General features: G+C 69.8%; 54 protein-coding genes, 1 pseudogene and 1 riboswitch (1 of these 56 cut by a window edge). Of the genes and pseudogenes, 24 read left to right on the forward strand and 31 right to left on the reverse strand.

Features of this window, described 5'->3' with window-relative positions; all coding sequences use genetic code 11:
- Positions 1–299, forward strand: a 299-nt coding sequence (locus ACFPMG_RS20610) for a hypothetical protein (RefSeq protein ID WP_376997051.1), incomplete at its 5' end; no start/stop codon positions are given.
- Between the two features lie 312 nt (positions 300–611).
- Positions 612–1,961 carry a M23 family metallopeptidase gene (locus ACFPMG_RS20615; RefSeq protein WP_376997053.1) on the forward strand — a complete coding sequence of 450 codons (1,350 nt, stop codon included), beginning with the start codon at positions 612–614 and terminating at the stop codon, positions 1,959–1,961.
- A 13-nt stretch (positions 1,962–1,974) separates the two neighbouring features.
- Here the strand turns inward: ACFPMG_RS20615 and ACFPMG_RS20620 are convergent, their stop codons facing one another.
- The 5 genes and pseudogenes from ACFPMG_RS20620 to ACFPMG_RS20640 all read right to left on the reverse strand — a co-directional run bounded on the left by ACFPMG_RS20620 (position 1,975) and on the right by ACFPMG_RS20640 (position 7,307).
- Complete coding sequence (locus ACFPMG_RS20620) at positions 1,975–2,148, reverse strand: hypothetical protein (RefSeq protein WP_376997055.1); 174 nt, start codon at positions 2,146–2,148, stop codon at positions 1,975–1,977.
- A gap of 79 nt (positions 2,149–2,227) precedes the next feature.
- Positions 2,228–3,214, reverse strand: coding sequence for a GNAT family N-acetyltransferase (locus tag ACFPMG_RS20625; protein WP_376997056.1), 987 nt, complete (start codon positions 3,212–3,214; stop codon positions 2,228–2,230).
- Between the two features lie 15 nt (positions 3,215–3,229).
- Entirely contained in the window at positions 3,230–4,090 is an 861-nt protein-coding gene (motA, locus tag ACFPMG_RS20630; protein WP_376997058.1) for a flagellar motor stator protein MotA, read from the reverse strand.
- A 279-nt stretch (positions 4,091–4,369) separates the two neighbouring features.
- A pseudogene (locus ACFPMG_RS20635) lies at positions 4,370–6,202 on the reverse strand (phosphoenolpyruvate carboxykinase (GTP)); the annotation flags it as partial.
- 325 nt (positions 6,203–6,527) lie between these two features.
- Positions 6,528–7,307, reverse strand: a complete 780-nt coding sequence (locus ACFPMG_RS20640) for a HugZ family pyridoxamine 5'-phosphate oxidase (RefSeq protein WP_376997060.1) — start codon at positions 7,305–7,307, stop codon at positions 6,528–6,530.
- Positions 7,308–7,690: 383 nt separating this feature from the next.
- On the opposite strand from ACFPMG_RS20640, the gene ACFPMG_RS20645 reads away from it, so the two are divergent.
- The 10 genes from ACFPMG_RS20645 (at position 7,691) to ACFPMG_RS20690 (ending at position 16,495) form a co-directional block, all read left to right on the forward strand.
- Positions 7,691–8,386, forward strand: coding sequence for a response regulator transcription factor (locus ACFPMG_RS20645; protein WP_149167534.1), 696 nt, complete (start codon positions 7,691–7,693; stop codon positions 8,384–8,386).
- Positions 8,358–10,121 carry a stimulus-sensing domain-containing protein gene (locus ACFPMG_RS20650; protein WP_376997061.1) on the forward strand — a complete coding sequence of 588 codons (1,764 nt, stop codon included), beginning with the start codon at positions 8,358–8,360 and terminating at the stop codon, positions 10,119–10,121. The genes ACFPMG_RS20645 and ACFPMG_RS20650 overlap by 29 nt, the downstream gene beginning before the upstream one ends.
- Before the next feature lie 154 nt (positions 10,122–10,275).
- Entirely contained in the window at positions 10,276–10,704 is a 429-nt protein-coding gene (locus tag ACFPMG_RS20655) for a hypothetical protein (RefSeq protein WP_376997063.1), read from the forward strand.
- Between the two features lie 131 nt (positions 10,705–10,835).
- Positions 10,836–11,327: an HPr kinase/phosphorylase gene (locus tag ACFPMG_RS20660; RefSeq protein WP_376997065.1), complete on the forward strand. Its 492-nt coding sequence runs from the start codon at positions 10,836–10,838 to the stop codon at positions 11,325–11,327.
- A 41-nt stretch (positions 11,328–11,368) separates the two neighbouring features.
- Entirely contained in the window at positions 11,369–12,247 is an 879-nt protein-coding gene (gene rapZ / locus ACFPMG_RS20665) for an RNase adapter RapZ (RefSeq protein ID WP_376997066.1), read from the forward strand.
- 126 nt (positions 12,248–12,373) lie between these two features.
- Positions 12,374–12,775 (forward strand): PTS sugar transporter subunit IIA, encoded by a 402-nt coding sequence (locus ACFPMG_RS20670; protein WP_014199776.1) that lies wholly within the window; start codon positions 12,374–12,376, stop codon positions 12,773–12,775.
- A 4-nt stretch (positions 12,776–12,779) separates the two neighbouring features.
- A complete protein-coding gene (locus ACFPMG_RS20675; protein WP_183181234.1) occupies positions 12,780–13,121 on the forward strand; it encodes an HPr family phosphocarrier protein in 342 nt (113 codons plus the stop codon).
- Positions 13,111–14,883, forward strand: coding sequence for a phosphoenolpyruvate--protein phosphotransferase (ptsP, locus tag ACFPMG_RS20680; protein ID WP_376997069.1), 1,773 nt, complete (start codon positions 13,111–13,113; stop codon positions 14,881–14,883). The genes ACFPMG_RS20675 and ptsP overlap by 11 nt, the downstream gene beginning before the upstream one ends.
- A 305-nt stretch (positions 14,884–15,188) precedes the next feature.
- Positions 15,189–15,917 carry a hypothetical protein gene (locus tag ACFPMG_RS20685; RefSeq protein WP_376997071.1) on the forward strand — a complete coding sequence of 243 codons (729 nt, stop codon included), beginning with the start codon at positions 15,189–15,191 and terminating at the stop codon, positions 15,915–15,917.
- Between the two features lie 8 nt (positions 15,918–15,925).
- Entirely contained in the window at positions 15,926–16,495 is a 570-nt protein-coding gene (locus ACFPMG_RS20690) for a hypothetical protein (protein WP_376997073.1), read from the forward strand.
- An 18-nt stretch (positions 16,496–16,513) separates the two neighbouring features.
- Here ACFPMG_RS20690 and ACFPMG_RS20695 read toward each other — a convergent pair whose 3' ends face one another.
- A complete protein-coding gene (locus tag ACFPMG_RS20695) occupies positions 16,514–17,278 on the reverse strand; it encodes a hypothetical protein (protein WP_376997075.1) in 765 nt (254 codons plus the stop codon).
- A 199-nt stretch (positions 17,279–17,477) separates the two neighbouring features.
- A complete protein-coding gene (locus tag ACFPMG_RS20700) occupies positions 17,478–18,524 on the reverse strand; it encodes a TerC family protein (protein ID WP_376997076.1) in 1,047 nt (348 codons plus the stop codon).
- A gap of 539 nt (positions 18,525–19,063) precedes the next feature.
- Positions 19,064–19,282: riboswitch (cobalamin riboswitch) on the forward strand.
- 116 nt (positions 19,283–19,398) lie between these two features.
- Here ACFPMG_RS20700 and ACFPMG_RS20705 point away from each other — a divergent pair.
- The 5 genes from ACFPMG_RS20705 to ACFPMG_RS20725 are packed head-to-tail and all read left to right on the forward strand — an operon-like array spanning position 19,399 to position 24,689.
- Entirely contained in the window at positions 19,399–21,315 is a 1,917-nt protein-coding gene (locus ACFPMG_RS20705; protein WP_376997078.1) for a TonB-dependent receptor plug domain-containing protein, read from the forward strand.
- Positions 21,312–22,172: an ABC transporter substrate-binding protein gene (locus tag ACFPMG_RS20710; protein WP_376997080.1), complete on the forward strand. Its 861-nt coding sequence runs from the start codon at positions 21,312–21,314 to the stop codon at positions 22,170–22,172. Before ACFPMG_RS20705 ends, ACFPMG_RS20710 begins: the two co-directional genes overlap by 4 nt.
- Positions 22,169–23,176 (forward strand): FecCD family ABC transporter permease, encoded by a 1,008-nt coding sequence (locus ACFPMG_RS20715; protein WP_376997082.1) that lies wholly within the window; start codon positions 22,169–22,171, stop codon positions 23,174–23,176. The genes ACFPMG_RS20710 and ACFPMG_RS20715 overlap by 4 nt, the downstream gene beginning before the upstream one ends.
- The gene (locus tag ACFPMG_RS20720; protein WP_376997084.1) at positions 23,176–23,976 is read left to right on the forward strand and encodes an ABC transporter ATP-binding protein; all 801 of its coding nucleotides are present in this window, start codon (positions 23,176–23,178) and stop codon (positions 23,974–23,976) included. Before ACFPMG_RS20715 ends, ACFPMG_RS20720 begins: the two co-directional genes overlap by 1 nt.
- Complete coding sequence (locus ACFPMG_RS20725; protein ID WP_376997086.1) at positions 23,976–24,689, forward strand: DUF6925 family protein; 714 nt, start codon at positions 23,976–23,978, stop codon at positions 24,687–24,689. Before ACFPMG_RS20720 ends, ACFPMG_RS20725 begins: the two co-directional genes overlap by 1 nt.
- Positions 24,690–24,770: 81 nt before the next feature.
- Here ACFPMG_RS20725 and ACFPMG_RS20730 read toward each other — a convergent pair whose 3' ends face one another.
- The 7 genes from ACFPMG_RS20730 to ACFPMG_RS20760 form a co-directional block, all read right to left on the reverse strand.
- Positions 24,771–26,876 (reverse strand): heavy metal translocating P-type ATPase, encoded by a 2,106-nt coding sequence (locus ACFPMG_RS20730; RefSeq protein WP_376997088.1) that lies wholly within the window; start codon positions 26,874–26,876, stop codon positions 24,771–24,773.
- A complete protein-coding gene (locus ACFPMG_RS20735; protein ID WP_376997089.1) occupies positions 26,873–27,235 on the reverse strand; it encodes a YtxH domain-containing protein in 363 nt (120 codons plus the stop codon). Before ACFPMG_RS20735 ends, ACFPMG_RS20730 begins: the two co-directional genes overlap by 4 nt.
- Complete coding sequence (locus tag ACFPMG_RS20740) at positions 27,228–27,572, reverse strand: hypothetical protein (protein WP_376997091.1); 345 nt, start codon at positions 27,570–27,572, stop codon at positions 27,228–27,230. The genes ACFPMG_RS20735 and ACFPMG_RS20740 overlap by 8 nt, the downstream gene beginning before the upstream one ends.
- Complete coding sequence (locus ACFPMG_RS20745) at positions 27,569–27,925, reverse strand: hypothetical protein (RefSeq protein ID WP_376997092.1); 357 nt, start codon at positions 27,923–27,925, stop codon at positions 27,569–27,571. Before ACFPMG_RS20745 ends, ACFPMG_RS20740 begins: the two co-directional genes overlap by 4 nt.
- Positions 27,922–28,284, reverse strand: coding sequence for a cation transporter (locus ACFPMG_RS20750; RefSeq protein ID WP_376997094.1), 363 nt, complete (start codon positions 28,282–28,284; stop codon positions 27,922–27,924). The genes ACFPMG_RS20745 and ACFPMG_RS20750 overlap by 4 nt, the downstream gene beginning before the upstream one ends.
- A complete protein-coding gene (locus tag ACFPMG_RS20755; protein ID WP_376997096.1) occupies positions 28,281–28,760 on the reverse strand; it encodes a hypothetical protein in 480 nt (159 codons plus the stop codon). The genes ACFPMG_RS20750 and ACFPMG_RS20755 overlap by 4 nt, the downstream gene beginning before the upstream one ends.
- Before the next feature lie 153 nt (positions 28,761–28,913).
- Positions 28,914–29,264, reverse strand: a complete 351-nt coding sequence (locus ACFPMG_RS20760) for a DUF3649 domain-containing protein (RefSeq protein WP_376997097.1) — start codon at positions 29,262–29,264, stop codon at positions 28,914–28,916.
- Positions 29,265–29,542: 278 nt separating this feature from the next.
- Here ACFPMG_RS20760 and ACFPMG_RS20765 point away from each other — a divergent pair, with 278 nt between their 5' ends.
- Complete coding sequence (locus tag ACFPMG_RS20765; RefSeq protein WP_376997099.1) at positions 29,543–29,902, forward strand: hypothetical protein; 360 nt, start codon at positions 29,543–29,545, stop codon at positions 29,900–29,902.
- A gap of 118 nt (positions 29,903–30,020) precedes the next feature.
- On the opposite strand, the gene ACFPMG_RS20770 is transcribed toward ACFPMG_RS20765, so the two are convergent.
- The 3 genes from ACFPMG_RS20770 to ACFPMG_RS20780 are packed head-to-tail and all read right to left on the reverse strand — an operon-like array spanning position 30,021 to position 32,840.
- Positions 30,021–30,803: an ABC transporter ATP-binding protein gene (locus tag ACFPMG_RS20770; RefSeq protein ID WP_376997101.1), complete on the reverse strand. Its 783-nt coding sequence runs from the start codon at positions 30,801–30,803 to the stop codon at positions 30,021–30,023.
- A complete protein-coding gene (locus tag ACFPMG_RS20775) occupies positions 30,797–31,801 on the reverse strand; it encodes an ABC transporter permease (protein ID WP_200776339.1) in 1,005 nt (334 codons plus the stop codon). The genes ACFPMG_RS20770 and ACFPMG_RS20775 overlap by 7 nt, the downstream gene beginning before the upstream one ends.
- 1 nt (position 31,802) lies before the next feature.
- Positions 31,803–32,840, reverse strand: coding sequence for an ABC transporter substrate-binding protein (locus tag ACFPMG_RS20780; RefSeq protein ID WP_376997103.1), 1,038 nt, complete (start codon positions 32,838–32,840; stop codon positions 31,803–31,805).
- 132 nt (positions 32,841–32,972) lie between these two features.
- Here ACFPMG_RS20780 and ACFPMG_RS20785 point away from each other — a divergent pair, with 132 nt between their 5' ends.
- Positions 32,973–33,284 carry a hypothetical protein gene (locus tag ACFPMG_RS20785; protein ID WP_376997105.1) on the forward strand — a complete coding sequence of 104 codons (312 nt, stop codon included), beginning with the start codon at positions 32,973–32,975 and terminating at the stop codon, positions 33,282–33,284.
- Between the two features lie 109 nt (positions 33,285–33,393).
- Here ACFPMG_RS20785 and ACFPMG_RS20790 read toward each other — a convergent pair whose 3' ends face one another.
- From ACFPMG_RS20790 to ACFPMG_RS20810, 5 genes are all read right to left on the reverse strand, one after another.
- Positions 33,394–34,593, reverse strand: a complete 1,200-nt coding sequence (locus tag ACFPMG_RS20790; RefSeq protein WP_376997107.1) for a sensor histidine kinase — start codon at positions 34,591–34,593, stop codon at positions 33,394–33,396.
- Complete coding sequence (locus ACFPMG_RS20795) at positions 34,590–37,622, reverse strand: hybrid sensor histidine kinase/response regulator (RefSeq protein ID WP_376997109.1); 3,033 nt, start codon at positions 37,620–37,622, stop codon at positions 34,590–34,592. Before ACFPMG_RS20795 ends, ACFPMG_RS20790 begins: the two co-directional genes overlap by 4 nt.
- Entirely contained in the window at positions 37,622–39,133 is a 1,512-nt protein-coding gene (locus ACFPMG_RS20800; RefSeq protein ID WP_376997110.1) for a bifunctional metallophosphatase/5'-nucleotidase, read from the reverse strand. Before ACFPMG_RS20800 ends, ACFPMG_RS20795 begins: the two co-directional genes overlap by 1 nt.
- Before the next feature lie 145 nt (positions 39,134–39,278).
- Positions 39,279–39,605: a DUF2218 domain-containing protein gene (locus ACFPMG_RS20805; RefSeq protein ID WP_376997112.1), complete on the reverse strand. Its 327-nt coding sequence runs from the start codon at positions 39,603–39,605 to the stop codon at positions 39,279–39,281.
- Between the two features lie 29 nt (positions 39,606–39,634).
- Positions 39,635–40,264 carry a PadR family transcriptional regulator gene (locus ACFPMG_RS20810; RefSeq protein WP_376997113.1) on the reverse strand — a complete coding sequence of 210 codons (630 nt, stop codon included), beginning with the start codon at positions 40,262–40,264 and terminating at the stop codon, positions 39,635–39,637.
- A 357-nt stretch (positions 40,265–40,621) separates the two neighbouring features.
- On the opposite strand from ACFPMG_RS20810, the gene ACFPMG_RS20815 reads away from it, so the two are divergent.
- From ACFPMG_RS20815 to ACFPMG_RS20830, 4 genes are read left to right on the forward strand one after another with little or no spacing between them, the layout of a single operon-like run.
- Positions 40,622–41,551, forward strand: a complete 930-nt coding sequence (locus ACFPMG_RS20815) for a siderophore ABC transporter substrate-binding protein (protein WP_376997114.1) — start codon at positions 40,622–40,624, stop codon at positions 41,549–41,551.
- 3 nt (positions 41,552–41,554) lie between these two features.
- Positions 41,555–42,529, forward strand: coding sequence for an ABC transporter permease (locus ACFPMG_RS20820; RefSeq protein ID WP_376997115.1), 975 nt, complete (start codon positions 41,555–41,557; stop codon positions 42,527–42,529).
- On the forward strand, positions 42,519–43,502 hold the full coding sequence (locus ACFPMG_RS20825) for an iron chelate uptake ABC transporter family permease subunit (RefSeq protein WP_376997116.1): 984 nt from the start codon (positions 42,519–42,521) through the stop codon (positions 43,500–43,502). The genes ACFPMG_RS20820 and ACFPMG_RS20825 overlap by 11 nt, the downstream gene beginning before the upstream one ends.
- The gene (locus ACFPMG_RS20830; protein ID WP_376997117.1) at positions 43,499–44,257 is read left to right on the forward strand and encodes an iron ABC transporter ATP-binding protein; all 759 of its coding nucleotides are present in this window, start codon (positions 43,499–43,501) and stop codon (positions 44,255–44,257) included. Before ACFPMG_RS20825 ends, ACFPMG_RS20830 begins: the two co-directional genes overlap by 4 nt.
- Before the next feature lie 160 nt (positions 44,258–44,417).
- Here the strand turns inward: ACFPMG_RS20830 and ACFPMG_RS20835 are convergent, their stop codons facing one another.
- From ACFPMG_RS20835 to ACFPMG_RS20870, 8 genes are all read right to left on the reverse strand, one after another.
- Positions 44,418–45,506 carry an alpha-hydroxy acid oxidase gene (locus ACFPMG_RS20835; protein WP_376997118.1) on the reverse strand — a complete coding sequence of 363 codons (1,089 nt, stop codon included), beginning with the start codon at positions 45,504–45,506 and terminating at the stop codon, positions 44,418–44,420.
- 121 nt (positions 45,507–45,627) lie between these two features.
- A complete protein-coding gene (locus tag ACFPMG_RS20840; protein ID WP_376997119.1) occupies positions 45,628–46,359 on the reverse strand; it encodes a tetratricopeptide repeat protein in 732 nt (243 codons plus the stop codon).
- Positions 46,359–47,045: a Fe2+-dependent dioxygenase gene (locus ACFPMG_RS20845; RefSeq protein WP_109071431.1), complete on the reverse strand. Its 687-nt coding sequence runs from the start codon at positions 47,043–47,045 to the stop codon at positions 46,359–46,361. The genes ACFPMG_RS20840 and ACFPMG_RS20845 overlap by 1 nt, the downstream gene beginning before the upstream one ends.
- Positions 47,046–47,125: 80 nt before the next feature.
- Entirely contained in the window at positions 47,126–49,417 is a 2,292-nt protein-coding gene (locus ACFPMG_RS20850) for a TonB-dependent receptor (RefSeq protein WP_376997120.1), read from the reverse strand.
- 368 nt (positions 49,418–49,785) lie between these two features.
- Positions 49,786–51,312 carry a glycosyl transferase family protein gene (locus ACFPMG_RS20855; protein WP_376997121.1) on the reverse strand — a complete coding sequence of 509 codons (1,527 nt, stop codon included), beginning with the start codon at positions 51,310–51,312 and terminating at the stop codon, positions 49,786–49,788.
- A 249-nt stretch (positions 51,313–51,561) separates the two neighbouring features.
- Entirely contained in the window at positions 51,562–51,933 is a 372-nt protein-coding gene (locus tag ACFPMG_RS20860) for a hypothetical protein (protein ID WP_237905365.1), read from the reverse strand.
- A gap of 21 nt (positions 51,934–51,954) precedes the next feature.
- Positions 51,955–52,551 (reverse strand): hypothetical protein, encoded by a 597-nt coding sequence (locus ACFPMG_RS20865; RefSeq protein WP_376997122.1) that lies wholly within the window; start codon positions 52,549–52,551, stop codon positions 51,955–51,957.
- A 74-nt stretch (positions 52,552–52,625) separates the two neighbouring features.
- Complete coding sequence (locus ACFPMG_RS20870) at positions 52,626–53,384, reverse strand: phosphatase PAP2 family protein (protein ID WP_376997123.1); 759 nt, start codon at positions 53,382–53,384, stop codon at positions 52,626–52,628.
- A 231-nt stretch (positions 53,385–53,615) separates the two neighbouring features.
- Here ACFPMG_RS20870 and ahcY point away from each other — a divergent pair, with 231 nt between their 5' ends.
- A complete protein-coding gene (ahcY, locus tag ACFPMG_RS20875) occupies positions 53,616–54,935 on the forward strand; it encodes an adenosylhomocysteinase (RefSeq protein WP_376997124.1) in 1,320 nt (439 codons plus the stop codon).
- Between the two features lie 200 nt (positions 54,936–55,135).
- Here the strand turns inward: ahcY and ACFPMG_RS20880 are convergent, their stop codons facing one another.
- Positions 55,136–55,342 carry the end of a hypothetical protein gene (locus ACFPMG_RS20880; RefSeq protein WP_376997125.1) on the reverse strand. The gene runs 381 nt beyond the window's last position, so only the last 207 of its 588 coding nucleotides appear in the window; its start codon lies off the right edge, out of view; the stop codon is at positions 55,136–55,138.

Here is a 55,342-nt window from a genome sequence, read left to right on the forward strand (position 1 = left end):
ATGCCAGTCCCTTCCGGAACCGGTCCGCGGCCAACGGCCAAAACCGCCGCCTGCGCATCCCTTCTCACAACACGGTATCAACGATATCCAAGATCCCGCGGCCCTCAGGTGAACCGCAACACCCCGCGCCCATTCCCTTCGAGGAGTGGGCCGCCAGGGCCAAAACCGATGAACCAGAAATCCGGAGACGAAGCAAACAGCGCCGAATGCTTGGCGCCGTTTCTTTGGATCATCACCCGCTTTTTGATCCGCCGCTGCCGCGTTTGTCTGCGGCGCTGCGTCGGTGGAGCGGTTTATAAGCGTACCCCATCGAACGACGCAAGCCCTTTTTGCACTTCCATGAAAAATTCTTCACAGAGCGACTTATCACCGTAGTCCAAGCTGGAATCAGTGTATGTCCGTCCCTCGCTCGGATCGGGCGCTCCGCCATGGCTGAGCGTGCGGACCAAGGGAGCGGCCTCGCTGCGCCAATCGATTGACGCAGTCACCCCTGTCGGGTTGACAGTGACAAAAATGGTCCGCATGGTCGCCTATAGAAGGTGGTAGCTCCTTGGGCGGTCGAAAAGCCCGCCGCCACAACGGTCCGAAACGTGTGAGGAAGCAATAGGAGGATGACGGTGCGTTCGAGGCTCGGTGGCCTTCCCACGCTCGCCCTGGTTGCCGCTGGTCTGGCGGGGCTCCTCTCCTACACGGTCGCACCGCCCGCCTATGCGGCGGGCGGGCGCACGGCCCCGCCGGAGCGGGTCGCCAAGAACACCGTTAAGGAAACCGGCGAGGACGAGGACGAACGGTCGTCGAGCGCCCATCGCCACATCCTGTCCGTCGGGCGCGGCGACACGCTGATGGACATGCTGACCGGCGTGGACGTCCCGGCCGACGAGGCGACCAACGCCATCGCGGCCCTGCGCAAGGTCTATGATCCGCGCAAGCTGCAGGTCGGCCAGCAGGTCACCGTCCTGTTCGAACCGCGCCGCAGCGGGACCAAGCGATTCGTCGGCCTGGAGTTCCTTCCGGACGTGGTGCGCTCCGTCTCGGTGTCCCGAAAGGGCGACACCGCCTTCACCTCGAGCGAATCGGAGAAGGCGGTCACCCGCCAGCCGGTCGCAGCGCAGACGGTGATCCGATCGAGCCTGTTCGAAGCGGGCAACGCCGCCGGTGTGCCGGTGTCGGTGATGATGGCGCTGATCCGCGACTATTCCTATGACGTGGATTTCCAGCGCGACCTCCAGCCGGGCGACCAGTTCGAGGTCCTGTATGAGCGGCTGGTCACCGCCGACGGCAAGAACGCCGGCGAAGGCGACGTGCTCTACGCCGCGCTGCTTCTCAGCGGCAAGGAATACCCGATCTACCGGCACAAGAGCCGGGACGGGCGGATCGACTATTACAACCGCGACGGCGAGAGCATCCGCCGCGCCCTGCTGCGCACGCCGATCGACGGCGCCCGCATCACCTCGGGCTTCGGCATGCGCCACCACCCGATCCTGGGCTTCAGCAAGATGCACAAGGGCATGGATTTCGGCGCCCCGACCGGCACGCCGATCTACGCCGCGGGCGGCGGTGTGGTCGAGGAGGTCGGACCGAACGGCGCCTACGGCAACTACATCCGCATCCGCCACAACACCCAGATCGCCACGGCCTACGCCCATCTGAGCCGGATCGCCAAGAGCACGCGCCGGGGCGCCCGCGTCGACCAGGGCGACGTCATCGGCTATGTCGGCACCACCGGTCGGTCGACCGGCCCGCACCTGCATTACGAGGTGCTGAAGGGCGGCCAGCAGATCAATCCGAAGAGCATCGACCTGCCGACCGGCGACAAGCTGGAGGGCCGTGAGCTGCAAGCCTTCGAGCAGACGGTGCGGTCGCTGGAGAAGACCTTCGAGCAGGCGCGCAGCGGCCTCCAGCTCGCCCGCACCCCAGGCCCGCACGAGGACAAGGGCTGCACCAAGGCGACGACCTGCTGAGGCGTCGCCTCTCCTACTCCTGGTGAAGAAAGCGGCGGATGGCGCTGGCGAGGATCTGGACGCCCTTCTCCTCGTCGTCCGCCATCTTGCGAAGACGGTCGCGCATGGCCTGAACCTGCGGCTTCATCTGGGACGCCTTGGCGATGGCCAGTTGCGCCTCTTCCGGTTTCATGTCGTCGTCGGCCATGGCGTGCTCCTTCCGCTCGCAACCAGGATGAGACCGTCGGGACCGTCTTTCAACGGTCCGCTCACAATCGAAACAGGCATCAGCGATACAGGCCGGTGCTCTCCACCGCCTGCCCGCCGGTTCCCAGCTTGAATTCCGTGACGCCCGGCGCGCTGTCCGGGTTGATGCCGCCGAGGTCGAGCCAGCCCACGCCGCGCGCCTTCAGCGCCAGGGCCGCGCGCCACAGCACCAGCCGCATCGCGCCGCTCTTGCGCCCCGATTCGCTCGACCAGCCGATCTGGTAGGTGGCCGAACCGCCATGGATGCAGAAGAGCGCGCTCGCCGCCGGGTTGGCCTTGTTGGAACGATCCTCCAAAGCGGCGGCCATCAGCACCCCGTCGCCCTTCCCCCCGCCTTTCAGCAGCCCGTTGCGGATGCGCACGGCCAGCGCGCCGGTCATTGGGCGGAACTGCTTGGTCTGGGCCTGCTCATGCTCCTGCTTCATCAGCCAGGGCAGGTTCTTGGCCTCCCAATCGAGGTCGATGACCAGACCGGCCTTCTCCGCTCCCTTCAGCCGCTGCCGCCAGTCGCGGGCCATCGCAGCCCTCAACTCGTCCTCGCCGCGCGACAGATCGAGCCAGACCGTGCGGTAGCCGGGGCCGAAGCGGCGGAAGCCGCAGCGCCGCAGCATCGCCTCGGCCTCCGAACCGGCGGCGAGTTCAGGGAGCAGGCTGGCCCGGTTCAGCGGATTGTCGGGGCAGGCCCGGCGCAGCAGGCGGAAGACCGCCTCCTGGGTCGCCATGTCCGGCTCCACCCCGTCGAGCCACAGCGGGCCGCGGTGGATCTGGCGCTGGTGGAACAGGCGCAGCGTGCGCCGTTCCAGAAGCTGCACCACCCCGATCGGCGCCTCGTCCCGCCGGATCAGGCCGAGCCGCGGCACGAAACCGTGGGTGCGCCCCATGGCGCCGGCGTAGGCGAAGCACTGCGGCAGGGTGGAGCGGGGAACGCGGGCAAGGAGCGCCGCCCACTCCCCCACCGTCCCCTCGTTCCACAGGATGGTGACGGCGCCGTCGGACGAAGTCGGCATGAGACTGATCCGGCGTCAGGCGGGCGGCAGGGCCGAGGTGGCCTCTTCCACCTGGGCGAAGCTCGGCCGGTATTCGGGCTCCAGCACGTTTCGCGAGTATTCCACCGAGATGGCCGGCGCGTAGCCGGACAGATGCGCGATCAGGCCGATCTTCATCGCCTGATAGTATTTCCCTTCGGCGTGGTAGATGTTCTTCAGGCCGCTGGCGATCGGCGCCAGGAAGCCGTAGGCGACGAGAATGCCGGTGAAGGTGCCGACGAGCGCGCCGCCGATCAGCTTCCCCAGCACTTCCGGCGGCTCGGTGATCGAGCCCATGGTGTGGATCACGCCCAGCACCGCCGCCACGATGCCCAGCGCCGGCACGGCGTCGGCGACCGCCTGGATGGCGTCGGCGATCCGCTGGTGCTCGTGGTGCATGGTCTCGATGTCCTCGTCCATCAGGTCGACCAGCTCGTGCGGGTTGTCGGCCCCCAGCGACATCAGGCGGAGATAGGTGCACAGGAACGCTATGGCGTGGTGGTCGCCGTAGAATTTTGGAAATTGCTGGAAGAGCGGCGAATCCTCGGGTTTCTCGATGTGCTGTTCGAGGGCGAGCAGCCCCTTGGTCTTCGCGATCTTGAAGACCTGGTACATCATGGTGAGAAGTTCGAGGAAATCATCCTTCTTGTATTTTGGCCCTTTGAAGAGGTGCCCGAGTTCCTTGCCGGTGTGGGTGACCACCGCTTTTGGGTTGCCGATCAGGAAGGCGCCGGCAGCGGAGCCCAGGATGATCATGAACTCGAAGGGCATCCACAGCACACCCAGGTGCCCGCCGCCCAGGACGTAGCCCCCGAAGACGCTGAACACCACGACGCCGAAGCCGATCATCACGAACATGTCTTCCGTCCTCCAGCGTCATTTCCCGTGCCTTGGCCGGTCCGCATCCCGGAACCTCGGCCAAGCGGGCGTGCTTGCGTTCTGCCGGCCCAGTGACGCAGCAATCCCTTGAGTTTTTGTAAATCACCCGGCGTCGGACGCGATCCTAGCCGTGACAAAGAGTCCTGTCACGAAAGGAGTACTCGAAAGGCAGCCTGCCGCCGCCGCATGCGCAAAAGAAAAGGGACCGCCCGCGGGCGGTCCCTCCTGACGCGTTCGGACGATCCGGCGCCGGCCCGATCAGCCGATCCGCCAAGTGTCCGGAGCCTCCTCCAGACGCTTGAGGAGCGCCACGCGCTGCTGCTCGATCTCGTCCGGCAGGTGGCTGCCGAAGCGGTTGAACAGTTCCTCCTGGTCCTTGGCCTCGGCCTCGGCTTCCTTCCGGTCGATGTCCATGATCTTCCGGAACTTGTCCTCGGCGAAATCCAGACCGGCCCAGTTCAGGTCCTGGTAGCGCGGCATGTAGCCGAACGGGCTCTCCGCCGCATCGACCGCACGGCCGCGGACGCGGTCGACGATCCAGCGCAGGACACGCATGTTGTCGCCGAAGCCCGGCCAGACGAACTTGCCGTTCTCGTCCTTGCGGAACCAGTTGACGCGGTAGATGCGGGGCAGGTTCTCCACCTTGCCTTCCATCGCCAGCCAATGGTTCCAGTAGTCGGCCATGTTGTAGCCGCAGAAGGGCAGCATGGCGAAGGGGTCGCGGCGGATGGCGGCCTGACCCACGGCGGCGGCGGTCGCCTCCGAGCCCATGGTCGCCGCCCAGTACACGCCCTCGCGCCAGTTGTAGGCCTCGAAGACCAGCGGGAAGGTCTTGGACAGGCGGCCGCCGAAGATGAAGGCGGAGATCGGAACGCCCGCCGGGTCTTCCCAGGCCGGATCGATCGACGGGCACTGCGCCGCCGGGGCGGTGAAGCGCGAGTTCGGGTGCGCGGCGGGACGGCCCGACGCCGGGGTCCAGTCGTTGCCCTGCCAGTCGATCAGGTGGGCCGGCGCCTCGTCGGTCAGGCCCTCCCACCACACGTCGCCGTCGTCGGTCAGCGCGACGTTGGTGAAGATGACGTTGGCGTTCAGCGTCTTCAGCGCGTTCGGGTTCGACTTGATGCTGGTGCCCGGCGCCACGCCGAAGAAGCCGGCCTCCGGGTTGATGGCGCGCAGCGTGCCGTCCGGCTGCGGCTTCACCCAGGCGATGTCGTCACCGATGGTGCGGACCTTCCAGCCCTCGAACTGGGCCGGGGGGACCAGCATGGCGAAGTTGGTCTTGCCGCAGGCCGACGGGAAGGCGGCGGCGACGTAGGTCTTCTCACCCTCCGGGCTTTCCACGCCGAGGATCAGCATGTGCTCGGCCAGCCAGCCCTGCTCGCGGCCCATCGAGGAGGCGATGCGCAGCGCGAAGCACTTCTTGCCGAGCAGGGCGTTGCCGCCGTAGCCCGAGCCGAAGGAGACGATCGAGTGATCGGCCGGGAAATGGACGATGTACTTGTGATCGGCGTTGCACGGCCACGCCACGTCCGGCTGGCCGGGCTCCAGCGGCGCGCCGATGGAGTGCAGGCAGGGCACGAAGTCGCCGTCGCCCAGGATGTCCAGCACCTTCTGGCCCATGCGGGTCATCATGCGCATGTTGACCGCGACGTAGGGGCTGTCGGAGATCTGCACGCCGATGTGCGCGATGTCCGAGCCCAGCGGCCCCATGCTGAAGGGCACCACATACATGGTGCGGCCCCGCATGCAGCCCTCGAACAGGCCGTCCAGCTTCGCCTTCATCTCCGCCGGGGCGACCCAGTTGTTGGTCGGGCCGGCATCCTCCTTGCGCTCGGAGCAGATGAAGGTCCGGTCCTCGACGCGGGCGACGTCGCCCGGATCGGAGCGGCAGAGGTAGGAGTTCGGGCGCTTGGCCTCGTTCAGCTTGATGAAGGTGCCCGATTCCACCATCTCGGCGCACAGGCGGTCGTATTCCTCCTGCGATCCGTCACACCAGTGCACCCGCTCGGGCTTGCACTTGTTCGCGATCTCCTCGACCCAGGCCAGGAGCTTCTTGTTCCGCGTGCGCGTTGTTCCGGTCATCCTTTGCCTCTCAACTCGTCTCCGGGTTCGCCGTCCCTTGGAAGCGGGGTCGGCGCCCGGAGGTCCGGACGGCTGGCCTTTTCGGCCCTTATCGAAGCCGTCCTCGTTCGGTGGCGGTGTCGTTCCGCCGGCTCAAACCACCGCAGCCCGGCCCGCAGGCCGGACGGCGGTCATCCCGACGCGCCCCCCGGGCGCGCCCGATGTCCTGATTGGCAAGAGAGGGGTGGCCCCAGGGCCACAAACCCAAAACGGCAACGGGTCGGTCCGTTATGGTCCACTGACGTTTTCTCCTGGTTGCGCTCTTTTTTGCGCGCCGCTTGCCGCGGCGTCGTGGTTAGCCGTCACGATCGTCCGAATCCATTGAGCCATCGGTCACGCCGGGTGCGCTGCCGGGCGCACTTTGGCGAGCCTGCCGAGCGAGCCCGGCGAGAGTGACCCTAGCGTCTTCGGGGTTTTCCACGCTGTGATCGAAATCAACCCGCGCCATTTCGCCGCTGCGGCGCAGGTCGCAGCCGTCGGGGTCGATCCCGGTCATCACCCAAGGCTCGGCGCCGTCGGCGGAGCGTCCGGCCAGAACCGTGGCGTACAGCCGCAAGGCGTCGGCGTGGTCGGCGTTCATGTGGCTCAGGATGGCGCTCTCGGCCTCGGCCAGCGCCGCTGGGACGCCGGGCAGCAGCAGGTCGGTCCGGTCGAGCCACCGCACCCGGCCGAAGCCGGCCACAAGATGGGCGCGCTCCACCGACACGGCGTAAAGGCTGAAATCGGTGAAACCGGCGTAGAGCGCCGCACCGGGATGGCGCGCCAGGAAGCGGGCGCGGTGGCGCGGCTCCTCCGAGCGCTCGGCCCGCCCGAGAACGGACAGCCGAGGCCCGGACAGCGGCTCCGCCAGCCCCGCCGTTCCGTCGAACAGCAGACCGACGCGCGGATCCCGCGCGATGTTCTTCGTGTGGTCGGCAAGGGTGGAGAGAAGAAGAAGCGGAGTCCCATCGAGATCGAAGGCCACCTGGACCAGCGAGGGATAGGGCCAGCCGCCCCGGCCATCCTGTTGGCCATTGTGCTGGGCGTCATCCCCGCGCAGGGCGGTGGACAGCGCCGCCAGACCGGCACCACGCATCAGGCGCCTTGTGGCGCCTCCCGTTCGGCCGCCAACGTCCGATGACGCCGCGGCGCCCGGCCCCGATGGGGTCGGACGGATGGGGGACTCGTCGGAACTCATGCCCTGAAACGAATGCGTTCTCCCGCGCAGCACCGTTTCCCCGGCGCCGCATTGGTGCCATATTGGCCCAGACAAATAGGTTGGGAAAAGCGAAAAGTTGGCTTTTCATGCCTTTGCGCCGCCTATAGGTCGTCGTGGAGCATTCGGAAAGCCCGCATTTCGAAATAAGACGAAACCATTCTTCCGTAGTAAGCGACATCAGCGGGCCGGCCCTCCGCTTCAGTTGGCCGCCGGCACGGGCCGTCGCCGAAACGGGGCGTGTGACTGGGAACGCGAACGACATGTCTCACACCGTAGCGTTGGTGGATGACGACCGGAACATCCTGACCTCCGTTGCCATGGCGCTGGAAGCGGAAGGCTTCGAGGTGCGCACCTACACCGACGGCGCCGAAGCGCTGCGCGGCCTGACCCAGCGCCCGCCGGACCTCGCCGTGCTGGACATCAAGATGCCGCGCATGGACGGGATGGAGCTTCTCCAGCGCCTGCGCCAGACCAGCCATCTGCCGGTCATCTTCCTGACCAGCAAGGACGACGAGGTGGACGAGCTGATGGGTCTGCGCATGGGCGCGGACGACTACATCAAGAAGCCCTTCTCGCAGCGCCTGCTGGTCGAGCGCATCCGCACCCTGCTGCGGCGCGAGGCGGCGACCCGCGACAAGACCGCGCCGGAACCCGGCGTGCTGCTGACCCGCGGTCCGCTGGTCATGGATGGCGCCCGCCATTCCTGCACCTGGAAGGGCCAGCCCATCGACCTGACGGTGACGGAATTCCTCCTGGTCAAGGCGCTGGCCCAGCGCCCCGGCCATGTGAAGAGCCGCGACCAGCTCATGGACGCCGCCTATGGCGAAAACGTCTATGTCGACGACCGCACCATCGACAGCCACATCAAGCGGCTCCGCAAGAAGTTCAAGGCCATTGATTCCGACTTTGCGCAGATCGAAACGCTCTATGGCGTCGGTTACCGATACAGGGAGTGAGGTCCGCGCGCCGGACCACACCCCCTCCCCATCCGTCAAGCCCGGCGCCGCGCCGCGTGCCGCGTCCCGGCGCCGGGTGCGCGGTGTGCCGTCGCCGCTGACCCTGCGGATTCTCGCCGTCAACGTGCTGGCGCTGCTGCTGCTGGTCGGCGCCCTGCTCTATCTCGGCCGCTACCAGGACCGGCTGGTCCAGGCGGAGCTGGACGCTCTGGAGACGGAGGCGCGCATCTTCGCCTCGGCGCTCGGCGAGGGCGCCGTGCAGCGGGCCGCCGACGAGCCGGAGCTGGGCCAGGAGAGCTACGAACTGTCGCCGGAGCTGGGGCGCCAGATGATCCGCCGGCTGGCGCTGGCGACGGAGACGCACACCCGGCTCTACGGCCCGGACGGGCGGCTGCTGTCGGACAGCCGCGTGCTGACCGGCTCGCCCGGCAAGATCGAGATCCAGGAGCTGCCGCTGCCGCCCTCCGGCGACCCGGCGTCCCGCGCGGTCAACGAGTTCTACGCCCGCTTCATCGATGTGGTGCCGAGCCGGGAGAACCTGCCGCTCTACCGCGAGCCGCCGGGCCACGCCGCCGAATCGGCCGCCCCGCCGCCCAATGTGGAACGCGCGCTGGCCGGCGAGAACAGCGCGACGGTGTGGCGGCTGGCCTCCCCCGTCGCCCGCTCCAACCTGCTGCTCACGGTCGCCGTTCCGGTCCAGCGCTACAAGGAGGTGCTGGGGGCGGTGCTGCTGTCGCGCAGCGGCACGGTGATCGACGAGGCCATCCGGTCGGTGCGCACCGACATCCTGCGCGTCTTCGCGGTGGCGCTTCTGGTCACGGTCCTGCTGTCGCTCTATCTGGCCGGCACCATCGCCCGGCCCATCCGCAAGCTGGCCCAGGCCGCCGACCGGCTGCGCACCGGCCATGGGCGCCACACGGAAATCCCCGACTTCACCCGCCGCGGCGACGAGATCGGGGAGCTGTCCGGCGTGCTGCGCGACATGACGGCGGCGCTGTGGGCCCGCATGGACGCCATCGAGCGCTTCGCCGCCGACGTCGCCCACGAGATCAAGAACCCGCTGACCTCGCTGCGCAGCGCGGTCGAGACGGTCAGCCGCATCCAGGACCCGGCCCGCCGCGACAAGCTGATGGCGATCATCGCCGACGACGTGCAGCGGCTGGACCGGCTGATCAGCGACATCTCCAACGCCTCGCGCCTGGACGCCGAGCTGTCGCGCGCCGCGCTGGAGCCGGTGGACATCGGCGCCATGCTCCGCACGCTCGCCGACATCCACCGCACCACCGCGGAAGACGAGGACGAGGAGGACAGCGACGGAGCGGAGACCCCGGCGAGCGTCGTCATCGAGCCGCCGCGCGGCGGGTCGCTGACCGTGAAGGGGCTGGAGGGGCGGCTGACCCAGGTCTTCCAGAACCTGATCGCCAACGCCCTGTCCTTCTCGCCGCCCGGCGGGCAGGTCCGGCTGGCCGCCCGGCGCACCCCGGACGGCGCGGTCGAGGTGACGGTCAGCGACGACGGCCCCGGCATTCCGGAGGGCAAGGAGGAGGCGATCTTCGAGCGCTTCTACACCGAGCGGCCGGCCGGCGAGAAGTTCGGCACCCATTCGGGGCTCGGCCTGTCTATCTCCAAGCAGATCGTGGACGCCCACGGCGGCACCATCCGGGCCGCCAACCGCCTCGGCCCCGGCGGGGAGACGATCGGCGCCGTCTTCACCGTGCGCCTGCCGCGCCCCTGATTGAATTTCCACATCGCGGATGCGGCATAGTTGCAATTTGAGAAAAGACGTATGGACAAAGTCGTGGGTGCGGCGGATGCTCGATTCCGGTCATTCCCGCGCCCGCGACGGCTGGCCTTTCGACAACCGGACGTCACCAACCGGAAGAGGGGCCATGTCAGACTCCAAGTCCGACCTCAAGCCGATCGCACCGCGCCCGATCGACGGGCCCGCCGCGGCCAAGGTGATCGATTTCCGCCGTTACCGGCTGGCCCGCCTGATCAACGACGCCAGCGTCCAGCAGGGCGAACTGGCCCGGATGATGCGCGCGTCGGCCGACGAGCGGACGCAGCTGGCGCAAGCGCTCCAGGGCGCCCAGCGGCATCTGGCCACCATCGCCGACAGCTACAGCCACCTTCTGACCCGGCTTGCCCGCGAGAAGGACTTCCGCACCGCCTGCCAGGAGGCCGCGGAACTGGACGATCTGGAGGAGATGATCCGGCGGCGCGACGCCCTGGCCAACGAGTTGCTGGACATCCGCCGCACCGCCCGGCCCGGCGGCCCATGCCTGAGCCTGACCGTGGGCTGCGACCGGCCGGGCTGACGCCGGAAACCGGTGTCGGGCGCGAGGCCATGGCGGTCGCACCGGCGCATCGGGCGCGTTCGGGCGGGAAAAGGATGCATTTTCGGCATCCCATTGACAGAAGCGGCGGCACGCCTCACCTTCGCGGGATCATGGCAACGATTCATGGCACCTGCGTCCTGGTCGGCACATGGAATGGCGGCCATGGAAACGGCGGCAACCGGGGCGAAACGCCCATCGGCGTGCTGCTGCGGGGACCGTCGGGCAGCGGCAAGTCCGATCTGGCCCTGCGGATGATCGACGCGGGGGCGCTGTTGGTGGCCGACGACCGGGTGGAGCTGCGTGTGGACGATGGCAGGGTGATGGCGACGGCGCCGACGGCGCTGGCCGGACTGCTGGAGGTGCGGGGGGTCGGTATCATGCCGATGCCCACCGCCACGGAGGCGGAGATCGGTCTGGTCGTCGACTTGGTGCCGCGCGACGCCGTGGAACGCCTGCCCGAGGAGGAAACCGTGGACCTTCTCGACCGGACCCTGCCACGCCTCGCCCTCTGCCCCTTCGACGCCTCGGCGCCGGCCAAGCTGAAACTGGCCGCGACCGCCGCGCGTGCGGGTTCGCTGGGAAAGGTGCCCGACCTGTCATGACCGATCGTCGTCACTTGGAAGACCAACCTACGGAACAGGCCATGGGACAGGGTGGACAGTTGGTGCTCGTCACCGGCATGTCCGGAGCCGGCATGTCCGTCGCCCTGAAGGCGCTGGAGGATCTGGGCTACGAGGCGGTGGACAACCTGCGCCTCTCGCTGGTCCCGGCGCTGCTGGAGCAGGCCGACCCGCGCCGGCGCCCGCTGGCCCTGGTCATCGACAGCCGCACCCGCGATTTCTCCGCCCATGCCATGCTGGAGGAGGTGGAAGCGCTGAAAGCCCGCGCCGGGCTGGACGTGCGGCTGGTCTTCCTCGACTGCGGGGATGAGACGCTGCAGCGCCGCTTCACCGAGACGCGCCGCCGCCACCCGCTGGCCATCGACCGTCCGGTGCCCGACGGCATCCAGCTGGAGCGCACCATGCTGCTGCCGCTGAAGCGGCAGGCCGATGTGACCATCGACACCACGCAATTGTCGATCCACGACCTGCGCCGCATCCTGGCCGGCAACTTCCAGATCGGAACCCAGGCGGCGCTCCAGGTCTTCGTCACCTCCTTCTCGTTCCGGATGGGGTTGCCTCGCGAGGCGGACCTCGTGTTCGACGTACGATTCCTGACGAATCCCCATTATGATCAGGACCTGCGACCGCTGACCGGATTGGACCCCCGCGTGGCGGCGCGGGTGGAGGGCGACCCGGATTTCGCCGAATTCTTCCGTCATCTGACGGACCTGTTGCAGCCGCTTTTGCCGCGCTACAACCAGGAGGGCAAGAGCTACCTGACCATTGCGGTCGGCTGCACGGGTGGCAAGCACCGCTCGGTGTTCGTCGCCGAACGGCTGGCCGCATGGCTGGGCGGGCTGGGGCTGAAGGTCGGGATCAGTCACCGGGAGCTGGAACGGCAGGCCCCGCGGGCCGGCTGACAGCGCAGGGTTGGCCGGGAGGGTTGGCACAAGGGGCGGGTCGGATCGATCCGGATAAGGGATCGTTCATAAGTGCCGCAATAAGAATGCGGCTTCGGGGGAGGCTCCAGAATTGAAGGATGTCCCATGATCGGTATGGTTCTGGTAACCCACGGGCGCCTCGCGGAAGAGTTCATCGCCGCGCTGGAGCATGTGGTGGGTGAGCAGCAGCAGGTGCGGGCCGTGTGCATCGGCCCAGACGACGACATGGAGCAGCGCCGTCAGGACATTCTGAACTCCGTTGCCGACGTGGACGACGGGTCCGGCGTCGTCGTGCTGACCGACATGTTCGGCGGGACCCCCTCCAACCTCGCCATCTCCATCATGGACAAGGCGAAGGTCGAGGTGATCGCCGGCGTGAACCTGCCGATGCTGATCAAGCTGGCCAGCGTGCGCCGCCAGGAAACGCTGACCCACGCCGTGACCGCCGCGCGCGAGGCCGGTCAGAAATACATCAACGTCGCTTCCTCGCTGCTGTCGGACGGGTGACCCGATGAGTTCTCCAGACGAGAAGGCGCCCGCACAAGGCGCCCCTGGGATCGACGGACAGAATCCGGAGAGGAATCCCGAGATCTGCCAGACCGTCACGATCAGCAACCAACGCGGCCTGCACGCCCGCGCGGCGGCGAAGTTCGTGAAGCTGGTCGCCACCTTCGATTGCGAGATCGAGGTGCGGCGCGGCGAGACCCAGGTGTCGGGCGAATCCATCATGGGCCTGATGATGCTGGCCGCCGGCCCCGGCACCTCGGTGGAGCTGTACGCCTATGGCCGCGAGGCCGAGGAGGCCATGGCGGCGCTCGTGGATCTGATCACCCGCAAGTTCGATGAAGACTGACGTTCCGGCCGCCGGCCAGGGGCGGTCGTTGCGCGGGCTGGGCGTTTCGCCCGGCATTGCCATCGGCCCGGCCCATGTGGTGGAGAGCGGCGCCGTCCGCGTTCCCGAATACACCCTCACCGCCGATCAGGTGGAGGCCGAGGCCGCGCGCTTCGCCGACGCCTGCGGCAAGGCGCGCCGCCAGATCCGCAAGCTGAAGGCCAAGGCGCTGGTGCTGCCCGGCTCGGCGTCGGAGGAGATCGGCTTCCTTCTCGACGCCCATCTGGCGATGGTCACCAACTCGCGCCTGACGCGCGGCGTCGAGCGCCGCATCCAGCAGGAGCTGGTCAACGCCGAGGCCGCGGTGCAGGCGGAGATCGCCACCATCGCCCAGACCTTCGCGAGCATGGAGGACAGCTATCTCGCCGGGCGAATCGCCGACGTGCGCGAGGTGGGGCGGCGCCTGATCCGCAACCTGATGCGGCACGAGTATCAGGCCTTCTCGATGCTCAACCCCGGCGCGGTGATCCTGGCCGAGGAGCTGACCCCGGCGGACACCGCCCTGCTCGACCCGCGCCGCGTCGCCGGCTTCGCCACCGTGCTCGGCGGCGCCGAGGGGCACACGGCGATCATGGCGCGCTCGCTGGGCATCCCGGCGGTGCTCGGCGTCGGCGGGCTGCTGGCCGGGCTGAGGAACGGGATCACGGTCATCATCGACGGGGTCCAGGGGCGCGTCATCATCGACCCCACCCCCGAGGTGCTGGAGGACTACCGGCAACGCCGCGCCGAGCGCGAGCGCGAGCGCGAGCAGCTGAAGGGCCTGCGCAAGCTGCCGGCGGTCACCCGCGACAACACCGCGGTGACGCTCCAGGCCAATCTGGAATTGCCGCGCGACCTCGACCACGCGCTGGAGAACGGGGCGCAGGGGATCGGGCTGCTGCGCACCGAGTTCCTGTTCATGAACCGCGACCAGCTGCCGGACGAGGACGAGCAGTACACCGTCCTGCGCTCCATCGTGGAGGGCATGGGCGGGCGCACCGTCACCGCCCGCACCATGGATGTCGGCGGGGAGAAGCTGGCCGGCTGGATGGCGGGCCGCTACGGCGAGCCGGCGAACCCGGCGCTCGGCCTGCGCGCCGTCCGGCTCGGCCTGCGCGAGCCGAAGCTGCTGGAGACGCAGCTCGCCGCCATGCTGCGGGCCGGCGTCCACGGGCCGCTGCGCATCCTGCTTCCGATGATCTGCTCGGTCGCCGAGGTGCAGCGCGTGCGCGAGATGATGGGCCAAGTCGCCCGCCGCCTGCGTCGCCGCGGCGTTCCCATCGCCGACCCGTTGCCGCCGGTGGGCGTGATGGTGGAGGTTCCGGGGGCCGCGCTGTCCGCCGACGCGCTGGCCTACGCCGCCGACTTCTTCTCCATCGGCACCAACGACCTGACCCAATACACGCTGGCCATCGACCGCGGCGACGAGCAGGTCGCCTCGCTCTACGATCCGCTGCACCCGGCGGTGCTTCGCCTGATCCAGTTCACCATCGAGGCGGCGCTGCGCGCGCGCATCCCGGTGTCGGTCTGCGGCGAGATCGCCGGCGATTCGCGCTACACCGCGCTGCTGCTGGGGCTGGGCGTGCGCGACCTGTCGATGGTGCCGCCGGCCATTCCCCTGGTGAAGCGGCGCATCCGCAAGCTGGACCTTCAGGAGGCGACCCGCCGCGCCCGCGTCATCATGGACCAGAGCGACAGCGGGCGGATCGCCGCCCTGCTGGACGACTTCAACGCCGTCGGCTGAGAGGCGGCCGACCGACGGCATCCACGCCGTTTGTCCGGCCACCCGCTTCCGCCCGCTGAAGGTCAAGACCTTCATCGACATGCTGAGCGACACGCGGAACTGGCCGACGCGTCTGCGCTGGAACGCCCGGCCGCAGCCCTGATGCGCATTCCGACCGGAGATCCGCCCCAATCGAATGATCGCACCGGTTGTTGACAACCCCCCATTGTGAAATACTGGCATGCCCATCCGTTGAGGCGCGGCTTCCGGCGGACAGACCAGAATTGGCGGGCCTTTGTCTTCGGGAATACGGAAAGGCAAGCAGGATGCGCTCTGGACTACGGAACGGCGGCCGCGAGCCTGAAGCCGCCTTCGATCTGAACACGGCCTTCGATCAGCGCGATACGCTGTTCACCAGGGCCGCGGAACACATGTCCGACATCGTCGCCAACCCGCCGTGCGGCTCTCACGCCTTCGACCTGCTGAACGGTGGCCTCCGCGAGTTGTCGAGCCTGATGATCCGGCAATTGCCCCTGACGACGGCGCGCGAGGCACGCCTTGCCCACGCCCTTTGCCAGGAGGGGATCGTCGAAGACACGAAGGCCCTGGCCCTTGGCGAGGGCGTGGCCCTGTTCCTCGACCGGCTTCAGGCCGCCGCCGATCATGCGGGCATCGGTCCGGCCGCGAGCCGGAGTCCGGCGTTGGGCGCCATGGCGTCAACGCCCACGCAAGGCTTGGATGAGGTTCTCAGCACGCTGCGGGCGTGCCGCACCGCGATGGAGGACCAAGGGAACGGCGCCGAGCGGCTGCTCCCCCTTCTGGACGATGCCATAACGGCCCTGGAGCGCATGGCGCTCTCCGAAGCCGTCGCCCGCTTCGACCGTACAGCCGACGCCATCGAGGCCGCGATGCCGAAGGCCCTGCCGACCAAGCCGACCGAGCGGATGCTCGCCGCCGGAGCCAGGGCGGGGAGCGTGGCTCTGGACGCGGCGCGGCGGATCTATCAGGCTATGGCGTCGGAGTTCCTGTCACCAAGGAAAGGGGTCGGGGAGTGACGGTCGCCTTGCCCATCACACCATCGTCAACCGAGTTTCTCAAGGATCGCATCGCTCGGCCGCTTGCCCGTGGTCTGGTGACGATCCTGCGCGGTCGCCGGGGCGATCCGCCCCCCGCCGAGCCCGCGGAAACCCGCGTCGACATCCACCGGCAGCCCTTGCGCACGGCACTGGACTGGCACCAGGACATGATCGCCGTGTGGAAGCGGAATCCCAGCTTCGGTCCGGACCTGCACGACGACCTGAAAAGCACGGGGCTGCTGCCGCGCTGCGTCATCCTGACGTCGCGGGACGGCGGACCGCTGTGCTTCCGCTACATCGGGGAGCCGACCCGACGGGTCTTCGGCGACCGCTGGGCCGACCAGAACATCGGCAAGCCCCATCTCGAGGACGTGCACGGCGCCTACGCCCAGGCCATCGACGCGCAGTACCGGGAGGCGGTGGAGGGCGGGGAACCGGTGTACAACCATCTGGTGATCACCGGACTTCCCCGCCCGCCCGTCAATTACCGGCACCTCCTGTTCGGTTGGTCACTGGGCCATCGCCGTCAGGCCCTGCTGGCGCTGATCGATTCCTGACGCGGGTCGGCCCGGGCGTCAGGCCGCGCGGGCGAGGTCGGCGGCGATCTGCGCCAGATCGCCGAGGAACTGCGCGCGGCTGAAGCGCACGAGGTGCATCGGCAGCGTCTTCAGGCCGATCTGGTTGTAGGTGATGGCCGGCTCGTCATCGATGTGGCGCGGTCCCATCTTCCGCTCCGCCCAGACCGGGACGATGTCGGGATCTACGACCGAGATGAACCAGGTCGGCGACCACAGCAGCCACGCCGCCAGCTTGTTCACCCGCTGGCAAATCGGGAACAGTCCGCGGCCCTGGAAATCGGGCCGCGTCCATCCCGCGTTCGTCCACACCACCTGCCCGCGCGTGCTGTTGGCGGTGTCGGACGTGCAGGTGCACCATTCACCATCCGGAGCCTGCGTGGCCGGGTCATCATAGAACACCGTCATGGCGTTGAAGCGGTCGCCGATGGACTGCGTGCTGCAATCGTAGAGCAGCCCGGCCTGGGCGGTGACCACATCGCCGGAGGCGGCCGTCCCGCAGATCCAGAAGGCGTTGCCCGGAGTCAGGGAGCGGCAGGCCGGATGGGCCGCCGGAAGCATCGGCTCCCAGGACCCCGCGGCCACCGCCGCCTCGTTGACGCGCACCAGCGCCGGCATGTCGAACACGACGGAGAGCGTGACCCCGCGGCCGGACGCCAAGCCGGCGAGTTCATCGCGGGCGGCCTGAAGCAGGCCGGAGAGGGGGCCCGACGGGACGGGGAGAGCGGACAGGGCGATGGAGGTCCGTTGCGTACCGGTGAACATGGATGTCTCTTCCTTGGGTTGGAAAGGATTGGCGTCAACCGCCAAGCGAGGCGCGATCCGCCCCGCACATCCACATCATCGTCTCCACGAAACCACCATTACTACTTTTGCGGACACCGCCGCCCGGAAACGCGCGGGGCGTCCGCTCCACCGGACCGGACACCCCGTCGTTTCCCTGCCGCCCTTCGGAGCGGGCGTCTTACCGGCCCTTGCCGTCCGAGGACACCGCGGCCGCCTCGTTGGAGGAGGCCGGTGTCGAACCGCCGGCACCCTTCGCCGGGCTGCCGGGCACCCACCAGCGGCGGGCTTCGCCGTCCGCGGCCTCCGGAGCCGCCTCGCCACGGGTCTTCAGCATCGAGAAGACGATGGAGCCGCCGACCAGGAAGGCCGTGATGCCCAGCGCCAGCGCCGTCGGCATCTTGTAGATGTCGACCATCATCATCTTGGCGCCGACCACCACCAGAACCAGCGACAGGCCGTACTTCAGGTAATGGAAGCGGTGGATGATCGAGGCCAGCGCGAAATAGAGGGCGCGCAGGCCAAGGATCGCGAAGACGTTGGAGGTCCAGACGATGAACGGGTCGGTGGTCACCGAAAAGACCGCCGGGATGGAGTCCACGGCGAAGACCAGATCGGTGAACTCGATCAGGATCAGCACGAGGAACAGCGGCGTCATCATCCGCACGCCGTCGCGCATCACGAAGAACTTCTGCCCCTCGTAGCCGTCGGTCATGCGGAAGCGGGAGCGGACGAACTTGACGATCCGGTTGTTTTCCATGTCCGGCTCGTCGTCCACCGACATCAGCATCTTGATGCCGCTGAAGATCAGGAAGGCGCCGAAGATGTAGATGATCCAGTGGAATTCCTGGATCAGCGCCGTGCCCGCCACGATCAGCACGCCGCGCATCACCAGCGCGCCCAGGATGCCCCAGAACAGCACCCGGTGCTGGTATTGCGGCGGCACCGCGAAATGCGTGAAGATCAGCGCGATGACGAAGATGTTGTCGACGCTCAGGCTGTATTCGATCAGGTAGCCGGTCAGGAACTCCAGCCCTTTCTCGGCGCCCTGGAAATGAAAGACGCCGGCCGCAAAAATCATCGCCAGCGTGGAATAGGCCGCGCAGCGCATCAGCGCCTCGCGACCGGAGATCACATGGGATTTCTTGGAAAATACACCAAGATCAAAGGCCAAAAGCACGCCAACGAAGACGGCGAAGCTGGCCCACATTAAGACAATCTGGTCCATGGAACTGTCCCTTGCTTCATGCACTCCGCTCCCGCAAGCGGAGACTTCGATCGTCACATGAGCAGTCCGACATCACCGATGCGCCACGGCGGGACGCATCGGCCAGAGGGGCCCGGACTGGAATCGCGGCCGCAAGGTCTGCGGCCGACGGAAAAGAGCGCGCGACGGCTCGGCCGCAGCGCGTCGGAACACCCGCCTCCATCGTTCGCCGTGGAGACGTGGCGGTCGGTCAGTATGTTGGTTCGGTGCGGTTCATGTCGATGTCTCCCAAAGGCCCGTCGGGTGCCGTCGTCCGGCGGCGGGCCTTGTGGGGAGCGGGACCCAGGGGGAACAACAGGGCCAGCTTCCGCAAGGCCGCGCCAAGGCGACGGCTCAATGGGAAGTCCGACATCACAGCGCCGGGCGACGCTGCCAGAGGGGCCCGGACCTCGACCGTCATGTAGTCAGACCCCGGCCCGGCGACAAGAGGGGGGCACGGTCTTCGCGAACCGTGATTGGTGTGATGGCCGAATGCGGCTTGACCGGAGCCGTTCCGCCCGCGTAGCTTCGCACCCGACGGTTGCCCGAAAGGGCTGAAAATGGGAACACGGTGCGGACCCCGCGGCAATTTGCCGTGCGAGGGTTCTACGCCGGGGCTGCCCCCGCAACTGTAAGCGGCGAGTCGTCCATCGGAATGCCACTGGGATCGCGATCCTGGGAAGGCGATGGGCCGACGATAACCCGCGAGCCAGGAGACCTGCCGTCAGTCGTGGTCACACGCGAACACGTTCGGGCGGGGTGCACCGAAGGTCGTCGAACCGGGAGTCCGTTCGCGGAGCGTCCGGTGGGACTTCGTTCGCGGTGACGTGCCACCGGCGTCCCGCCCGAGGTTTCAATGAGTGTCCGCGTTCCCCGCCTTCACCGGACGGCGTCCTTCGCCGCCCTTCTGGGAAGCCTTGCCCTTCCCGTGTCGGCCTTCGCCGACTCCACCACCATCATCACGACGCTTCCGCCGGTCTCGGTGACCGCCAACCGCGTCCCCACCGCCGCCGAGGAAACCGGCAGCGCCCTGACCGTCATCACCCGCGAGGAGCTGGAGCAGCGCCAGACCCAGCTGCTGTCCGACGCGTTGCGCGCGGTGCCCGGCGTCGCCGTCAACCGCACCGGCCCGATGGGCACCCTGACCCAGCTCCGCATCCGCGGGTCGGAGGGCAACCAGACGCTCGTCCTGATCGACGGGATCGAGGTGAACGATCCCGCCGCCGGTTCCGAATACGACTTCGCCAATCTGCTGGCCGGCGACGTGGAGCGCGTCGAGGTGCTGCGCGGCCCGCAGAGCGCGCTTTACGGCTCCGACGCGGTCGGCGGCGTCGTCAACATCGTGACCCGCCGTGGCGCCGGCGCCCCCCGGTTCCGCGCCGCCGTCGAGGGCGGATCCTTCGGCACCGCCGCCGGGCGGGCCTCCTTCGGCACCGGGACCGACCGCTACGACCTGTTCCTCAGCGGCCAGGGCGTCACCAGCGACGGCGTGTCGGTCGCCGACAAGCGGCTCGGCAACCCGGAGAAGGACGGCTACCGCAACGGCACGCTGACCGGAAACGCCGCCGTCCGCCCGACCGAGCGCAGCGAGATCGCGGTAACCGGCCGCTACACCCGCTTCCGCACCGACACCGACGGCTTCGTCGGCGGGCGCGGCGCCGTCGATGACGGGACCAGCACCGCTGGGGAGCAGTATTTCGGGCGCATCCAGGGCAAGATCGCCCTTCTCGACGGAAAGTGGGAGCACATCGTCGGCCTGACCCATGGCCGCCAGCGGCGTGACTACCGCGACGACGCCAAGACGGTGACCAGCCGCTACGATGGGCGCAAGACCAAGGCCGACTACCAGACCAACCTGACGCTGAACAGCGGCCCCGCGGACCATGTGCTGACCGCCGCCGTGGAGCATGAGGAGGACAAGGCGATCAGCCGCAGCAGCTTCTCCAGCTTCGACCGTTCCATCGGCTCCACCGGGCTGGTGGGCCAGTACAAGCTGGGGCTGTTCGACCGGCTGACCCTGACCGGCAGCGTCCGCCACGACGCGAACGACCTGTTCCGCGACGCCACCACATGGCGCACCACGGCGGCCTATCTGATCGAAGACAGCGGGACGAAGCTGCGCGCCTCCTACGGCACCGGCGTCAAGAATCCCACCCTGTTCGAGCTGTACGGCTACACCGCCACCTACGCCGGCAACCCGAACCTGAAGCCGGAGCGGGCGCGCGGCTGGGACGCCGGGTTCGACCAGTCGCTGTGGGGCACGCGGGCCTCGGTGGACGGCACGTGGTTCGACCAGCGCATCCGCGACCTCATCACCGGCACCGGGCGGACCTCCGTCAACATGCCGGGCGAGTCCCACATCCGCGGCTTCGAACTCGGCCTGTCGGTGGAGCCGATGGAGCGGCTGACCGTCCGCGGCTCCTACACCTGGACCGACGGCGAGGATTCCACGGGGGCGGAGCTGGTGCGCCGGCCCAAGCAGCTCGCCAGCCTGACCGTCAATTACCGCTTCCTGGAGGACCGAGCGAACGCCAACCTCGGCGTCGTCTACAACGGGCGGTCCAGCGACTGGGCCTACGATCCCTTCTACAACCGGCAGGTCGTGAATCTCGCCCCCTACACGCTGGTCAACATGGCCGGGTCCTACGCGCTGTCCGAGGGGGTCGAACTCTTCGGGCGCGTGGAGAACCTGTTCGACCGCCGGTACCAGGAGGTCTGGACCTACGGCGCGCCGGGACGGGCCGGGTATCTCGGGCTGCGGCTGTCGCTGTGAAGCCCACCTTTCTCGGGCTGGCCGCCGCCCTCCTGCTGATCGCGGGAGGGCCGGCGGCGGCGTGGGAGGCGCCGCCGGCAAAACCGCCCGGCAAACCACAGCGCATCGTCTCCCTGAATCTCTGCGCCGACGAGCTGCTGCTGCGGCTCGTCGGGCCGGAGCGCCTCGCCGCGGTGACGTGGCTGGCGCGCGATCCCCGCGCCTCCTCCGTCGCGGCGCTGGCGGCGCGGGTGCCGGTCAACCACGGGACGGCGGAGGAGATCCTGCCGCTCAACCCCGACCTGATCGTCGCCGGGCGCTACACCACGCGGGTCGCGGTCGGGCTGCTGACGCGGCTGGACGCGCCGCTGCTGGAGCTGGACGTCCCGCAGAGCGTGGCAGGGGTGGCGGAGCAGATCCGCGGCCTCGCCCGCGCCGTCGGTGAGCCGGACCGCGGGGAGGCGCTGGTCGCCGACCTGCTCTCCCGCCTCGACGCCCTGCCCCCCGCCGCGCCGGAACCGCGCCCGACCGCGGTGGTGCTGCGCCCCAATGGCTTCGTCGCCGGGTCCGGGTCGCTGGTCGACGAACTCCTGACCCGCGCCGGGCTGGAGAACATGGCCGACCGCCTGCCGCTGGGCAGCCAGGGCGCCCTGCCGCTGGAAGCGATCATCCTGGGCGGCGCGGACGTGCTGATCGTCGACGCCGCACCCGACGCGCCGCCGTCGCTGGCCGGCGCCCTGCTGCACCACCCGGCCCTGAAGGCCTTGAAACGTCAGGTCCGCACGCTGTCGCTGCCCTCCCGCCTGTGGACATGCCCCGGCCCGCAGATCGCCGAGGCCGCGGAGCGGCTGGCCGCCGCGCGAGAGGCGCTGCCATGAACCGGGATTCCCGCATCCCCTACCCCGCCCTGGTCGCCGGGCTGACGGTTCTGGCGCTGACGCTCTGCGCGGTGTCGGCGGCGGTCGGCTATGTGCCGTTCGACCTGGGCGCCGCCCTGTCCGACTGGCTCGCCGGGCGCCCCACCCTGGGGGCGCTGGTGCTGGCCGAGCTGCGCCTGCCGCGCGCCCTGCTCGGCCTGCTGGTCGGCTTCAGCCTGGGGCTGACCGGCGCGGCGATGCAGGGCTGGCTGCGCAACCCGCTGGCCGAGCCGGGTCTGGTCGGCGTGTCGAGCGCCGCGGCGCTGGGCGCGGTGATCGTCTTCTACAGCGGCCTGTCCGCCGCGCTGTCGCTCGCCCTGCCGCTGGGCGGCATGGCCGGGGCCGCGACGGCGGCGGTTCTGCTGAACCTGATGGCGGCGCGGGGGGCCGGAACCACCGCGCTGGTCATCGGCGGCATCGCCATCAACAGCCTCGCCGGGTCGCTGACCGCACTGGCCCTCAACCTCGCCCCCAACCCCTACGCGGCGCTGGAGATCGTGTTCTGGCTGATGGGATCGCTGGCCGACCGCGGCACCGACCAGCTCTGGCTCGTCCTGCCGCCGATGCTGGCGGGCTGGGCGCTCTGCCTGTCCGGCGCCCGCGCGCTCGACGCGCTGACGCTTGGGGAGGACGCGGCGCGCAGCCTGGGCTTCGACCTCACCGGGCTGCGCGTCCGGCTGATCGCCGGGGCGGCGCTGGCGGTGGGCAGCGCGGTGTCGGTCACCGGCGCCGTGGGCTTCGTCGGGCTGGTGGCCCCGCACCTGATGCGCCCGCTGGCCGGGGCGCGTCCGGGACGGCTGCTGCTGCTGGCCGGTCTGGCCGGGGCGTGCCTGACGCTCGCCGCGGACATCGCGGCCCGGCTGCTGCCGACGCGGCCGGAACTGAAGCTGGGCGTGGTCACCGCCCTGATCGGGGCGCCCTTCCTGATCGTCCTGATCGCCCGGCTGCGGCGGGAGGAGGCGTGATGCGCATCGAAACCCACGGCCTGTCCGCCAAAGCCGGCGGGCGCACCATCCTGACGGGTGTCAATCTCACCATCGAGCCCGGCGCCTTCACCGGGCTGATCGGCCCGAACGGCGCCGGCAAGACCACCCTGCTGCGCCTGCTCGCCGGTCTCGCCGAGCCGGCGGCGGGCCGCGTCACCTTCGACGGACGGACCGCCGCGCAGGCCGGACGGCGGGCGCTCGCCCGCGGCATCGCCTATCTGCCGCAGAGCGGCCCGGTGCACTGGCCGCTGCGCGCCGAGGCGCTGGTCCTGCTGGGCCGCCTTCCCCACCGCGGCCCCCTGGGCGGGATCACCGCGGCGGACCACGCGGCGGTGGAGCGGGCGCTGTCCACCGCCGACGCCGCCCACCTGCGCGGGCGGATCGTCGGCACCCTGTCGGGGGGTGAGCGGATGCGCGTCCTGCTCGCCCGCGCCCTGGCGACCGAGGCGCCCGTCCTGCTGGCCGACGAGCCGGTCGCCGCCCTCGACCCCGGCCATCAACTGGCCTGCATGGCGCTGCTGCGCGACACCGCCCGCCGGGGCAGCGGCGTGGTGGCCGTGCTGCACGACCTGACCCTGGCCGCCCGCTTCTGCGACCGGCTGATCCTGCTGTCGGGCGGCGGCGTGCTGGCCGACGGCCCGCCCGGCCGGGTGCTGACCGACGACACCCTGCGCGCCGCCTACGGCATCGCCGTCCACCGCTTTGAGGCCGACGGCGAACCCTTCCTGCTTCCCTGGCACGCCCTGCCTTCCCCGACTTGCCAACCGGAGACGCCTTGATGAGCGACCTGACTTCCCTGCTGCGCGACGCGCTGAACGATCCGGCGACCGGCTGGAGCCTCGGCGCGTTCGGCGCCATCGCGGAGTTCATCCGCGACCCGGACGAACCCGTCGCCCTGCGCGACGACGGCCCGGACCTGGAGGCGCGAACCGCCCGCGGCGGGCTGCGCCTGCGCCCCACGCCGGCCATCCGCGCGGTGCCCTACCGGACGCGCAACGGCAGCCTCGCCGTGGCCCTCTGCCTGCCCCGGCACGTCGGCGCGATGAACCGGCGCCGCGTGGTCACCGAACTAGGTCCCGACCGCGAGGCCATCGCCGAGACGGACCGCGACGCCCGGCTGTTCGACCTCGGGCTGGGCGTCTTCCAGACCGATGTCTGCGTCCGCAGCACCGACTCCGCCACCATCGCCCGCCTGCGCGCAGTGGTCGGGACGGAGCTGCTGGCGCCGGGCAACCCCCTGCCGCCCGACCTGCCGGCGCTCAGCCCCGACCGCGTGTTCATCGGCCCCTTCGGCCGGATCGAGGTCAGCCAGCCGATCCCATCGCCCGACGGCCGCAGCCCGGAGGGTCCGCACACCCACGTCCTGCCGAAGCTGTTGGCCCACAACCGGACCCACGCGGCGACCGTCCCGATCCCCGACGGCTGGGTGCCCAGCCTGTACCTGTCGCCGCCCGCGGCGTCCTTCGCCGCGTGGGAGGGGTTGGGGCGCTGAGACCCTGCCCCCACCCCGGCCCTCCCCCGCTGCCGCAGGGGAGGGAGAAAGAAGTCCCCTCCCCCGCCCAGCGGGGGAGGGTCAGGGTGGGGGCAAGGCCGCCGCCGGCGCGCGGCGCAGCGCGTTCAACAAAATCCCGATCGTGGTCCCGTTGTGCAGCACGGCGGTGCCCACCGGGGACAGCAGGCCCAGCGCGGCGGCGCCGAGGATCGCGCTGTTCAGCCCGACGGTCAGGCGGTAGTTGCGGGCGATCAGCGCCATGGCGGCGTTCGCCGTCTCCTTGGCGTCGGCCACCCGCTCGATCCGATCCTCCAGAAGCGCCACGTCGGCGGTCAGCCGGGCGATGTCCGCCCCCTTCTGCATGGCGATGCCGACATGGGCGCCGGCCAGCGCCGGAGCGTCGTTGATGCCGTCGCCGACGAAGGCGGTGCGCGCGCCGTCGCGGCTCAGATCCTCGATGATGCGGGCCTTGTCGGTGGGCAGCAGGTCGGCGTGGAAGCCGTCGAGGTGCAGCTCCGCGGCCAGCTCGGCAGCACGGTCCCGGTGGTCGCCGGTCAGCATCAGCACCCGCTTCACGCCGGCCCGCCGCAGCCGCGCGATGGTCGCCGCACTGGCCGCCCGCACACTGTCCTTCAGCGCCAGCACGCCGGCCAGCACGCCGCCGAAGCCGATGAACAGCAGCGTCTTGCCGTCACGGTGCAGCGCGTCGATGGCCTCGCGGTGAGCCGTGGTGTCGATGCCCTCGTCGTCCTCGATGAAGTGGCGGGAGCCGACGACGATGCGCTTGCCGTCGATGACGCTGGCCACCCCGTGGGCGACGATGAACTTGACCTCCTGATGGTCGAAGTGGCGGTTGTGCGTCTCCTTGGCGGCGTTGACCACGGCCATCGCCAGCGGGTGGAAGTAATGCTCCTCCACCGAGGCGGCGAGGCAGATCAGGTCGTCGGGGCTGAAGGTCGGGTCGAAGGCGATGGAATCGGTCACCTGCAGGTCGCCGGTGGTCAGCGTGCCGGTCTTGTCGAAGATCACCGTGTCGGCCTGGGCCAGCCGTTCCAGCGCGTTGGCGCCCTTGATCAGGATGCCCGCCTGCCCCGCCCCGTACATGGCCGACTTGAAGGCCACCGGGGTCGCCAGCTTCAGCGCGCAGGAATAGTCGGCCTGGAGCACCGACGCGGCGCTGCGCCAGTCGCCGGTCATCAGGAAGGAGCCGCCGGCCAGCTTCAGCACCGTGGGAACCAGCCGGTCGGCCAGCCGTGCCGCATCAAGCTGGGCCTCGCTCTTGGCGGTCAGCGACTGTTCGACGTAATCGGCGATGCGGGCGGCGGCGGTGTGGCTGCCGACATGCTCGGCGTAGACGACCAGCCGCCCCTCCTCCATCAGCGTGCCGGACAGGACGGCGGAGCCGCGCTGCTTGACCACCGGGGCGCTCTCGCCGGTCATGGCCGCCTCGTTGACGGTCGCCTCTCCGCTCAAGACCGTGCCGTCCATGGGGATCACCGTCCCGGCGCCGATGACCACGCTGTCGCCGACCATGACGGTGTCGGCGGGCACCTGGACCTCCACGCCGTCGCGCAGCAGCCACACCTGATCGCTCGACGGGCGCAGCAGCCGCTTCAGCAGCGCGTCCGACCGGCGGGCGATGGACTCCTCCATGTATTCGCCGAGCGCCAGCATGAAGACAGTGGTGTTGGCCGCGGTGAAATCCCGCCGCGCCAGGGAGATCGCCACCGCCGCCGCTTCCAGCACGTGCGAGTTGACGCCCTCCCGCCCGTAGATGGCCATGCCCTCGCGCAGCATCGGCATGGCGACGGCCAGCGACAGCGGCAGGCGCAGCGGCATGGGCAGCAGGAAGCCGCCGGCCAGCGTGGCGAGGCTGCGGACCAGCGTCGCGCCATGATTCTCCCCGCCCTCTGCCACCGGGGCGGGCGGAGCCGGTTCCGGAATCGGCAGGGCGGCCAGCGCGTGGCACAGCGCCGTGGCGTCCGTCATCGCCGGATCGTAGCGGACGGCCAGCGAACGGGCGGCGCGGCTCGCCCGAGCCGACGCCACGCCGGCGACCGCCTCCACCACCCGGTGCAGGGTCGCCGCGTCGTCGGGGGCGCCGGGGCGGCAGGCGTAGCGCAGCCGGATGCGCCCCGGAACCCGATGGACCGGCTCCAGCCGCAGAAACCAGGGCAGGCCGCTCATAACGCTCCGGCCTGTTCCGCCTCCAGCTCGGCCTGAAGGTCGGCCATCTGCTCCTTCATCTCGGCGAGGCCGCCGGCGAGGTTGCCGTAGAGCTTCAGACCGGACTTCACGATCTTGCCGCGCAACTCCTCGTCGGACAGCACATAGGCCGCCGCCGCCCCGACCAGGAGCCCGACCAGGAACTGCTCGGACCGGCGCGACGGCAGCAGGCCGCTCAGCCCGCCGAGAAGCCCCTGCCCCCGCGCCGCGTTGGCCCCCATGCCACCCCCAATGGGGGCGCCGCCGGCGGCCATGGCGGCTTCGTACTGGCGCTGCTGCTTCTTCAGCTTCTTCAACGCCTTCTTGGTCTTCTTAGCCATGGGGGTCCTCGTTTTTCGGCCGTTCCTGCGGCGGCTCGTCCGCCGGATTCAGCAGATGTTCGATCATGACCACGCCCGCCGCCCCGGCGGCGACCGCCAGGGCGAGGCGCGCGTAGTCGCGGTTGCGCAGGGCGTCGGCGGCGACGCTGGCGGCGGCCAGCGCCGCACCGCCCTGCAGGCCGTGGCGCAGGATGGTGCGCGGCGCGGGGGGCTCGGCGCCCGTCACCCAGCGGTCCTGGACGGCGGTCAGCAGGCCGGTCGCCACCATGCCGCGCGTGAAGTCGGCGGCGAGCGTGCCGGAGCCCCGCGCCTTGCCGCGCCGCTTCGCGCGCTTCACGCGGCCCCCGGTGCGGCAGGAGCGGGCGCCTCGCTCTTCACCGGCTCCGCCTCGGCATGCGCCGCATCCACCGGGGCCTCCTCAACCGGCTCCTGTACTGCCGCGTCCACCGGCGTGGCGAGGCGGGAGCGCAGACCGGCGGAGGTCCGCTCGATGGCCAGCAGGCCACTGACCGCGGCCTCGCGCACCGCGGTCTGGGCCTTGCCGGCACCCTCGCGGGCGGCGGCCTTCACATCGACGGCCTTGAGGTCGGCGATTTTGGGGTCGGCCTTGGCCTTGGCGTTTTTCACCATCCGAACACCGATCGCCCCGGCGATCACACCGGACGCGAATGTCAGAAGCGGCAGCATCATGGTCTCCTTTCCGGCGCACCGCCCGCAAACCCGGCGGTGGCAATGCGCAGCAGCGTCCCGGCCGCCGCGCTGGCTTCCCCGCGCAGCAGATCCGGCCACGCCGAGGGCGGGATCACCGTGGGGTCGTATTCAATGGTGCAGGAGCGGGCGAGCGGGTTCAGCGCGACGGAGCGGATGCCCTCCGCCCCGGAGAGCGCGCGATGCAACGCCCTGGCGTCGTCCGCCAGCGCCGTCAGATTGCGCTCGGCGGCGCCGTCGAGCTTCAGCCGCACCCGGCCCGGAATGTGGTGCGCGATGGTCAGGGCGGCGGCCAACCGGCTGAGGAATTCGTTGGGCATGCTCGCGTCGTGGTCGGTCATTGGAAGAGGCGTTTTCGCTGCACGGTCATGTGAACGAGCATGAAGGCGACGAACAGCGTGCCGAAGCCGGCATGGACGCGCTTGCCCACCCCCAGCGCCGCCAGGGTCGCCGCCATGCTGCCCATCATCCCGATCTTGGCCGCGCGGTTGATCCGCCATTTCAGCTCAGGAGTGGCCGGCTTGCTTTCCACGACGGGGGCGGGCGCCTCCGCCGACGGCGGGGCCTCAGCGGGGTGCAGAACCGCCGACAGCAGCGCCTCCACCTGGGACCGGGCGTCATCCGGCGTCACCACGGCGGGGTCGTAGCTCAGCAGAACGCTGCCCACCGCCGGGTTGCTCCCGGTTACCCGGACGGCATCCAGAGTCTCCAGGCGGCCCAACGCCTCCTGGAAGCGGTCCGTCCGGCGCAGCAGCGGGTGGCGCACGCGGATGCGCCCGGGCACCGCCGATGCGATGGGAGAGGTCCGTCCGGTCATTGCCCGTTCTCCTGCGTCAGCCGCGGTCCGCGCACACGGCCGGGGGCATTCCATGGCTGTGCAGAATACCCATAATTTCACAATGGTGAAACATTTCATCGGCTTCGCGCACAGGCGCCGGACGCAAGGCGGCGTTGCGGAAAAACCGCGTCCTCATCCAAGAAGTGCAGGGAACGGGGTGCAGAGCAGCGCCGCGGGACCGAGCCTCAACGCCGCCCGCGGCGCGTGGGGGAGCAGCAGCGTCGGCGCCAGCAGGCCGGGCCACACCCGCCGCGTCCGGACGGAGAAGGCCCAGACGAAGGCCCCGGCGTGGATGGCGAAGGACAGCATGGTGGCGGTGTAGACCGCCTCCGCCCGCGGCATCGGAAGCGTCAGGGCCAGGAACATCGCCGCCACCGCCGCCAGCGCGTAGCCGCCGACGATGCCGGCGAGGCTGCGGGACGCCACGTCTGGGCGGCGCAGCCCGTCCGGCCCGAACCTCAGTCGGGGAGGGAGAGACGTCATCAAAGGAATCACCCCTGCGTTCAGGACGGTCCGCCGCGTGGCGTCAGGGTTGCTCCGGCGGCGAGCGGAGGTCCGATCCGGCCCCCGCGTCACGCTCGCTGGTCATCATCGTGGAAATACGGTGGAGGTCCACAGAAATGCGAATAACTCGCATTCTCTTGAAAGAAAGCACCGGCGGTATGCCCGGCCAAACATGTGGAAATCAGCAAAAAACAGTTTCGAGCTACATGCCCAAGCTGTAAACTATACTATGAAAGTAGATTTTACGTGAGCGACCCATGCGCGCCCCGATGTCCCGCATCGCCCCCGCCGTGAGCTTCGGCCTGACCACCCTGTCCATCGGCACGCTGTCCACGCTGCTGCTGTGGAGCGTCATGGCGCAATGGCCGCATTGGACCCGTCATGGCGAGCCGCTGGCTTGGTTCAACGTCGGCTATGGGCTGGAGCGGCTGGGCCTCGATCTGGCTTGGCTGGAGGCTTGCCGCGCCGACCCGTCCTGGCAAACGTTCCACCGCGCCGCCAGCTGGATTCTCGGCAGCAACATGACGGTCGGTCTGCTGGTCGCGGCGGCGGTGATGATCCCGCTGTCGGTCTGGGGGGCGAACGCCGTCGAGCGCACGCTCCTCCGCCGCTCCTGAGCGCAAGTTCCGTCAACGTTGCCCCCACCCCGGCCCTCCCCGCTCACGCGGGAGGGGAAATCAGTCCCCTCCCCTGCGCCAGCGGGGGAGGGTTAGGGAGGGGGCAACACGCGCCCACCTACCAGCTCCCGGCAAGGCCCAGCAGTTCCAGCGCCTTGTGGCGCAACTCCACCAGCACCGGGTCGTCACGGTGGCGGGGATAGGGGCGGTCGACGACGATCTCCGCCTTGATGCGGGCCGGGCGCTCGCTGAACACGATGACGCGGGTGGCCATCAGCAGAGCCTCCTCCACGTCGTGGGTCACCAGCAGGGCGGTGAAGCCGGCGCGCCGCCACAGCGCGACGATCTCGCCCTGCATCTGGATGCGCGTCAGGCTGTCGAGCTTGCCCAATGGCTCGTCCAGCACCAGCAGGCGCGGGTCGTTGACCAGCGCGCGGGCCAGCGCCGCGCGCTGCGCCATGCCGCCGGAGAGCTGGTGCGGGTAGGCCTTGGCGAAACCGTCCAGCCCGACCAGCCGCAGCGCCTCGTCCACCCGATTGCGCCGCTGGCGCAGCACGCCCTGCGCCTCCAGCCCCAGCGCCACATTGTCCCAGACGGTGCGCCAGGGGTAGAGCGTCGGGTCCTGGAAGACCACCACCCGCGACGGGTGCGGCCCGGTGATCGGCAGGCCGTCGGCCAGAATCCGGCCCGAGCGCGGCGGCTCCAGCCCGGCGACCAGCCGCAACAAGGTAGACTTGCCGCAGCCCGACGGGCCGAGCAGCGCCACGAACTCGCCCGGCTTGGCGTGCAGGCCGACCGTGTCCAGCACGGGCAACGGCGCGCCGTGCAGGTCGAAGGCATGGCTGACGCCCTGAACCTCCAGTTCCAGACCGGACGGGAGATCCTGTTCCAGCGCTACCATTTCAGCAATCCCTTCTGCCAGGCAAGCAGCCGGTCGCGCGCCTTGAACAGCAGCGTGACGAGGCTGGAGCACACCAGCGCCATCACCAGCAGCGCCGCGTACATGTTGGCGTAGGCCGCCCAGCCCTGCGCCCATTGCAGGTACCAGCCGAGCCCGGCCTTGACCCCCATCATCTCCGCCACCACCAGCACCGCGAAGGAGGCGCCGAGCCCCATGAACAGGCCGACGAAGACGTGCGGCATCGCCGCCGGCACCGCCACCTTCAGAACCAGGAAGCGCGAGGACGCGCCCAGCGTGCGGGCGATGTCGTAATAGGCCGGGTTGACGCCGGCCACGCCCGACCAAGTCAGGATGGTCACCGGCACCCCGGTCGCCAGCGCGATCAGGAAGACGCTGGCGCTCCAGCTCGACGGGAAGGCGAAGAAGGCGATGGGCAGCCACGCCGTGGCCGGCAGCGGCCCGATCAGCCGCAGCACCGGATGCACCCAATAGCCCACCGCCCGCGACCAGCCGATGGACACGCCGGTGACGAAGCCGACGAAGGCGCCGATCCCGTAGCCGAGCAGCAGCAGTTGCAGCGACGCGACGGTGCATTCCAGCAGGCGTGGCCACTCATCCAGATAGACCTCCAGCAGCGCCTGCGGCGGCGCGAAGAAGGGGCGCGGCAGCAGGTCGAGCTTGGCGGTGACCAGCTCCCAGCCGATCACGCCGAGCGCCAGCACGACCAGCCAGGGGGCGGCGGCGCGCAGCCGTTCCCCCGCCGCGCCGAACAGGCGCAGCAGCGGCACGGCGAAAGCCAGCGCACCGCCGACCACCGCGAGCAGGCTGGCGAACTCGCCGGTGCGCACCCATTCCTCGCCTTCCGGCCACAGGGCGGTCAGGGCGGCGGCAGCCAGCCAGGCGGCGCTGGCCGCCAGCCCACCCAGCCAGAGGCGCGGGGCCGTGGAGGAATGGTTGCGCTCCCCCTCCAGCACCGCTGCGTCATCCAGGCTGCTCATCTCAGCCCAGCACGTCGGCATAGACACGGTCGGCGAATTTCGCCGTGTCGGTACCCGGCTTGAAGACCTGCACGCTCTTCAGCTCCTCCGCGTAGAGCGCGATCTCGCGCTTGATGTCGGTGCCCACCGGGTTGTGATCGTGCGTCTGGCTGCTGAGCTGGGCGGCGAGGTCCTCGATGCTGCTCTTGGGCGAGTATTGCTGGTAGACCTTGGCGGCCTCCACCGGGTTGGCGGCGGAATAATGCTGCGCCTCGAAAACGGCGCGGGTCACCGCGGCGGCGGCGGCCTTGTCCTCGCGCAGCAGGCTGCCGCGCGCGCCGAGGACGCAGCAGACGCGGTTGGCGAATTCGCCCGACAGGTTGGTGGAGATTTCCACCAGATTGCCGGACTTCAGGAAATTGTAGGTCACCGGGTCCCAGTGGGCGACGGCCTGCGCCTCGCCCTTGTCGACCGCGATGGCCAGCAGGTCGCCGGGGAAGACGCGCCATTCCACGTCCTTGTTCGGGTCGATCCCCTGCTTGGCGAGCTGGATGGAGAACAGGTGCTTGGCCGGGCTGGACAGGTCGCTGATCGCCACCGTCTTGCCCTTCAGCCCGGCAAGGCTGGTGATGCCGCCGTTCTTGGCGGCCAGCAGGCGCATGCAGCCGCCATGCACGCCCGCGATGATGCGCACGTCGAAACCCTGCTCCAGCGGCTTCAGCCAGCGCAGCGCCATGCCGTGGCCGATGTCCGCCTTGCCGGTGGCGAGCGCCTCCAGAAGCTGCTCGGTCGTGCCGGCGAAGTTGACGAACTCCACGTCCAGCCCATGCTTCTCGAAGAAGCCGTTGTGCTTGGCCACCGCCACCGGAGCACCGCACACCGCGCCGGTGTTCCAGGCGAGCTTCAGCGGCTTCAGCGCGGCCGGCGTCGGGGCGGCGACCAGCCGGGACGCCACGCCCGCGAAGGGCAGTGCCACCGCGCTTGCCGCCGCCAGCTTCAGCAGCCCGCGCCGCGAGGGCGCCAGCGTCGATATGCCCGAACCGTTCCGATGCGTGCTCATGGTCGTCGTCCTTCGATCGAGACGTATTCACTTATCAAAAATGTGAATACATGATTTTCATGGACTATATTCAACGGCCTTGCGTTATAATGTCAACCTATGAAGTAGAGAAACAACGCACGGAGGGCTGCCATGATCACCGCCATCGTCCGCTACCGCCTGCCCGCCGCGATCGGACGGGAGGAATGCCGGGCGCATTTCCTGTCGATCGCGCCGGGTTTCGGCGATGTGCCGGGCCTGATCCGGAAGCAATTCATCTGGAGCGGGAGCGGCATCGCCGGGGGCGTCTACCAGTGGGAAAAGCGGGAGGACGCCCACCGCTTCTATCAGGGGCCATGGCTGGACGGCATCCGGCGGCGCTACGGCACCGATCCGGAGATCGAGTATTTCGAGACCTTTGCGGTCACCGACAATCCGGGCGGGGTGGTGCTGGTGCCAGAGTGAGGGCGCCCCTCTCTGCCCCCACCCCGGCCCTCCCCCGCTTCGCAGGGGAGGGAGAACAGTCCCCTCCCCTGCGGTAGCGGGGGAGGGTTAGGGAGGGGGCAAAGTTCGCCTACAAATCCGGCGGCGTGCGGGCCGGCAGATGCAGCGTCGCCAGGGTGCCGCCCCCGGTGCGCGAGGCGATGGTGAAGGAGCCGCCCAGCCGGTCCGACGCCAGATTGTCCACGATGTTCAGGCCGAGCCCGACCGAGCCGGTGCCGCGGCGGGTGGTGAAGAAGGGCTCCAGAATGCGCCCGGCGCTCCCCTCCGCGATGCCCGCGCCGTCGTCGGCGACGGACAGCAAAACCGTCTCCGGCCCCGACGCCGCGGCCCCGACCGTCACCAACCCATGCCGCCCCGCCGGAAAGGCGTGTTCCAGCGCGTTGCGGACGAGCTGCTCCAGGACCGCGGACAGGATCGCCGGGTTGCTGACCATGCGCAGGTCGGCGGGGCAGTCCACCGTCATGCGGTGCCCCGGCGGCTCCCACTGCGGGCGCAGGCTCTCCGTCACCTGCTCCAGGAAGGGCTTGAGCGCGATGGACTGGCGGAGGCCGCCATGGTCCGCCGCCACCCCCTTGAAACAGCGCACGATCTCCCCGGCGCGGGCGACGGTGCCGGACAGAAGGGCGGCCAGCTCCCCGGCGCTCGCCAGGAAGCGCTCCAGCTCGGCGCGGCGGAGCTGGTTGGCGGCCAGCCGCTCCGTCATCGCGGCGACCCGGTCGCCGAGGTGGGACGCGCTGCCCAGCGCCACGCCGATGGGCGTGTTGATCTCGTGGGCCACGCCGGCGACCATCTGGCGCAGCGCCGCCATCTTCTCGCGCTGGGCCTGGGCCAGCTTGCGCGTGCGCTCGCGGACCAGGGCCTCCAGATGCTCGTTCTCGTCCTTCAGGCTGCGGTTGGCCCGGCGCAGCGACAGGTGGGTGGCGACGCGGGCGCGCACGATGGCCGGGCTGAAGGGCTTGGTGACGTAATCGACGGCCCCGGTCTCCAGGCCGAAGGCCTCCTCCTCCGGACTGGACAGGGAGGTGATGAAGATCACCGGGACGTCGGCGGTGGCCGGGTCGGTCTTCAGCAGCCGGCACACCGCGTAGCCGTCCAGCCCCGGCATCATCACGTCGAGCAGCACCAGCTCCGGCGGATCGGCGGAGGCCAGCTCCAGCGCGCGGCGGCCGGAGGTCGCGAAACGCACCTCGTGCCGGTCCTCCAGCACGCTGGCGAGCGCGCGGATGTTTGCCGTGTCGTCATCGACGATCAGAATGTGACCACCGCTCACGGCGTCGTCTCCCGGTCCCGTTCCCTGGTCCATGCGGCGGCGAGCCGTTCCAGCGCCGCGCGGGCCGCGGCGAAATCCAACGCTTCCACGGCCCGCCCCACCTTGTCCACCGCCTCGTCATGGCCGCGCCCGGCCAACAGGCCGCGCACAGCGTCGAAGCGGGCCGCCGCCGACAGGCTACCGCTGCGCAACGCCTCCTCCAGCGCGCGCAACGCCTCCTCCAGCTTGTCCGGGTCGACGAGAGGAACCGCCGGGATTTCCGGCACGACCTCGACGGGCGCCTCCGCGCTGCGCAGTGTTTCCGCCGAAGCCAGCGCGGGACCGAGGGCGGCGGACAGGTCGGCCACGAGCCCCGGCATCGTGTCCCACCGCTCCTCGCGCGCCGCCAGCTCCAGCGCCGCGGCGGCGGCGCTGGCGGCCATCGCGCCGACCGTTCCGGCGCTGCCGCGCAGCCCGTGGGCGAAGCGTTCCAGCGCCGGCCCGTCTCCCGCCCTGCGCAGATGCTCCAGCCGGACCGGCGCGTCGCCGTAGCGGTCGAGAAAGTCGAGGATCGCCCGGCGCAGCGTGCGCGTACGCCCATTCATCCGCGCCAGCGCCGGGGCAAGGTCGAACCCCTCCAAGCCGTCAGGAAGCACGGCATCCATCTCCGCGCCCTTGGCAACCGGCAAAGCCTCCCGCCGCCCGAACGGCTTCAGCCGGCGGTTCAGCACGGCGACGAGGCGATGCGGCTCCACCGGCTTGGCGATGTGGTCGTCCATGCCGGCGTCCAGACAGCGCCGCCGCTCCTCCTCCAACGCATGGGCGGTCATGGCGATGATCGGCAGGCGGTCGGGGCCGCACTGACGGCGGATCGCCCGCGCCACCGCGAAGCCGTCCATGTCCGGCATCTGGACGTCGGTGAGCAGCGCGGCGTAGCCTGCCCCCGGCTCCAGCGCCAGCCGCACCGCCTCCCCGCCGCTGCCGACCGCGGTGACGGCCAGCCCGGCGTCCTCCAGCAGTTCCCGCGCGACCAACCGGTTCACGGCGTTGTCGTCGGCGACCAGCACGCGCAGGCCGCGCAGCGGCTCGTCCACCTGCAAGCCCGCAAGCCCCGGATCGGCCAAGGCGGCGGGCAGCGCCGTCGCGGCGCCGTCCTGCACGCCGACCGTCACCGTGAAGCGGAAGGTGCTGCCCAGGCCGGGGGCGCTGTCCACGGCGATGCCGCCGCCCATCATGACGGCCAGCCGCCGGCTGATCGCCAGCCCCAGCCCGGTCCCGCCGTAGCGGCGGGTGGTCGAGCTGTCGGCCTGGGCGAAGGGCTGGAACAGCCGGGCCACCTGCTCCGCCGACATGCCGATGCCGGTGTCACGCACGGCGAAGCGCAGTTCGGTTTCACCCTCCGTCCGCTCCGCGACGGTCACGCCAAGGACCACGCTGCCGCTCTCGGTGAACTTCACCGCGTTGTTGATGAGGTTGAGGAGCACCTGCCCCAGCCGCAGCGGGTCGCCCAGCAGGGCGGTGGGCACATCCGGCGCGACCTCCAGCCGCAGGGCCAGCCCCTTCTCCTCGGCGGAGAGGGCGGCGGTGCCGGCCACCATGTCGAGCACGGCGGACAGGTCGAAGGGCACGCGCTCCAGCGTCAACATCCCCGCCTCGATCTTCGAGACGTCGAGAATGTCGTTGATGATCCCCAGCAGCGCCGTGGCCGAGGCACGGATCCGCGTCAGGTAGCCGCGCTGGCGCGGCGGCGGCCCGGCGCGCAGGGCGAGGTGGCTGAGGCCGAGGATGGCGTTCATCGGCGTGCGGATCTCGTGGCTCATGTTCGCCAGGAAATCGCCCTTGGCGCGCGACGCCTCCTCGGCGCGGCGGCGGGCCTCCTCCACCTGCTGCTGGCGGCGCGCGATCTCGTCGAGGAAATGGCGGATCGAGCGGGAGATGGTGGCGATCTCGTCGGTGCCGCCGTCGGGCAGCGGCGTCTCCCGCCCCTCGACCCGGTCGAGCACCGCGTCGTTCAGCCGGACCAGACGCAGGGTCAGGAAGCGGCGCAGATACAGATACACGCCGAGCGCCACCAGGAAGCCCAGCGCTCCCAGACCGATCAGGATGCGGTTCTGCGTGGCGGCCAGTTCGGACAGCCCGTCCGCCTCGTCCGCCGCCGCCGCGTTGATCCGCTCGAACAGCGCGTGGGCGATCTTCACGACCTCCTCGACCATCACCAGCACCTGGTTGGTCAGCGCCTTGCTGCGGGCGATGGCCGCCTGCCGCTCCATCAGGCTGGGCAGCAGGCCGGTGGGGCCGAGCAGAGCCGTCTCCAGCCGCTGGTGCAGGGCGGCGAAGCGTTCCGCCTGCTCCGGCGGCAGCCCGGCGTGGAGCGCCGGCAGGGCCGACAGCGCCGCCGCCGCGTCCCGCTGGGCGCGCGCGATCTCGCGCTGGAAGCGGCTGTTGCCGGCGTGGGTGCTCTCGTTCAGCACGCGGTTGACCGTGTTGGTCCAGGCGGTCAGCGGCCCCAGCCGGTCCGCCGGCAGGGTCGGCAGCACGGCGGCGACCAGGGCGCCGGCCTCCGCCGACAGGCGGCGGGTCTCGTCCAGCGCGTCGTCGCTGCGCGCCGCCGCGTCGATGCGCTCGGCGACCAGCCGGTCGAGGTCCGCCAGCGTCGGGACGAGGGTCCCCAGGACGCCGGCCAGCGTGGCGCCGCCCTCGATGTCCGACAGGGCCTGGGCCGACCGGGTGACCGCCGTCAGGTTGGCGGTCAGCTCGGCCAGGGTGACCCGCCGTTCGGGATGGCTCGTCGCCCCGCCCAGCCGGGTCGCCTGCGAGAGCACCTGCTGGAGTCCGCCGTTCAGCACCGCCCCGGTGGTGATGCGCGGCAGCGCCCCGTTGGACAGGTCCGACAGGGCGTGGCGGAACTGCGCGAGGTCGTAGAGCGCGGCACCCGACACGCCCAGCAGCACCCCCACCATGACCAGCAGGCCCAGCCCGACGCGCCGCCCGACGCCGCCCCGGAAGGGCGCGCGCGGGACCGGCGCGGTCGAGGCGGGCTCCGTCGTCATCAACGCTCGGTGATGCGGCCGTCGATGCGGGGCGACACCGTCCCGCGGTCGGTCAGGTGCTGGGCCATGATCTCCCACAGCAGCTTGCCGCCGCTCCCGGGGGAGGCGCCGGGCGACTTGAGCATGCCGTAGCCGTCGCCGCCCTGGGCCAGGTAGTTGGGCAGGGCCACCGAATAGGACGCGTTCGGGTCGAGCGGCTTGCCGCCCACCGTGACGGAGACGACGCGGCTGCCCGCCGGCTGCTTCAGATCGTAGACCACCGCCATGTTGGACGGGTGGAGGAAGCTGCCTTTCTGGTTGTCCACCCCGGCGGCGCTGACCTCCAGCGCCTCGCGCAGGGCCTTGCCGGGCAGCGTCACGGCGATGATGGTGTCGCGGAAGGGCAGTTCGCGCTGGATGTCGCGCCGGGTCAGCACGGTCCCCGCCTCGTACTGGCGGTTGCCGCGGATGTTGCCGCCGTTGATGAAGGCCGCGTCGGTGTTGAAATGGCCGCGCATGGCGTCGGCGATCAGCGAGGCGAAGGCGTTCTCGCCGGTGCGCACGGCGGCGCGGCGGGTGTCGAGCGGGGTCGCCGTCGTCCCGATGGTGATGTCCAGCAGCTCCGACAGCCGGGCCAGATAGACGCCGACCCGCTTTTCCATCGCCGGGTCCGGCGGCAGCCCGGCGAGCGGCACGATGTCGGCACCGGCCAGCGCGGGCGGCGCCTTGCCGTCGCCGTCCAGCCGCAGGACGAAGGCCGATCCCTTCACGTTGACGTGGACGCCGAAGAGCTTGCCCTTATCGGTCTCGAGCACGTCCTTGCCGGTGGCGGAGAGCTGGAGCAGCGCATCAATGGCGGGTTCGCCGCGCAGCGCCTCCACGGCCTCCGGGGCGTTGTCCAGGATGGCGACCACATACTCCGCCCCCTGGGCGCGGAGCGCGCGGGCCTCCGCCGCGATCGTGGCGGGCGGGCGCACTTCGATGTCCGGCACGATGTACTGCACCGTCAGTTCCGGCGAGATCGCCGAGACCACGCCGATCTTCCCCACCGGCGTGTCGAGCAGCGCCGACGGCTCCAGCCCCTCCATCACCTTGCCGGTGTTGCGGTCGATGGTGGTGGCGCTGACGAAGGGGAAGCGCGCCTCGTAGCTGCGCAGGGTCAGCTCGTCCTTGCCGAAGCCGAGGTCGCGCTTGGTCACCGCCATCATGTCGGGCTGAAGCTCGTTCAGCAGGTCGATCATGTGGGCGCCGCGGTCGAAGGTGGACAGGACGCCCGCGGTCAGGGAGGCGCCGCCGTGCAGGAACAGCGTGTGGCCCTCCGCCCGCTTGGTGCGCAGCAGCGTGGCGAGATTGGCCAGGCCGCCCTCGCCCTCCACCGGCTCGATGTCGGCCATCGTCGAGGTGAAGACGATCGACAGCTCCGCCGCCGACGCGGCCGGCGCGACGGTGCCGAGCGCCGCGACGGCGCAGGCGGCCGCAACGGCACGCCAGCCGATGAAACGCCCCGTCTCCCCATTGCCGCGCTTCGGCATGGTTGCCCCCTCCTGCCATCCCTGTTCCTTCAGGATGGTTCTTCCCGTATTCGGGCGGTGGAGTTCAAGGCATATCCATGCATGCCGGGGAACATTCCGGTGACAAAATCCCCTGCCGCAACAAGGACAAAGGGGAACGGCGGGATCAGACCGCCTCGTCCTGCCACGGGTAGGACAGCGGAAGCTCGCGGAAGGCGAAGCGGTCGAGGTGGCGCTCCAGCGCGCCCTTGAGGGCAGTCAGATGCTCGGTGGAGCTGGTGTCCAGACGGCAATCCAGCGCGTCCGGCCGGGCCTGGAGCGTCAGGGTGGCGTCGCCCGGCCAATCGGCGCCGCGGGCGTTGTGCGGGAAGACGACGCTTCCCGCCTCCGGCGTGTACTCCACTGTCAGATTGTGCGCCCAGTGCTTGCAGAGCTGCTGGAGATAGCGGCTGCCGTTCGGGGTCGGGACGCGGACGCTGCTGGCGTGTCTCATGATCATCCTTCGGTGCGGTGACGGTGTGTTCAGGGAAGACGTTCGATGCGCTGGGCCGCCTCGTCGAGGATCGAGACGGTGGCGTGCACCGTGTCCGCGTCGACGCCCTCGCGCCCCAGCCGGTGCATCAGCACGGCCTTCAGATTCTCCATGGCGCGGCGGATCGGGGCGCCGTCGGTGTGGGCCCGCCGGGTCGCCAGGGCGGCGAGGCGGGCGAACAGGGCGTCAACGGTGGCTGCGTCCTGGGCGAGCTGGGCGGTGCCCTCCGGGGTCACGGCGAAGGGCTTGCGCGCGCCCTCGGCGTCGGCCTTGGCGATGTGCCCCATCTCCTCCAGCAGCGACAGGGTCGGGTAGATCACGCCGGGGCTGGGCACATAGCCGCCGCCGGTCAGTTCCTCGACGGCGCGGATCAGGTCGTAGCCGTGCCGCGGCTCGTCGGCGATCAGCCGCAGCAGGACCAGCCGCAGTTCCGACGCCTCGAAAACGCCGCGCCGGCCGCCGCGCCCGCCGCGCCGCTCGTGATGCTCATGGCCCCAGCCGCCCTCCGCGGCGTGACGGCCGCCGCCGTGACGGGGACCGCCGCCATGGGGTCCATCACCGTGCGGGCCGGGATGATGGCGGCGCATCCGGCCGCAAAAGGGATTCGGAAAAAACCTCATGACAGGGGCTCCACTGTGTTTCGATAGGTCTAAGATATATCGTGACATATCGAGACACAAGTACCCAAGACGCTTTTCCCCTCTCCCGCCCCGGGAGAGGGTGGCGCCGGAGGCGCCGGGTGAGGGTTGCGCGAGGATCAAATCGCTGATCCTTGCCGGTACCCTCACCCTCCCACCGCGTCGCGGCGGGTCCCTCACTCTCCCGCCCCGGGAGAGGGAACGCAGCAGCCCCGAGCCACGCCCTGCCAACATACTGCGAATGCGAGCAATTCGCATTGACGATCCGCAGCAATCCGGACCACAGTGCGCCCGCCCTCCGGCATAGGCCGTCCCGGCAAAGTTGAAGGAGATTCAAGGATGAAGCTGACCCGACGCCACGCCCTCGCCATGACCGCCGTCGTGGTCGGCCTCGCCGCCCTGGCTCCCATCCCCGGTTACGCCCAGGACATGACGGTGCGGCACGCGCAGGGCGAGACCCGGCTTCCCCCGAAGCTCGACCCCGTCCTGGTCTTCGACATGACCGCACTGGACACGCTGGACGCGCTGGGCGTGGCGATCGCCGGGGTGCCCACGGGGCTGAAGCCGCCGCACCTCGCCAAGTATGACGGGCCGTCCTATGCGAAGATCGGCACGCTGTTCGAGCCCGACTACGAGGCGGTGAACGCCGCCGAGCCCGGCCTGATCATCGCCGGCGGCCGGTCGGCCCCGAAATACGCCGAGTTGTCGCGCATCGCGCCGACGCTCGACATGACGACCGACCAGACCGACTTCCTGACCAGCTCCATCGCCAACGCCGAGACGCTGGGCCGCATCTTCGGCAAGACCGCCCTGGTCAAGCAGAAGGTGGACCGGCTGCGCGCCTCCATCGCCGAGCTGAAGGCGGTGGCGGGCAAGGCCGGAAAGGGCCTTTTGGTGATGACCACCGGCGGGAAGATGAGCGCCTACGGGCCGGGGTCGCGCTTCGGCATCCTGCACACGGAGTTCGGCGTGCAGCCCGCCGCCTCCGACCTGAAGACCGCCAACCACGGGCAGGCCATCTCCTTCGAGTTCATCCTGGAGACCAACCCCGACTGGCTGTTCGTGATCGATCGCGACGCCGCCATCGGGCAGGACGGCAAGCCGGCCCGGCAGTTCCTCGACAACGACATCGTCCGCCGCACCACCGCCTGGCAGAAGAATCAGGTCGTCTATCTGAATGGCGGCAACTGGTACATGGTCGGCGGCGGGCTGTCGGCGCTCCAGCAGGACGTGGACGATCTCCTGGCGGCGCTGTCCAAGAAGTCCTGATCCGTGAAGACCCTCCCATTCGCCACGCTCCCGATTGCCACCGTGGGCATCGGCCTGCTGGCCGTGTGGAGCCTGTTCGTCGGCGTCAGCGACGTCAGCCTCGCGACGCTGCTCGGCGGCGCCCCGGACCAGGCCGCGCAGGTCCTGCTGGTCAGCCGTCTGCCCCGGACGCTGGCCCTGATCCTGGCCGGCGCCGCCATGGCGGTGTCCGGCCTGCTCCTCCAGATGCTGGTGCGCAACCGCTTCGTGGAGCCCTCCACCGCCGGGACCGCGGAATCGGCCATCTTCGGCATGATGATGGTCTCGCTGCTGGCGCCGGGGATGCCGGTGTTCGGGCGCATGGCCGTCGCCAGCCTGTGCGCGTTGGCCGGGACGGGGCTGTTCCTGGCGATCCTGCGGCAGGTGCCGCTGCGCTCGCCGCTGGTGGTGCCGCTGGTCGGCATCATGCTGGGCGGGGTCATCACGGCGATGACCGAGTTCATCGCCTACCGCCAGGACCTGATCCAGTCGGTGCGCGGCTGGGAGACCGGAGACTTCTCCGCCATCCTGCTCGGCCGCTACGAACTGCTGTGGCTGAGCGCCGTCCTGACCGGCGTCGCCTATCTGGCGGCGGACCGCTTCACCGTCGCCGGGATGGGGCGGGACGTCGCCACCAACCTGGGCATCGACCACCGCAAGGTGATGGCGCTGGGGCTGGTCATCGTGTCGATGACCACCGCGGCGGTGATCGCGACCTGCGGCATGATCCCCTTCCTCGGGCTGATCGTTCCCAACGTCGTCAGCCTCGTCCGCGGCGACAACATGCGCGGGTCCCTGCCCTGGGTCGCGCTGATGGGGGCCGGGCTGGTGCTGGCCTGCGACATCGCCGGGCGGCTGGTCATCCATCCCTACGAGATCCCGATCGGGACGATGATGGGGGTGATCGGCAGCGCCCTGTTCCTCTATCTCCTGCTGCGGAGGAGCGGCCATGCCGGCTGACCGCCGCATCCTCTCGCCGATGGTCGTCCTGGGCGGCCTCTCGGCGCTGACCCTGCTGTCGATCGCGCTGTTCATGACGCTGGGTGCGCGGGGCAAGTGGGACTTCATCCTGACCTTCCGCGGCACCAAGATCGCCGCGATGGTGCTGGTCGGCTACGCCGTCGCCGTGTCGACCGTCCTGTTCCAGACGATCACCAACAACCGCATCCTCACCCCGTCGGTGATGGGCTTCGACCATCTCTACCGGATGATCCAGACGCTGCTGGTCTTCCAGTTCGGCAGCGGGCTGGTGGCGTCGCTCGACCCGCGGCTGCGCTTTGGCATCGAGGTGGCGTCGATGGTCGTCTTCTCCGGCCTGCTCTACTGGTGGCTGTTCAACGGCGCGGGGCGGGGCGACAACCGGCGCAGCCTGCATCTGCTGCTTCTCGTCGGCATCGTCTTCGGCGTGCTGTTCCGCAGCCTGACCAGCTTCCTTCAGCGCATTCTCGACCCCAACGCGTTCCTGACCGTGCAGGATCGGCTGTTCGCCAACTTCAACCGGGTGGATGTCGAGCTGCTGACGGTGTCGGCGCTGGTCGTGCTGGCGGTGTCGCTGGTCGGCTGGCGGTGGCGGCGCACCTTCGACGTGCTGGCGCTGGGGCGCGACGCCGCGATCAACCTCGGCGTGGAGCACCGGCGCGCGGTGATGGCGGTGCTGGTGATGGTGTCCATCCTGGTGTCGGTGTCCACGGCGCTGGTCGGGCCGGTCACCTTCTTCGGGCTGCTGGTCGCCAACCTCGCCTATCTGGTGGTCCGCTCGCACCGGCACGCGCTGATCCTGCCGGCCGCGGTGCTGCTCGCCGTGCTGACGCTGGTCGCCGGCCAGCTCGTGCTGGAGCGGGTGTTCGGCTACAACGCCGCGCTCAGCATCGTCATCGAGTTCGTGGGCGGTCTCGCCTTCCTGTTCATCCTGGTGCGGGGTTCGGCCCGATGATCGACGTCAAGAACATCACGAAGAGCTACAACGGCACCGTCGTCGTCGACGGGGTGTCCCTGTCCCTGCCGGCGGGCGGGGTAATCTCGCTGATCGGGGCGAACGGGGCGGGGAAATCGACGCTGCTGTCGATCATCAGCCGCCTGCTGCCGATGTCCTCGGGCACGGTGGAAATCGACGGGCTGGACGTGACCACCACGCCGGGCGAGGTGCTGGCCCGCCGCCTGTCCATCCTGCGCCAGGACAACCAGATCATGTCCCGCCTGACGGTGGAGGACCTCGTCGCCTTCGGCCGCTACCCGCACAGCAAGGGCCGCCTGACCGAAGACGACCGCGGGCACATCCGCAACGCGCTGCGCTATCTGGACCTGGAGCCGCTGGCCGGCCGTTTCCTGGACGAGCTGTCGGGCGGCCAGCGCCAGCGCGCCTTCATCGCCATGGTGCTGTGCCAGGACACCGAATACATCCTGCTCGACGAGCCGCTGAACAACCTCGACGTCAAGCACGCCGTGGCGATGATGAAGCTGTTCCGCCGCACCGCCGACGAGTTCGGCAAGACCATCGTGCTGGTGCTGCACGACATCAACTTCGCCTCCTGCTACTCCGACCGCATCGTCGCGATGCGCGACGGGCGGGTCGTGCACCAGGGACCGCCGGAGGTCATCATCACGCCCGAGGTCATCCGCGACGTCTACGGCGTCGAGGCCCAGGTGATGGAGAACGCCGGCCAGCGCATCGCGCTGTACTACCAGTAAAGAGCACCAATTCCCCTCTCCCGCCCCGGGAGAGGGTGCCCGCAAAGCGGGCGGGTGAGGGTCGCACGAGGATCAAAGCCCTGATCCTTGCCGGAACCCTCACCCTTCCCGCGCTCCGGGCGGGCCCCTCCCTCTCCCGGGGCGGGAGAGGGAAATCCAGTCACCAACGCGGCGGGTCGAAGATCACCGAACGGTCGATGTCAGCCAGCCGCGCCCGTCCGCTCAGCGCCATGGCGACCTCCAGCTCTGTCTGCAGGATGGTCAGCATGTGGGCCACCCCCGCCATGCCGCCGACTGCCAGGGCGTGCAGCACCGGCTGGCCCACCAGCACCGCGTCGGCGCCCAGAGCGAGGGCCTTAAGGATGTCGGTGCCGCGCCGGATGCCGCCGTCCGCCAGGATCGGCAGGCGGCCCGCCGCGCGGGCGGCGACCAGCGGCAGCACCTCCGCCACCGCGGGCAGCGTGTCGAGCGTCCGCCCGCCATGGTTCGACACGATGATTCCCGCCGCCCCGGCTGCGATGGCGGGATCGACGTCGTCGGGATTCATGATCCCCTTCAGCAGCACCGGCAGCCGCGTCTCGGCGCACAGCCAACGCACCGTATCCCAGGTGGCGGCGGCGTGCAGCATGCCCTGGAAGACCGGGCTGCCGGGGTGCGAGGGGGTGAAATTGTCCGGCGTCAGACCGGCCAGATTGACCGGTGCGATGCCGTCCGGCAGTCGGAAGCCGGCGCGTTGTTCGATGTTGCGCAGGCCGCTGACCGGCGCGTCCACCGTCAGCACCAGCGCGCGGTAGCCCGCCGCCTCTGCCCGCCGCACCAGGGTGAGCGTGTCTTCAAATCGCGGCTGGGTATAGATCTGGAACCACAGCGGCCCGCCGGCCGCCGCCGCGACTTCCTCCAGCGTCACGCTGGACTGGGTGCTGACCGTCATCCAGGTGCCGGTGAGGCCCGCCGCCTGCGCGGTCGCCCGCTCCCCGTCGCGGTGGACCAGCCGGTGGAAGGCCATCGGCGCGATCAGGACGGGATAGGGCATCGCCTGCCCGAACAGGGTCGTGGCGGCGCTGGCCTGCGACAGGTCGCGCAACGCCCGCGGCATCAGGCGCATCCGGTCGTAGGCGTCACGGTTGGCCTGCCGGGTGATGCCGTCCGCCCCGGTCCCCGCGATGTAGGCGCGGGTCGCCGCATCGACGCGGGCGGTGAAGTGGCGCTCGTAGTCATGGAGCGAGACGGTGTCGGCGGGAATGCTCATCGCGGATGTCCTTCAAACGCATGTGCCGCCAAACCCCTCTCCCGTCCCGGGAGAGGGTGCCCGCGAAGCGGGCGGGTGAGGGTAAAGCCGAGAATCAAAGAGCCGATCCTTGGCTGTACCCTCACCCTTCCCGCGCTTTGCGCGGGCCCCTTCCCTCTCCCGGGACGGGAGAGGGACAGCTGCCCCCCGCCAACTCGCCAGCCCGCCACGCCAGCGCGCGCAGGCGCGGGTCGGGCTGGTCGGCCAGGGCGGCGGCCATGCCGAAGTAAAAGTCGGGGAAGCCGGTTTCCAGCGCCCGAGCGAACCACGCCAGCGCCGCCTCCGTCCGCCCGTCCTGGAGCAGCAGCCGGGCGTGGTTGAAGCGGCCCCAGCAGTCCCCGCCCTCGGCGGCGGCCTGGAAGAGTTGGCGGGCGCCCGCCCCGTCCTCGGCCACCGCACGCCCGGCCTCGTGGAACAGGCCCAGCATGTTCAGCGCCTTCACGTTGCCCCGACGGGCCGCGGCGGCGTAGAGCCGGTAGGCCTCAGCGTCGTCCGCCGGAACGCCCAGGCCGCGGCAATGCAGGTCGGCCAGATTAAACAGCGCCCATGCATCGCCCAGATCGGCGGCCCGGCGGTAATGGGCGGCGGCCAGGACGGGATCAGCGGGCACGCCCCAGCCGTGCTCGTGGCAGCGGCCCAGCATGTTGACGGCGCGGGCGTCGCCGCTGCGGGCGGCGATGCGGAACCACTCCACCGCCTGCGCCCGCCCGGCCCCGCCGCGGTCGAGGCATTGCTGCCCCAGGGCGAGCTGCACGTCGATGATGTCCGGCCCCGCCGTCGGCAGGGTAGCCGCGTCCCCCATGGCTTGGGCCATCACACCTCCGCCCAGCGCCGCAGCAGGTTGTGGTAGTGGTTGACCAGGGCCAGCACGGACGGGTGCTGGTCGCCCAGTTCCCGGCGCAGGTCGATGATCGCGACGTCGAGGTCGTAGAGCATCGCCCGCAGCCCGTCGTCCTTGACCAGCGACTGCGTGAAGAAGAAGGAGGCCCAGCGCGAGCCGCGCGTCACCGGGGTCACCCGGTGCAGGCTGCTGGACGGGTAGACCACCGCGTGCCCCGCCGGCAGCTTCACGCCCTTGGTGCCGTAGGTGTCCTCGACGACCAGATCGCCGCCGTCATACTCGCCGGGATCGCTGAGGAAAATCGTGGTGGAGACGTCGGCCCGCATGCGCATGCCGCCGGTGCCCGGAATGGCCCGGATGGCGTTGTCCACATGGTTGCCGTAGGTCATGTCCAGGTCGTAGCGGTTGAACATGGGCGGTAGGACGCGCAGCGGCAGGGCCGCGGAATTGAAGGCCGGGTTGCGGCCCAGCGCCTTCAGGATGACCACGCCCAGCTCGCGGGCGGTGTCGCTCTCCTCCGGGATCTGCAGGTTGTTCTTGGCAAGCACCGCCTGGGAGCCCGCGGTGACGCGACCATCGACCCAGGGCGACGCCTCCAGCACGGCGCGGCAGTGGGCGACCTCGTCGGCGGTCAGAACGTCGGGGATTTGCAGAAGCACGGGGAGGGTTCCTTTGAATGAAAAGAGGCCGGACCGGCCCCCGGAGGATGGTCCAGAGGCGCAGTCCGGCCTGGCCGGGATCAGAAGGTGACGCCGGCGGTCAGCATGAAGGTGCGGCCCGAGGCCGGCACCGCGCGCGAGGCGTTGAAGGCCGAGGCGTAGTTGCGGTGGTCGGTCAGGTTGTAGGCGTTGAGGGCCAGGGACAGGTTGTTGATCTCGTAGGACACCACGCTGTCCAGCGAGACCGTCTCCGGCACGCGGCCGGTGTTGGCGCTGTCGGCCCAGTATTCCGAGGCGTACTGGATGCCGCCGCCGACCATGACCTTGCCGGGCACGACGCCGGGGGCGAATTCGTAGGTCGACCACAGGCTGGCGTTGTGCTTCGGCACGTTCGGGGCTTCGTTGCCGACGACCGCCGCGTTGGTCCGCGACTCCTTGATCTCGCCGTCCAGGTAGGCGTAGCTGGCGTAGACGCTCCAGCCCTCGACCACCTTGCCGCTCACCCCGGCCTCGAAGCCGCGGATGCGGGTGCCGAGACCGGCCTCGGAGAAGCCGTCGGTGACCGTGCCGGTGGCCGGATCGACCGAGTAGGTGTTGCTCTTCTCGATCTGGAACAGGGCGCCGTTCAGACCCAGCCGCCCGCCGAGGAAGTCGGCCTTGCCGCCGATCTCGTACAGGTCGGTCTTTTCCGGATCGAAATCACGCCCGTTGCGCGGGGTCTCCGCCGTGCCGTTGGTGAGCTGCGCGGCGATGTCCACGCCGATCGGCTTGTTGGAACGCGCGTAGGAGAAATAAAGAGAGGCGTCCTTTGTCGGCTCGTAGATCAGGCTGGCCGACGGGCTGAGCGTGCGGGTGCTGGCACTGCCGCCCGCCACCGCCGGGTCGGAGGCGCGGAAGGTGCTGCGGAAGTAATCCCAGCGCAGGCCGCCCTGCACCGAAAGCTGCTCGAACAGCCACACGCGGTCGGTGATGAAGAGACCGGTGTTGGCGACGCTCGATTCACGCACGCCGGTCGCCGGGTAGGTGAGGAAGGCGTTGGCCGGGTAGCTGTGGCTGGGGTTGCGGATGGTCTGGGTGTTGGTGCGGTTGACCCAGCTGCCGCCGCGCCGCTCGTCCTTCTGGTAGCTGAGGTCCAGGCCGCCGTTGACCTTGTGGTAGAGCCCGAGGAAGTTGCCCTCCGCCTTCGCGCCAGCGACATTCTGGACGCCCCAGCCCTTCTGCTTGAAGGCCAGGCCGCCGCCGGCGCCGTAGGCGATCACCGGGTTCCCGCCGTTCAGGAAGAGCGCGCTGTTTGCCGCGGTCAGCGCCGCCGGGGCCGTGGAGACGAAATCGCGCTCGTAATGGCTGTAGCGGCTGTCGTTGTAGAAGGACAGGGTCTTGCTGACCTCGTGGGCCAGGGTCGAGGTCACGACATGGTTGTCGGTGTCGTCACGGTCGTGGTTGCGGACGTAGGACGTGGACCGGTCGAGGCCGAACTCGGGCGCCGGGCGGAACGTGCCGTCACGGCCGCGGATCATGGGCACGCCCATGTCCGGGATCTTATCGCCGTCGAGGTAGGAGTAGTTCAGGTGCCAGGTCGTCGGGGTGCCCAGCCCGACGCCGAGGTCGGCGGCGATGCCCTTGCGCTTGGCCTCGACCTCGTCGCGGTCGGCGACGTCCTGGTCGTGGTACAGGCCGTTGATGCGCAGCGCCGTCGTCTCGTTGATCGGCTGGTTCACGTCCACCGTGGTGCGGTAGGTGGGGCCGGAGCCGACCGACTGCTCGACCTTGTAGCGCTTGTCCAGCCCGGCCTTCTTGGTGCCTTGGTTGATGACGCCGCCGGAGTTGCCGACACCGAAGCCGTTGCCCGACGGCCCCTTGAAGACCTGCACCGTCTCGGTGTTGAAGACGTCGTGGGTGTAGACGCCGAAGTCCTTCAGGCCGTCGGTGTAGATGTCGCCGCGGGCGGTCAGGCCGCGGATGCGGAACTGGTCGCCGTTCTGGCCGCCGTTGCCCTCGCCGGTCGAAATGGTGATGCCGGGGACGTTGCGCAGGACCTGCTCCAGCGTCGTGGCGCGCTGCTGCTCGATGATCTCTTCCGGAACGACGTTGACGACGCGGGGCGTGTCCTTGACGGTGTCGGGCAGGCGGGAGATGCCGGTGGGCTTGGCGTTCACATTCCCGGTGTCGGCCGGACGGTCGGCGCCGACCCGCACCGGGTCGAGGACGGTGGCGTCGCCGGCCGCGGTGCCGGGCGCCGTCCCGGTCCCCGAACCGGCCGTCTGCGCCTCGGCCACCGTCGCCAGGGTGGAGAAGGACATCGCCAGCCCCGCCGTCGCGGCGGCGCCGGCGATGATGGGTCGGAGGCGGTCGGGGACATTCGATTGCAACATGAGGCTCTCCCAAGAAGTCGTCGTGGCGGATGCGCCGATCAGCGGCGGGTATCTACCAATCGGGGAGGCACCCCCTTCAACGGCGATCATTCAGAATAATTCTAAATTGCAAAATCACCGTCATTCAGCCCCAGTGCATGCAGGGATATGCAGTTCGGCGGAAGCCCGTGGGAGGCCCTCCGGCGGCTCGCAAGGAGCCCCACCGGAACAAGTGTCCTTGTTGGAATACAACGACTTAGTTTCCTGCGCAGAGGCGTTGGGAGGCACGCGGGGGGCGGGCGAAGCCGAACTGTTGCAAAGCAGCAACGCCGATAATAAGAATTATTCGCAATATGCAGAAGCGCCGCATGCCGAACGTCTTTTCTACGTCAGGGCGGAATCTGCACAGCCATCGCGCCCTGCCCGAGACGGGCTTTCCAGAGCTGTTCGGCCAGCCGCAGGGCGTCGGTGAAGGCTGGTCCGGTGGCGCCGGGAAGGGCAAACAGGGCGAAGGCCGCGGTGCCGATGATGATCCGCTCGGCCCGCGCGTCGCGCACGGCACCGGTCCACACCCCCTGCCAGTACTCCAGGCTGGTGCCGCGCGGGCGCGGCGTGGGCGGCGGCTCGTCCATGCAGGCGGGCAGGATGAGGTCCTCCGCCTCGCCGTTGACCAGACGGTGGATGGAGGAAGGGCGGAAGGGCGTGAACTGGGCGACGTCGCGCACGCTGCCCAGCACGGCCATGTGCTTCCAGCCGAGGATGCGGGCGGCGTCGCGGTGGAGTTCCCGGTAGGTCGGCTTGGCCGCGCCCAACAGGGAAGTCTTGGCCTTGGACGGCTTCAGCAGATGCACGGCCTCGAACACGGCGGAGCGGGTCTGGGTCAGCCGGTGCAGCCCGATCAGCCGGTAGATCTGCGGGGACAAGGCGGCGAGCGGCGCGTAGGCGATCCGCTGCGCCGCCAGCGCCGCCGCGATCTCCCGCGCGTTGGTGCAGACCGGGATGCCCACGGTGGGCGCGATGAACTCGTACCGGCCGGAGGCCGCGCTGCAGCCCGTGCTGCCGTGCAGCAGCACCCGGTGGCCGGCCTGCGCGACCAGCCGCGCCGCGTGGAAGAACCAGGGCGGGTTGTGGTAGTTGGGCGAGGTGAAGCAGGGCCAGTCGATGTCCGCCTGGATCGTCCGGCCCAGCCCGGCGGCGACGTGCGCCCGCATCGCCCGCACCAGTCCGGCCAGTTCCGGCGCGGTGGAGCCGCGCATCCGCATCATCCCGAGAAGCGCACCGACCTGGACCGGATCGGCCTCGCCCGCCAGGATGATGGTCATCGCCTCCTCCGCCTCCTCGGCGGTCAGCGGGCGCCCGTGGCCGCCCCCGGCGATGCCCAGCACGCCGATGTGGCGGGCCAGACGGTCCTGCGCGGTCGCGTCCGGCGCGATCCTCTCCAGTTTCGCGTCGATCTGGGCCGGGGACGGCTGTCCCTCCAGCAGGCCGGCGGGACGCACCTGAAGCGGCGGCGCGTCGATGGCGGTCGGCACGTTCCAGCGGGGATCGAAGGTTTCGTCGAGCGCCGGGCGGTCCACCGAGGGTTCGAACAGGGCGTCGATCCCGCGGGCCAGCGCCTGGACGCGCGGGCGCAGCGCTTCGGCGAAGGGCGTCGGCACCAGACCGCGGCCCGAGCGGATGAACAGGGGATCGCCGAATTCTTCGCGCATCTGCGCCAGGAGCCGGCTGAGCGCCGAGGTCTGAAGCCCAAGGTCGCGGGCGGCCAGCGTGACGTTCCGTTTCGACAGCAGCGCGTCCAGCGCGACGATCAGACGGCCACGCGACAGCCGGTTCTCCTGGCCGCCGGGATCCGTCTGGCGCGGACCGGACGTCTCCGGCTCCGGACGCGCGGCGGCGCCCTTCCTCTTGACCGTCATGTGATTTCAGCCCGAATGCGGTTGCTTGGCCGGTTCACGGCTGCATACCATGATAATGATACGCATTTGCATGCCAACGCAACACGGCTGGTCCGCCCCCCGGCTCCGCGACGGACGGGGCCGGAGGCTTGTGCTCCTTAAGCGGATTTCAATCCGCTTTGGACCGCGACTGCGGTCCCGGCCGCGAGTGCGGCCGAAGCCCGGCCGGCAAATGAGGCCGTATGAAGCTAAAGCGAATGGAAATTCGCTTTAGTCCTCGGACTCCACGGGCTTGGGGGCCGCGGCCTGCTCCGCCTGAATCCGCTCGACGATGCGGGTCAGCGCCGCCGCGTCCAGGGGGCTGTCCATGTTCAGGTCCTGGGCGAACTTGCGGATCACGCCGATGGCGCGGCGCCGGGTCACGATGTCGACGTCGCCGGGCCGCGTCCGCTCGACCACCGGGCCCTTGTAGTAGCCGCTGCCGACGCGCCATTGGCGCTGCCCGTCCGCCCGCCATTTGGTGCCGTCGGACAGCACCATGCAGCGGTTGCCCTCGGTGAAGGCATCGACGGTGGCGATCCTCTCCGGGCCGGTCTGGCTGTTGTGGATCGTCACCTGATCCCCGACCCTGAACGCTGTCATTCTGTGATCATCCTCTCTCAGTCAGTCGCTGTCCGACACCGGCCCGCCGGAATGGAGCCGGACGCCGTGGTCGCTCTCGCGCCGCTCCTCCACCGCCGCCATCAGCCGCGACTTCGCGGTGGCGCGGCTGTCCGGCGCGCCACCCGCCGTAGCCTGTCCCGGCTTGGGCTGGCCCTGCGGCAGGCTCCGCGAGGCGGAGCGCACGCCGTTCAACGCCGCCAGGAAGCCGGTGGCCGGACGCATCGTCCTGCCGCCGCGCAGGCCGGGCGGGGGCCCAGCCGGCGGCGCCGAGGGGGCCGCCGGCTGGGGTTGCGGCTTCGCCGCGGCGACGGGGACGCGGGCGGGGACGGCGTCGACCTCCACCTCCTCATGCGGCGCCCGCCGTTCGGCGGCCTCGGCATGGGCCAGAGAGGTGGCGCGCTCCACGACCAGCGTCCGGCATTCGCCGTCCAGCGTTTCGTAAACGCGCTTGGCCTCGTTCAGTTCATGCAAATCTTCCGTTTCCAGCGTACGGTCCAGCGCGCTGGAGAGCAGCCGGAACTCCAGCACGCCCGGCACCCGCGCCTCGTCCACGGCGCGCTTCAGCACGCCGACGGCTTGCAGGGTTTCACGGTCCAATGGGCCTTCGGGCATCGACATGCTGTGGGTTGAACGGTGGGATCACCCGAAATATCGGCTGAGCCCGGGCGGGGTCAAGTGCGATCCGGCACCGTTCCGGCTTCACCCTCCGGTTCGACGGCACCGCGTCTTTGCAGCCACAGGGCGACGAGCCAGCACAGCGCGGCCCAGCCCGCCCCGACGCACCAGCCCGCCAGGACGTCGGTCGGCCAATGGACGCCCAGATAGACGCGGCTGCACCCGACCAGCAGCGTCACCGCCATCGCGACGACGAGCACATAGGCCTTCTGCCGCTTCCCCTCGACGAAGCGCGCCAGCATGGCGCCCAGCGTCAGGAAGACGACCGCCGACAGCAGCGAATGGCCGCTGGGGAAGCTGGCGGTGAAGACGATGTCGCCGTGGGGGACGATGTCCGGACGCTCCCGCCCGATCTGGTTCTTCAGCAGGCCGCTGATCGCCATGCCGCCGCCGACCGACAGCAGCACCAGGAGCGACGCCCCGCGCTTCCCCTGGAGCAGCAGGAAACCCACCGTCACCGCGGTGATCAGCGACAGCACGGTGATGCTGCCAAGCGCCGTGACGTCGCGCGCCGCGTTGTGAAGCCAGGGCGGCCCCAGCGGCATCGCCGGATCGCCGGCCACCCGCAGCGCCATCAGCACCGCGCGGTCGAAGGCCGCCGTCTCGCCCTCGATCACCTCGCCGGCCAGCAGGGCGAAGGTCAGGATCAGCCCGGCGCTGACCGCCATGCCGACGAGAAGCCGCAACTGGTGCCGGCCGAGCCTTGTCCAGAAGCCGGGTGCCCTCAATCCTGCCAGCGCCATCGACCGCCCCATGCCTCCCGTCCGTCGCAGAACGGTTATGGGAACGCCGGCCCGCACGGAAAAGGTCCACCGGGCCGGAACGGCTGCGGCCAAGCGGCCGGCCTCACCCTTTAGCCCGCAAACATAAAGATATCTTTATGCTTGCGGGGTTCCGAATGCGCTGCTACACCAACGCCACAGCGGGCCGGTGCGCCCGCCCCTTTTCATTGCTGTTCAACAAACAGCCGCCCAGGAGACCCCCCGATGGCCGCGCCCGCCAACTTCACCGACTTCAAGGTCAAGGACATCAGCCTCGCCGAGTGGGGCCGCAAGGAAATCACCATCGCCGAGACCGAGATGCCCGGCCTGATGGCGCTGCGCGCGGAGTTCGGCGAGACGAAGCCGCTGGCCGGCGCCCGCATCGTCGGCTGCCTGCACATGACCATCCAGACCGCCGTGCTGATCGAGACGCTGACCGCTCTCGGCGCGACCGTCCGCTGGTCGTCCTGCAACATCTTCTCGACCCAGGACCAGGCCGCCGCCGCCATCGCCGCCGCCGGCATCCCGGTCTTCGCCTGGAAGGGCGAGACGGAGGAGGAGTTCTGGTGGTGCATCGAGCAGACCCTGCGCGGTCCCGCCACCGGTGAATATGCCGGCTGGACCCCGAACATGATCCTGGACGACGGCGGCGACGTCACCCAGATCATGCACGACAAGTATCCGGAGATGCTGGCCGAGGTCCGCGGCCTGTCGGAGGAGACCACCACCGGCGTCCATCGTCTCTATGAGATGATGAAGAAGGGCACGCTGAAGGTTCCGGCCATCAACGTGAACGACAGCGTCACCAAGTCGAAGTTCGACAACCTCTACGGCTGCCGCGAGTCGCTGGTGGACGGCATCAAGCGCGCCACCGACGTCATGGTGGCCGGCAAGGTCGCCGTGGTCGCCGGCTACGGCGACGTGGGCAAGGGTTCCGCCGCCTCGCTGCGCTCGCAGGGTGCGCGCGTGCTGGTGACGGAGATCGACCCGATCACCGCGCTGCAGGCCGCCATGGAAGGCTATCAGGTCGTCACGATGGACGAGGCCGCCCCGCAGGGCGACATCTTCGTCACCGCGACCGGCAACGTGGACGTCATCACGCTGGACCACATGCGCCAGATGAAGGACCGCGCCATCGTCTGCAACATCGGCCACTTCGACAGCGAGATCCAGATCGAGGCTCTCCGCAACTACAAGTGGGAAGAGGTCAAGCCGCAGGTCGACGAGGTCGTCTTCCCCGACGGCAAGCGCCTGATCGTCCTGGCCCAGGGCCGCCTGGTGAACCTGGGCTGCGCCACCGGCCACCCGAGCTTCGTGATGAGCGCCAGCTTCACCAACCAGGTGCTGGCCCAGATCGAGCTGTGGACCAACGCCGCCAGCTACGAGAACAAGGTCTACGTCCTGCCGAAGCACCTGGACGAGAAGGTCGCCCGCCTGCATCTGGACAAGATCGGCGCCAAGCTGACCACGCTGTCCGCCAAGCAGGCCGAGTACATCGGCGTGAAGGTCGAAGGCCCGTTCAAGCCGGACCACTACCGCTACTAATCAGCGGGTCCGGACGGATCGGAACGGAAAGGGCCGCCCAACGGGGCGGCCCTTTTTGCGTTTGGGGGTGGGACGGCGGTGCCCCCACCCTTCCCACGGCTGACGCCGCGGGCCCCTTCCCTCCCCCGCTGACGCAGGAGAGGGAATAAAGTCCCCTCCCCTGCGAAGCGGGGGAGGGTCAGGGAGGGGGCAAGACTTCCCTACCGCCGAACCATCGGCGCCAGATCCTTGCGGATGCCGGCGTCCAGCCGGGCGTTCAGGTCGTCCATCATGCGGCGGACGAGGTCCTGCAGCGTCGCCTCGCGGTCAGCCACCGAGATGTTCTCCGGCACGGTGGTGGACTGGGTCACCGTCGCCTTGGTCATGCCGCGGAAGGTCGTCTCGCCGGGCAACTCGCCGCTGACCTC

This window comes from Azospirillum himalayense (genome assembly GCF_042657465.1).
GTDB classification, from domain to species: domain Bacteria; phylum Pseudomonadota; class Alphaproteobacteria; order Azospirillales; family Azospirillaceae; genus Azospirillum; species Azospirillum himalayense.

Bases quoted from the DNA above. Each gene is read 5' to 3' on its own strand.
- ptsP (WP_376997069.1), top strand. From the start codon at position 13,111: ATGAAGACTGACGTTCCGGCCGCCGGCCAGGGGCGGTCGTTGCGCGGG.
- ACFPMG_RS20685 (WP_376997071.1), top strand. From the start codon at position 15,189: ATGCGCTCTGGACTACGGAACGGCGGCCGCGAGCCTGAAGCCGCCTTC.
- ACFPMG_RS20785 (WP_376997105.1), top strand. From the start codon at position 32,973: ATGATCACCGCCATCGTCCGCTACCGCCTGCCCGCCGCGATCGGACGG.
- ACFPMG_RS20825 (WP_376997116.1), top strand. From the start codon at position 42,519: ATGCCGGCTGACCGCCGCATCCTCTCGCCGATGGTCGTCCTGGGCGGC.
- ACFPMG_RS20625 (WP_376997056.1), bottom strand. From the start codon at position 3,214: ATGCCGACTTCGTCCGACGGCGCCGTCACCATCCTGTGGAACGAGGGG.
- ACFPMG_RS20835 (WP_376997118.1), bottom strand. From the start codon at position 45,506: ATGAGCATTCCCGCCGACACCGTCTCGCTCCATGACTACGAGCGCCAC.
- ACFPMG_RS20660 (WP_376997065.1), top strand. From the start codon at position 10,836: ATGGCAACGATTCATGGCACCTGCGTCCTGGTCGGCACATGGAATGGC.
- ACFPMG_RS20640 (WP_376997060.1), bottom strand. From the start codon at position 7,307: ATGCGTGGTGCCGGTCTGGCGGCGCTGTCCACCGCCCTGCGCGGGGAT.
- ACFPMG_RS20670 (WP_014199776.1), top strand. From the start codon at position 12,374: ATGATCGGTATGGTTCTGGTAACCCACGGGCGCCTCGCGGAAGAGTTC.
- ACFPMG_RS20780 (WP_376997103.1), bottom strand. From the start codon at position 32,840: ATGAGCACGCATCGGAACGGTTCGGGCATATCGACGCTGGCGCCCTCG.
- ACFPMG_RS20870 (WP_376997123.1), bottom strand. From the start codon at position 53,384: ATGGGGCGGTCGATGGCGCTGGCAGGATTGAGGGCACCCGGCTTCTGG.
- ACFPMG_RS20850 (WP_376997120.1), bottom strand. From the start codon at position 49,417: ATGTTGCAATCGAATGTCCCCGACCGCCTCCGACCCATCATCGCCGGC.
- ACFPMG_RS20765 (WP_376997099.1), top strand. From the start codon at position 29,543: ATGCGCGCCCCGATGTCCCGCATCGCCCCCGCCGTGAGCTTCGGCCTG.
- ACFPMG_RS20615 (WP_376997053.1), top strand. From the start codon at position 612: ATGACGGTGCGTTCGAGGCTCGGTGGCCTTCCCACGCTCGCCCTGGTT.
- ACFPMG_RS20720 (WP_376997084.1), top strand. From the start codon at position 23,176: ATGCGCATCGAAACCCACGGCCTGTCCGCCAAAGCCGGCGGGCGCACC.
- ACFPMG_RS20770 (WP_376997101.1), bottom strand. From the start codon at position 30,803: ATGGTAGCGCTGGAACAGGATCTCCCGTCCGGTCTGGAACTGGAGGTT.
- ACFPMG_RS20730 (WP_376997088.1), bottom strand. From the start codon at position 26,876: ATGAGCGGCCTGCCCTGGTTTCTGCGGCTGGAGCCGGTCCATCGGGTT.
- ACFPMG_RS20735 (WP_376997089.1), bottom strand. From the start codon at position 27,235: ATGGCTAAGAAGACCAAGAAGGCGTTGAAGAAGCTGAAGAAGCAGCAG.
- ACFPMG_RS20805 (WP_376997112.1), bottom strand. From the start codon at position 39,605: ATGAGACACGCCAGCAGCGTCCGCGTCCCGACCCCGAACGGCAGCCGC.
- ACFPMG_RS20760 (WP_376997097.1), bottom strand. From the start codon at position 29,264: ATGACGTCTCTCCCTCCCCGACTGAGGTTCGGGCCGGACGGGCTGCGC.
- motA (WP_376997058.1), bottom strand. From the start codon at position 4,090: ATGTTCGTGATGATCGGCTTCGGCGTCGTGGTGTTCAGCGTCTTCGGG.
- ACFPMG_RS20645 (WP_149167534.1), top strand. From the start codon at position 7,691: ATGTCTCACACCGTAGCGTTGGTGGATGACGACCGGAACATCCTGACC.
- ACFPMG_RS20810 (WP_376997113.1), bottom strand. From the start codon at position 40,264: ATGAGGTTTTTTCCGAATCCCTTTTGCGGCCGGATGCGCCGCCATCAT.
- ACFPMG_RS20745 (WP_376997092.1), bottom strand. From the start codon at position 27,925: ATGATGCTGCCGCTTCTGACATTCGCGTCCGGTGTGATCGCCGGGGCG.
- ACFPMG_RS20750 (WP_376997094.1), bottom strand. From the start codon at position 28,284: ATGACCGACCACGACGCGAGCATGCCCAACGAATTCCTCAGCCGGTTG.
- ACFPMG_RS20755 (WP_376997096.1), bottom strand. From the start codon at position 28,760: ATGACCGGACGGACCTCTCCCATCGCATCGGCGGTGCCCGGGCGCATC.
- ACFPMG_RS20675 (WP_183181234.1), top strand. From the start codon at position 12,780: ATGAGTTCTCCAGACGAGAAGGCGCCCGCACAAGGCGCCCCTGGGATC.
- rapZ (WP_376997066.1), top strand. From the start codon at position 11,369: ATGGGACAGGGTGGACAGTTGGTGCTCGTCACCGGCATGTCCGGAGCC.
- ACFPMG_RS20695 (WP_376997075.1), bottom strand. From the start codon at position 17,278: ATGTTCACCGGTACGCAACGGACCTCCATCGCCCTGTCCGCTCTCCCC.
- ACFPMG_RS20725 (WP_376997086.1), top strand. From the start codon at position 23,976: ATGAGCGACCTGACTTCCCTGCTGCGCGACGCGCTGAACGATCCGGCG.
- ACFPMG_RS20795 (WP_376997109.1), bottom strand. From the start codon at position 37,622: ATGACGACGGAGCCCGCCTCGACCGCGCCGGTCCCGCGCGCGCCCTTC.
- ACFPMG_RS20715 (WP_376997082.1), top strand. From the start codon at position 22,169: ATGAACCGGGATTCCCGCATCCCCTACCCCGCCCTGGTCGCCGGGCTG.
- ACFPMG_RS20830 (WP_376997117.1), top strand. From the start codon at position 43,499: ATGATCGACGTCAAGAACATCACGAAGAGCTACAACGGCACCGTCGTC.
- ACFPMG_RS20855 (WP_376997121.1), bottom strand. From the start codon at position 51,312: ATGACGGTCAAGAGGAAGGGCGCCGCCGCGCGTCCGGAGCCGGAGACG.
- ACFPMG_RS20655 (WP_376997063.1), top strand. From the start codon at position 10,276: ATGTCAGACTCCAAGTCCGACCTCAAGCCGATCGCACCGCGCCCGATC.
- ACFPMG_RS20775 (WP_200776339.1), bottom strand. From the start codon at position 31,801: ATGAGCAGCCTGGATGACGCAGCGGTGCTGGAGGGGGAGCGCAACCAT.
- ACFPMG_RS20620 (WP_376997055.1), bottom strand. From the start codon at position 2,148: ATGGCCGACGACGACATGAAACCGGAAGAGGCGCAACTGGCCATCGCC.
- ACFPMG_RS20815 (WP_376997114.1), top strand. From the start codon at position 40,622: ATGAAGCTGACCCGACGCCACGCCCTCGCCATGACCGCCGTCGTGGTC.
- ACFPMG_RS20700 (WP_376997076.1), bottom strand. From the start codon at position 18,524: ATGGACCAGATTGTCTTAATGTGGGCCAGCTTCGCCGTCTTCGTTGGC.
- ACFPMG_RS20650 (WP_376997061.1), top strand. From the start codon at position 8,358: ATGGCGTCGGTTACCGATACAGGGAGTGAGGTCCGCGCGCCGGACCAC.
- ACFPMG_RS20800 (WP_376997110.1), bottom strand. From the start codon at position 39,133: ATGCCGAAGCGCGGCAATGGGGAGACGGGGCGTTTCATCGGCTGGCGT.
- ACFPMG_RS20860 (WP_237905365.1), bottom strand. From the start codon at position 51,933: ATGACAGCGTTCAGGGTCGGGGATCAGGTGACGATCCACAACAGCCAG.
- ahcY (WP_376997124.1), top strand. From the start codon at position 53,616: ATGGCCGCGCCCGCCAACTTCACCGACTTCAAGGTCAAGGACATCAGC.
- ACFPMG_RS20840 (WP_376997119.1), bottom strand. From the start codon at position 46,359: ATGGCCCAAGCCATGGGGGACGCGGCTACCCTGCCGACGGCGGGGCCG.
- ACFPMG_RS20705 (WP_376997078.1), top strand. From the start codon at position 19,399: ATGAGTGTCCGCGTTCCCCGCCTTCACCGGACGGCGTCCTTCGCCGCC.